50 protein-coding genes (1 of these 50 only partly in view) are annotated in these 56,121 nt (G+C 73.8%); 19 read left to right on the forward strand and 31 right to left on the reverse strand.

What is annotated here, in order from left to right:
- Positions 1-68: 68 nt before the first annotated feature.
- Positions 69-809: an ABC transporter permease gene (locus EDJALFJO_RS22995; RefSeq protein ID WP_088288656.1), complete on the reverse strand. Its 741-nt coding sequence runs from the start codon at positions 807-809 to the stop codon at positions 69-71.
- Positions 810-915: 106 nt separating this feature from the next.
- Here EDJALFJO_RS22995 and EDJALFJO_RS23000 point away from each other — a divergent pair, with 106 nt between their 5' ends.
- Genes EDJALFJO_RS23000 through EDJALFJO_RS23015 form a run of 4 tightly spaced genes read left to right on the forward strand, consistent with a single transcriptional unit; the run spans position 916 to position 5,378 of the window.
- The gene (locus EDJALFJO_RS23000) at positions 916-2,430 is read left to right on the forward strand and encodes an FAD-binding oxidoreductase (RefSeq protein WP_088288657.1); all 1,515 of its coding nucleotides are present in this window, start codon (positions 916-918) and stop codon (positions 2,428-2,430) included.
- Positions 2,427-3,194: an SDR family NAD(P)-dependent oxidoreductase gene (locus tag EDJALFJO_RS23005; RefSeq protein ID WP_158220537.1), complete on the forward strand. Its 768-nt coding sequence runs from the start codon at positions 2,427-2,429 to the stop codon at positions 3,192-3,194. The genes EDJALFJO_RS23000 and EDJALFJO_RS23005 overlap by 4 nt, the downstream gene beginning before the upstream one ends.
- Positions 3,191-4,405 carry a phosphodiester glycosidase family protein gene (locus EDJALFJO_RS23010; protein ID WP_088288658.1) on the forward strand — a complete coding sequence of 405 codons (1,215 nt, stop codon included), beginning with the start codon at positions 3,191-3,193 and terminating at the stop codon, positions 4,403-4,405. Before EDJALFJO_RS23005 ends, EDJALFJO_RS23010 begins: the two co-directional genes overlap by 4 nt.
- Positions 4,406-4,409: 4 nt before the next feature.
- Positions 4,410-5,378 carry a decaprenyl-phosphate phosphoribosyltransferase gene (locus EDJALFJO_RS23015; protein ID WP_088288659.1) on the forward strand — a complete coding sequence of 323 codons (969 nt, stop codon included), beginning with the start codon at positions 4,410-4,412 and terminating at the stop codon, positions 5,376-5,378.
- Positions 5,379-5,534: 156 nt separating this feature from the next.
- Here the strand turns inward: EDJALFJO_RS23015 and EDJALFJO_RS23020 are convergent, their stop codons facing one another.
- The gene (locus EDJALFJO_RS23020) at positions 5,535-5,837 is read right to left on the reverse strand and encodes a hypothetical protein (protein WP_143448717.1); all 303 of its coding nucleotides are present in this window, start codon (positions 5,835-5,837) and stop codon (positions 5,535-5,537) included.
- A gap of 229 nt (positions 5,838-6,066) precedes the next feature.
- Between EDJALFJO_RS23020 and EDJALFJO_RS36015 the strand changes: the two genes are divergently transcribed.
- Entirely contained in the window at positions 6,067-6,198 is a 132-nt protein-coding gene (locus tag EDJALFJO_RS36015) for a hypothetical protein (RefSeq protein ID WP_255392583.1), read from the forward strand.
- A gap of 21 nt (positions 6,199-6,219) precedes the next feature.
- On the opposite strand, the gene EDJALFJO_RS23025 is transcribed toward EDJALFJO_RS36015, so the two are convergent.
- From EDJALFJO_RS23025 to EDJALFJO_RS23045, 5 genes are all read right to left on the reverse strand, one after another.
- On the reverse strand, positions 6,220-6,654 hold the full coding sequence (locus tag EDJALFJO_RS23025) for a DUF3592 domain-containing protein (RefSeq protein WP_088288661.1): 435 nt from the start codon (positions 6,652-6,654) through the stop codon (positions 6,220-6,222).
- 100 nt (positions 6,655-6,754) lie between these two features.
- A complete protein-coding gene (locus tag EDJALFJO_RS23030) occupies positions 6,755-7,327 on the reverse strand; it encodes a hypothetical protein (protein WP_088288662.1) in 573 nt (190 codons plus the stop codon).
- Positions 7,328-7,421: 94 nt separating this feature from the next.
- On the reverse strand, positions 7,422-9,044 hold the full coding sequence (locus EDJALFJO_RS23035; protein ID WP_198950568.1) for an alkaline phosphatase: 1,623 nt from the start codon (positions 9,042-9,044) through the stop codon (positions 7,422-7,424).
- A gap of 90 nt (positions 9,045-9,134) precedes the next feature.
- Positions 9,135-10,199, reverse strand: a complete 1,065-nt coding sequence (locus tag EDJALFJO_RS23040) for a magnesium and cobalt transport protein CorA (RefSeq protein ID WP_088288663.1) — start codon at positions 10,197-10,199, stop codon at positions 9,135-9,137.
- 124 nt (positions 10,200-10,323) lie between these two features.
- Positions 10,324-11,712 (reverse strand): calcium-binding protein, encoded by a 1,389-nt coding sequence (locus EDJALFJO_RS23045; protein WP_088288664.1) that lies wholly within the window; start codon positions 11,710-11,712, stop codon positions 10,324-10,326.
- Between the two features lie 412 nt (positions 11,713-12,124).
- Between EDJALFJO_RS23045 and EDJALFJO_RS23050 the strand changes: the two genes are divergently transcribed.
- The 7 genes from EDJALFJO_RS23050 (at position 12,125) to EDJALFJO_RS23080 (ending at position 21,686) form a co-directional block, all read left to right on the forward strand.
- Positions 12,125-13,939, forward strand: a complete 1,815-nt coding sequence (locus tag EDJALFJO_RS23050; RefSeq protein WP_198950569.1) for a GspE/PulE family protein — start codon at positions 12,125-12,127, stop codon at positions 13,937-13,939.
- 190 nt (positions 13,940-14,129) lie between these two features.
- On the forward strand, positions 14,130-15,338 hold the full coding sequence (locus EDJALFJO_RS23055) for a type II secretion system F family protein (RefSeq protein ID WP_088288823.1): 1,209 nt from the start codon (positions 14,130-14,132) through the stop codon (positions 15,336-15,338).
- A gap of 8 nt (positions 15,339-15,346) precedes the next feature.
- Positions 15,347-15,814, forward strand: coding sequence for a type II secretion system protein (locus EDJALFJO_RS23060; protein ID WP_088288665.1), 468 nt, complete (start codon positions 15,347-15,349; stop codon positions 15,812-15,814).
- Positions 15,808-16,380 carry a prepilin-type N-terminal cleavage/methylation domain-containing protein gene (locus EDJALFJO_RS23065; RefSeq protein ID WP_233150001.1) on the forward strand — a complete coding sequence of 191 codons (573 nt, stop codon included), beginning with the start codon at positions 15,808-15,810 and terminating at the stop codon, positions 16,378-16,380. The genes EDJALFJO_RS23060 and EDJALFJO_RS23065 overlap by 7 nt, the downstream gene beginning before the upstream one ends.
- Positions 16,381-16,385: 5 nt before the next feature.
- The gene (locus EDJALFJO_RS23070; protein ID WP_233149992.1) at positions 16,386-17,951 is read left to right on the forward strand and encodes a hypothetical protein; all 1,566 of its coding nucleotides are present in this window, start codon (positions 16,386-16,388) and stop codon (positions 17,949-17,951) included.
- Positions 17,952-18,081: 130 nt separating this feature from the next.
- Entirely contained in the window at positions 18,082-18,438 is a 357-nt protein-coding gene (locus tag EDJALFJO_RS23075; RefSeq protein WP_088288668.1) for a competence type IV pilus major pilin ComGC, read from the forward strand.
- 329 nt (positions 18,439-18,767) lie between these two features.
- Complete coding sequence (locus EDJALFJO_RS23080) at positions 18,768-21,686, forward strand: hypothetical protein (RefSeq protein ID WP_143448721.1); 2,919 nt, start codon at positions 18,768-18,770, stop codon at positions 21,684-21,686.
- Positions 21,687-21,716: 30 nt separating this feature from the next.
- Here the strand turns inward: EDJALFJO_RS23080 and EDJALFJO_RS23085 are convergent, their stop codons facing one another.
- The gene (locus tag EDJALFJO_RS23085) at positions 21,717-22,853 is read right to left on the reverse strand and encodes a type IV pilus twitching motility protein PilT (protein WP_198950570.1); all 1,137 of its coding nucleotides are present in this window, start codon (positions 22,851-22,853) and stop codon (positions 21,717-21,719) included.
- A gap of 147 nt (positions 22,854-23,000) precedes the next feature.
- On the opposite strand from EDJALFJO_RS23085, the gene EDJALFJO_RS23090 reads away from it, so the two are divergent.
- A complete protein-coding gene (locus EDJALFJO_RS23090) occupies positions 23,001-24,791 on the forward strand; it encodes a diguanylate cyclase (RefSeq protein ID WP_143448723.1) in 1,791 nt (596 codons plus the stop codon).
- A gap of 13 nt (positions 24,792-24,804) precedes the next feature.
- On the opposite strand, the gene arsM is transcribed toward EDJALFJO_RS23090, so the two are convergent.
- A complete protein-coding gene (gene arsM / locus EDJALFJO_RS23095) occupies positions 24,805-25,698 on the reverse strand; it encodes an arsenite methyltransferase (protein ID WP_088288671.1) in 894 nt (297 codons plus the stop codon).
- Positions 25,699-25,812: 114 nt separating this feature from the next.
- Between arsM and EDJALFJO_RS23100 the strand changes: the two genes are divergently transcribed.
- Positions 25,813-26,166, forward strand: coding sequence for a metalloregulator ArsR/SmtB family transcription factor (locus EDJALFJO_RS23100; RefSeq protein WP_088288672.1), 354 nt, complete (start codon positions 25,813-25,815; stop codon positions 26,164-26,166).
- 52 nt (positions 26,167-26,218) lie between these two features.
- Positions 26,219-26,563 (forward strand): iron chaperone, encoded by a 345-nt coding sequence (locus tag EDJALFJO_RS23105; protein WP_088288673.1) that lies wholly within the window; start codon positions 26,219-26,221, stop codon positions 26,561-26,563.
- A gap of 10 nt (positions 26,564-26,573) precedes the next feature.
- On the opposite strand, the gene EDJALFJO_RS35155 is transcribed toward EDJALFJO_RS23105, so the two are convergent.
- Entirely contained in the window at positions 26,574-27,377 is an 804-nt protein-coding gene (locus EDJALFJO_RS35155; protein WP_088288674.1) for a DUF2510 domain-containing protein, read from the reverse strand.
- A gap of 171 nt (positions 27,378-27,548) precedes the next feature.
- On the opposite strand from EDJALFJO_RS35155, the gene EDJALFJO_RS23115 reads away from it, so the two are divergent.
- Positions 27,549-29,204: an FAD-binding dehydrogenase gene (locus EDJALFJO_RS23115; protein ID WP_088288675.1), complete on the forward strand. Its 1,656-nt coding sequence runs from the start codon at positions 27,549-27,551 to the stop codon at positions 29,202-29,204.
- A gap of 12 nt (positions 29,205-29,216) precedes the next feature.
- On the opposite strand, the gene EDJALFJO_RS23120 is transcribed toward EDJALFJO_RS23115, so the two are convergent.
- The 12 genes from EDJALFJO_RS23120 to EDJALFJO_RS23175 all read right to left on the reverse strand — a co-directional run bounded on the left by EDJALFJO_RS23120 (position 29,217) and on the right by EDJALFJO_RS23175 (position 42,075).
- A complete protein-coding gene (locus EDJALFJO_RS23120) occupies positions 29,217-30,389 on the reverse strand; it encodes an acyltransferase (RefSeq protein WP_088288676.1) in 1,173 nt (390 codons plus the stop codon).
- A gap of 159 nt (positions 30,390-30,548) precedes the next feature.
- Complete coding sequence (locus tag EDJALFJO_RS23125) at positions 30,549-31,742, reverse strand: EAL domain-containing protein (protein ID WP_088288677.1); 1,194 nt, start codon at positions 31,740-31,742, stop codon at positions 30,549-30,551.
- A 154-nt stretch (positions 31,743-31,896) separates the two neighbouring features.
- Positions 31,897-32,193, reverse strand: coding sequence for a hypothetical protein (locus EDJALFJO_RS23130; RefSeq protein ID WP_088288678.1), 297 nt, complete (start codon positions 32,191-32,193; stop codon positions 31,897-31,899).
- Between the two features lie 49 nt (positions 32,194-32,242).
- Positions 32,243-33,085, reverse strand: a complete 843-nt coding sequence (locus EDJALFJO_RS23135; protein ID WP_088288679.1) for a class I SAM-dependent methyltransferase — start codon at positions 33,083-33,085, stop codon at positions 32,243-32,245.
- Positions 33,086-33,285: 200 nt separating this feature from the next.
- Positions 33,286-34,758, reverse strand: coding sequence for a cytosine permease (locus EDJALFJO_RS23140; protein ID WP_088288680.1), 1,473 nt, complete (start codon positions 34,756-34,758; stop codon positions 33,286-33,288).
- Positions 34,755-35,627 carry a purine-nucleoside phosphorylase gene (locus tag EDJALFJO_RS23145; protein WP_088288681.1) on the reverse strand — a complete coding sequence of 291 codons (873 nt, stop codon included), beginning with the start codon at positions 35,625-35,627 and terminating at the stop codon, positions 34,755-34,757. Before EDJALFJO_RS23145 ends, EDJALFJO_RS23140 begins: the two co-directional genes overlap by 4 nt.
- A gap of 105 nt (positions 35,628-35,732) precedes the next feature.
- Positions 35,733-36,722: a PfkB family carbohydrate kinase gene (locus EDJALFJO_RS23150; RefSeq protein ID WP_088288682.1), complete on the reverse strand. Its 990-nt coding sequence runs from the start codon at positions 36,720-36,722 to the stop codon at positions 35,733-35,735.
- Positions 36,719-37,753, reverse strand: a complete 1,035-nt coding sequence (locus EDJALFJO_RS23155; protein ID WP_088288683.1) for an ADP-ribosylglycohydrolase family protein — start codon at positions 37,751-37,753, stop codon at positions 36,719-36,721. The genes EDJALFJO_RS23150 and EDJALFJO_RS23155 overlap by 4 nt, the downstream gene beginning before the upstream one ends.
- A gap of 97 nt (positions 37,754-37,850) precedes the next feature.
- The gene (locus EDJALFJO_RS23160) at positions 37,851-39,518 is read right to left on the reverse strand and encodes a sialidase family protein (protein ID WP_088288684.1); all 1,668 of its coding nucleotides are present in this window, start codon (positions 39,516-39,518) and stop codon (positions 37,851-37,853) included.
- A 271-nt stretch (positions 39,519-39,789) separates the two neighbouring features.
- Positions 39,790-40,422 (reverse strand): MBL fold metallo-hydrolase, encoded by a 633-nt coding sequence (locus EDJALFJO_RS23165; protein ID WP_198950571.1) that lies wholly within the window; start codon positions 40,420-40,422, stop codon positions 39,790-39,792.
- On the reverse strand, positions 40,419-41,504 hold the full coding sequence (locus EDJALFJO_RS23170; RefSeq protein WP_088288685.1) for an S-(hydroxymethyl)mycothiol dehydrogenase: 1,086 nt from the start codon (positions 41,502-41,504) through the stop codon (positions 40,419-40,421). The genes EDJALFJO_RS23165 and EDJALFJO_RS23170 overlap by 4 nt, the downstream gene beginning before the upstream one ends.
- Before the next feature lie 145 nt (positions 41,505-41,649).
- The gene (locus EDJALFJO_RS23175) at positions 41,650-42,075 is read right to left on the reverse strand and encodes a hypothetical protein (protein ID WP_088288686.1); all 426 of its coding nucleotides are present in this window, start codon (positions 42,073-42,075) and stop codon (positions 41,650-41,652) included.
- 247 nt (positions 42,076-42,322) lie between these two features.
- Here EDJALFJO_RS23175 and EDJALFJO_RS23180 point away from each other — a divergent pair, with 247 nt between their 5' ends.
- Positions 42,323-42,826 (forward strand): DUF3145 domain-containing protein, encoded by a 504-nt coding sequence (locus tag EDJALFJO_RS23180; RefSeq protein ID WP_088288687.1) that lies wholly within the window; start codon positions 42,323-42,325, stop codon positions 42,824-42,826.
- Between the two features lie 71 nt (positions 42,827-42,897).
- Here EDJALFJO_RS23180 and EDJALFJO_RS23185 read toward each other — a convergent pair whose 3' ends face one another.
- From EDJALFJO_RS23185 to ppk2, 8 genes are all read right to left on the reverse strand, one after another.
- Positions 42,898-44,526 (reverse strand): MFS transporter, encoded by a 1,629-nt coding sequence (locus EDJALFJO_RS23185; protein WP_088288688.1) that lies wholly within the window; start codon positions 44,524-44,526, stop codon positions 42,898-42,900.
- A gap of 74 nt (positions 44,527-44,600) precedes the next feature.
- Entirely contained in the window at positions 44,601-45,239 is a 639-nt protein-coding gene (locus EDJALFJO_RS23190; RefSeq protein WP_198950572.1) for a TetR/AcrR family transcriptional regulator, read from the reverse strand.
- 117 nt (positions 45,240-45,356) lie between these two features.
- On the reverse strand, positions 45,357-46,607 hold the full coding sequence (fabF, locus tag EDJALFJO_RS23195) for a beta-ketoacyl-ACP synthase II (RefSeq protein WP_088288689.1): 1,251 nt from the start codon (positions 46,605-46,607) through the stop codon (positions 45,357-45,359).
- 95 nt (positions 46,608-46,702) lie between these two features.
- Positions 46,703-46,951, reverse strand: a complete 249-nt coding sequence (locus EDJALFJO_RS23200; protein ID WP_088288690.1) for an acyl carrier protein — start codon at positions 46,949-46,951, stop codon at positions 46,703-46,705.
- A gap of 125 nt (positions 46,952-47,076) precedes the next feature.
- Positions 47,077-48,105, reverse strand: a complete 1,029-nt coding sequence (locus EDJALFJO_RS23205) for a beta-ketoacyl-ACP synthase III (RefSeq protein WP_088288691.1) — start codon at positions 48,103-48,105, stop codon at positions 47,077-47,079.
- A complete protein-coding gene (locus tag EDJALFJO_RS23210; RefSeq protein ID WP_088288692.1) occupies positions 48,102-49,061 on the reverse strand; it encodes an ACP S-malonyltransferase in 960 nt (319 codons plus the stop codon). The genes EDJALFJO_RS23205 and EDJALFJO_RS23210 overlap by 4 nt, the downstream gene beginning before the upstream one ends.
- Before the next feature lie 101 nt (positions 49,062-49,162).
- A complete protein-coding gene (locus EDJALFJO_RS36135; RefSeq protein WP_198950573.1) occupies positions 49,163-50,344 on the reverse strand; it encodes a CdaR family transcriptional regulator in 1,182 nt (393 codons plus the stop codon).
- A gap of 118 nt (positions 50,345-50,462) precedes the next feature.
- Positions 50,463-51,317 carry a polyphosphate kinase 2 gene (gene ppk2, locus EDJALFJO_RS23220; protein WP_233149993.1) on the reverse strand — a complete coding sequence of 285 codons (855 nt, stop codon included), beginning with the start codon at positions 51,315-51,317 and terminating at the stop codon, positions 50,463-50,465.
- A gap of 297 nt (positions 51,318-51,614) precedes the next feature.
- On the opposite strand from ppk2, the gene EDJALFJO_RS35160 reads away from it, so the two are divergent.
- Positions 51,615-52,490: a hypothetical protein gene (locus tag EDJALFJO_RS35160; protein WP_198950574.1), complete on the forward strand. Its 876-nt coding sequence runs from the start codon at positions 51,615-51,617 to the stop codon at positions 52,488-52,490.
- Between the two features lie 81 nt (positions 52,491-52,571).
- On the opposite strand, the gene aceE is transcribed toward EDJALFJO_RS35160, so the two are convergent.
- On the reverse strand, positions 52,572-55,319 hold the full coding sequence (gene aceE / locus EDJALFJO_RS23230; protein WP_088288694.1) for a pyruvate dehydrogenase (acetyl-transferring), homodimeric type: 2,748 nt from the start codon (positions 55,317-55,319) through the stop codon (positions 52,572-52,574).
- Positions 55,320-55,675: 356 nt separating this feature from the next.
- On the opposite strand from aceE, the gene EDJALFJO_RS23235 reads away from it, so the two are divergent.
- Positions 55,676-56,121, forward strand: partial view of a DUF3052 domain-containing protein gene (locus EDJALFJO_RS23235; protein WP_088288695.1) — the 5' portion only. The gene runs 22 nt beyond the window's last position; 446 of the gene's 468 nt are visible here — the first part of the coding sequence; the start codon lies at positions 55,676-55,678; its stop codon lies off the right edge, out of view.

Below are 56,121 nucleotides of genomic sequence, written 5' to 3' on the forward strand. Positions count from 1 at the left end.
ACCCGCCCCACAGCCCACTCCAGCCCGCTCACGTCCGGGTTCGCCACCCGGTGACATCGGATCGTCGGTCAGGTGCGCAGGTCTGCCGGGCGACGCAGCCCGAGACGCAGGGCGAGCAGTTGGGTGGCGACGACCACGGCGACGGTCTCGGCGGCGAGCAGCCCGACGAGGACCAGCAGCTGGACCTTGCCCGCCTCGAGCGGGGTCGCGCCGCCCAGCAGCAGCCCGACGTAGGCGCCCGGCAGGGTGACCAGCCCGACGGTGCGGGTCTGGTCGAGAGCGGGTGCCAGCGCGCGGGCCGCGGCCCGGGTCCCCATCGACCGGACGGCGCGCGCCGGACGGGCTCCGAGCGCGAGCCAGCCCTCGACCTCGTCCCAGCCGGCAGCCACGTCGTCCCGGAACCGTTGCCCCGACAAGGTCGTCGCGGTCATCGACCCGCCGACGAGCTGCGCGACGAACGGGACCCCGGTGGCGGCCCGCCAGGGCAGGGCACCTGTCGTGAACACGACCAGCGCCGCGACGCCGGCGCCCGCCGCGATCGAGGCACCGGCGACGAGCACGTCCCGGCGCGTGCCGCCGATCCGCCGCCCGGACGTCCAGGACGCCGCACCCAGCACGACCGTGAGGTACAGCGGCGCCAGGGTCGGCGTCCGGAACACGGCCGCGATGACGACCCCGACGACGGCGAGCTGGACCGCGGCGCGGACGACCGCGACGAGCAGTGCACGCACCTGACCCAGCCCGGCCGCGGCGGACACCGCCACCGCGGCCCCGGTGAGCGCGGTGACGGCGATCGCGAGGGTGAGCACGGCCCCTGCTTACACCTCGGCCGACGCGTGCGGGGCACTGGTCCGGATGACCGGACGCTGACCGATCTCCCAGCGCACTCCCAGGACTGAGGCGCCTCGTGGACCCATGACGACCCAGCTTCCGGCCCGGGCGGCCGCCGCCCAGGTACGGCCGCCGGCGACAGCGACCGCGGCCGCCACCCCTTCACGGCCCGCACCCAGCGCCGCGCGGCTCTCGTCCGGTCCGTTGCTGACCGGCTGGGGACGCTCCACGAGCTCGCGTGCCGCCGCCGTGGTGGTTCCTCGGACGGTGTCCGAGCTTGCCGATGCGTTGCGATCGGCCGACGGCCGGGCCGTCCTGGCGCGCGGCGCGGGCCGTAGCTACGGCGACGCGGCCCTGTGCGCGGACGGCCTGGTGGTCGACATGACGTCCCTCGAGCCGCAGGTGTCCCTGGACAGCCGCAGCGGGCTGCTGGTCGCTGCGGCCGGGACGACGTTCGGCGACGTCCTGCGGGTCAGCCTCCCGCAGGGCTGGGTGCCCCCGGTGATCCCGGGCACGTCCGCTGTCACGCTGGGCGGAGCGGTCGCTGCCGACGTCCACGGCAAGAACCACCCGACGGCCGGCTCGTTCGGCCACCACGTCAGGTGGCTGGTGCTCCTGGACGCCGCCGGCACCAGGAGCGTGCTGACGCCCGACGGGACGCCGGAACGGTTCTGGGCGACGACGGGTGGCCTGGGTCTGACCGGCATCGTCGTCACCGTGGCCCTCCAGCTCCGGCCGATCACGTCGGCCGGTGCGCTGACGCGGCAGACCAGCGGGCGCGACCTGGGGCACGTCCTCGGTCTGCTCGACGACGCGTTCGCCGACAGCGCTGCCGCTGACGCACCCGACCCCGGTGACGCAGGTGCGGCCCGTGACGCCGGTGTGCACGCCGTCGCGTGGCTGGACGGCCGCGCCCGGGGACGCGGGATCGGACGCGGCATCGTCCAGGTCACCCGACCGGGCGGGGGACCGACCGGCCTGCGAGCCGCTCGCGCGCAGCGAGCGCGCAGGAACTGCAGGAGCCTGCCCGGGCCGGGCGTGGTCAACCGCGCGAGCATCGAGGCCGCGAACCTCGGCCGGTGGCTGTCCCGCCGGGACGGGCGGGAACGCTGGACCGACCTCAGGACGGCGCTGCTGCCCCTGGACCGGGGCGACGCGTGGCCGGCGGCCTTCGGGCGCGCAGGGCTGCTGCAGTACCAGTTCGCCGTCCCGCACCAGCGCACGGACGTGCTGCGCAGCGCGCTGCTCGTGCTGCAGGACGCCGGCGCCCCGCCCGCGCTGGCCGTCCTGAAGAAGCTGGGGCCCGGGAACGCCGCGCCGTTGTCGTTCCCCGGCCCGGGCTGGACCCTTGCCCTGGACCTGCCTGCACGGTGGCGGCACCTGGGTCCCCTGCTCGAGCGCCTCGACGGGATCGTGGCCGGCGCGGGCGGACGGGTCTACCTGGTCAAGGACTCACGCCTGAGGCCGCACACCGTCGCGGCCATGTACCCGGAGCTGCCCGCGTGGGCCGCCACCCGCGAGCTCATGGACCCCGGCCGGGTGTTCGCCTCCGACCTGGGCCGTCGGCTCGGCCTCGTCCCGCCGGTGGGGTCACGGTGAGCGCCGCGCCGGGCCGGGCCATCGGCGTGGACCAGGACGTGCCGGGGATCCTCCTCGTCGGTGGCGCCTCCGAGATCGGCCTCGCGATCGTGCGGAACCTGCTCGGCGACGGCACCGGGCGGGTCGTCCTCGCCGGCCGGCCGTCGCACCGCCTCGACGTGGCGCGCGACGGGCTCGCCCTCCTCGGCCACGACGTGACCTGCCTGCCGTACACCGTCGGGGAGCCCACCGGTCAGGTGCAGCGGCTGCTGCGGGACACGGCCCGGCACTGCGGCGTGGTGGACGTCGTCGTCATCGCCGTGGGCACCCTCGACGCAGGCGAGCACGCCGGTGTCGAGGCGCTGCTGGAGACCAACGTCGTCGGCCCGGCGACCGTGGCCGAGGCCGCCGTCGAGGCCTTGTGCGCCCAGGGGCACGGACGGCTCGTCGTCCTCACCTCGGTGGCGGCTGCGCTGCCCCGCGACGAGATCCTCGCCTACTCCGCCGCCAAGCAGGCGCTCGACACCTACGTCCGCGGTCTCGACCGGGCCGCCCGCTCCAGGGGTGTGCGCTGCATGGTGGTCCGCCCGGGGCGCGTCCGGACCCGCATGATCGACGGGCTGCCGCCGGCGCCGCTGACCCGCGACCCCGACGACGTCGCCCGCAGCGTCCGGCGGGCCCTGCGCACGGGCCGTCGCGTCGTCTGGGTCCCCGCCGTCCTCGGGCCGGTCGCGGCAGTGCTGCGGCTGGTCCCGACGTCCCTGCGCCCGAGGAGACTGCGATGACTCAGCTGGGTCAGCAGCGGCCGCCCTTCACCGTCCCGCGGCCGGCTCCGCGCCGTCCGGGTCGGCCGCGCCGTCCGCGCCGCCGTCGACTGCGCCTGGCCGCGATCGTCGCGCTGCTGCTCCTCACCGTCCCGGCGGTCTCCCTGACCCGCGCGCTCACCTACCCGGGCAGCGCACCGGCGTCCGTCCGCGTCGTGGAATGGGTCCGCGACAACGGCGGCGCCGGGACCGTCGACGCCCTGGAGAACTGGTGGTACACAAGGCATCCGCCACCCGCCACCGGTACCGCCACCGACCCGCTCGCACCCCAGGTGCACACAGCTGCACCTGCCGCACCCGCCGCGGCCGCCGCGCAGCTGCCGAGGGTGCGGCTGCTGCCCCTCACCCGCGCTCTCGCGGGTGAGGGGAGGTGGCGCGTCGCCGCCTCCGCCCCGGCCGGCAGCGCGCACCCCGGGCGACCGACCCTGTTCACCACGTGGTTCCGGCCCGACGCACGGCACGCCACGGTCGTCGTCGCCGGCGCCCTGCTGCCCCGCGGGGCCACCGCCCTCCACCTCGTCGCGGGCACTCGTGAACCGGTCCCCGGACTGCACTCGCCCGAGGGCTTCCGGGTGCCGACCGCGCAACGCGGCGCCCTCGTGGCCGTCTTCAACGCAGGCTTCAAGACCCAGGACTCCAGGGGCGGCTGGTACGCCCACGGACGCGCCGTCGTCCCGCTGGTCAAGGATGCGGCCTCGCTGGTCATCGCGGACGACGGGACCGCGACCGTCCGGGCGTGGACCGGAGCGTCCCGGTCGGTCCCTGCCGGGGTGAGCGCCGTCCGGCAGAACCTCGCGCTCGTCGTCGACCACGGCGCCGTGGTCCCCGGTCTGACCAGCAACACCGGCCAGCACTGGGGGAGCAGCCACAACCAGTTCCAGTACACCTGGCGCTCCGGTGTCGGCACCGACGCCGCGGGCAACCTGCTCTACGTCGCAGGCCGCGGGCTGACCCTCCCCACGTTGGCGGCAGCGCTCGTGGATGCCGGTGCGGTCACCGGGATGGAGCTCGACATCCACACCGGGATGGTCGCGTTCACCGCCTTCCCGCATGCGGCACCGACCGGCTCGAAGGGGTACACCACCATGAAGCTGCTCACCACGATGCCCCAGCCACGCGACCGCTACCTCGTCGCCGACCAGCGCGACTTCTTCTACGTGACGGCGCGGTAGAGCGATGACCGCCCCCACCGCACGCACTGCGGTCGCGGCCCCGCAGCCGTCGTCGCGCACGGCCGCAGGAGGTTCCCGTGATCGGTCCGTCGGACGCGCACTCCTGGACCTCGCCCGGCCGGGGCAATGGCACAAGAACGTGCTCGTGCTGGGAGCACCGGTCGCCGGCGGGCTGCTGCGGGACCCGGCCGCCATGGGCCGCGCCGCAGTGATGGTGGCCGCCTTCGTCGCCGCCTCCGTCGCCGTCTACGCCACCAACGACGTGCGGGACGCGGACCTCGACCGGCTGCACCCCAGGAAGCGGCACCGTCCGGTCGCGAGCGGACGCCTCCGGTCCCGCTGGGCGATCACCCTGTCGGTGACCGCGGCGGCGGTGGCGCTCGGCCTGTCCGGTCTGCTCGGCGCCCCGAGCGTGCTCGTGGTGGCCGCCTACCTCGCGTCGTCGCTGGCCTACGCGTTCTGGTTCAAGCACGTCGCCGTCCTCGACATCGTCCTGGTCGCCGGCGGGTTCGCCCTGCGAGCGCTGGGCGGCGCCGCCGCGACGCACCTGGCCGTCTCCAACTGGTTCCTGCTCGTCACGCTCTTCGGCTCCCTGTGCCTGGTCGCCGGCAAGCGCTCCGCAGAGGGCCGAGGAGCCGACGCCGCGCCGGGGCACCCGGCCGCGGCCGCGGTCACCCGCCCGGTCCTCGCCCAGTACCCCACCGCGTGGCTGCAGCAGGTCCTCACCCTCGCCCTGACGGGCTGCTTCGTCGCCTACGCCATGTGGGCCTTCCAGTACGTCGGGACCGACGTCTTCCATCCGTTGCTCGCCGCGTCCGTCGTGCCCTTCCTCATCGGCGTCCTGCGGTACGGGCTCCTCGTCAGCCAGGGGGACGGGGAGGAGCCCGAACGCGTGGTGCTGCGCGACCGAACCCTCCTGGCGGCCGGCGCGGTCTGGGCCGGCACCGTCGTCATCAGCCTCTACCTCACATGACGGACCGTCGTCCCAGCGAGCCGGCGGACGCCGTCCAGCCGCAGGGCCGCCCGTGAACGGACTCCTGGACCAGCTGCTCGACGCACCGACCTGGGTGGCCGACCGCGGATGCCCGGGCCGCCAGGACCTCGCGAGCACGCAGCGGCTGCGGCTCGTCTACTCCTGGTGCCGGACGGGTTGCCGCATCTCGGTCAGGGCCGTTCGCCGCGAGCGGTAGGTGGCCTCGTCGAGCTCACCGGTGGCGAACAGCCGGTCGAGCATCTCCTCCGGAGGCTCTGTCGCCTGCGCCGCGCGTCCGCGGCCCGTCGGGGCGACGGCCCCTCCGGTGCGCAGCAGCCGTCCGACGAGGAGTGCGGCGAGCACCAGGAGCAGGGTCGCCACGACGAAGAACGCGACCAGCCACGGCGACCAGGCGGAGCCGTTGTCGCCCATCATGTTGCCGTTCCAGCCGTTCCTCATGTGATCGCCGTCGCCGGGCATCGCACGTGCCTTCCCACCGGGGGCGTCCGCTTCCGGCCACCGCGATGACGGCCATGACGTGTCCGGCAGCTGATGGTAGGGACGATGCAGCCGTCCGGACGCTGGACCAACGTCCGGCGGACCGGCCGGGCTGGGCCGATCGGCTCATGTGCCGGGACCAGCGGGTCCGCTACCCACGACAGGTGACGCAGGCAGCACGGTGCCCGGTGTGCGGGGGCAGGTCCGGGACCTCGGGCTGCAGCAGGTCGGTGGGTACCGCGAGCCGTCGTTCGTCCGGCGCCGCGAGTGCGTGGACTGCGACTGGGTCAGCGTCGAGACCGTGCGGGGGCCGTCCGAGTAGCCGACGGGCGCGGGCCCGGACTCAGCGGGCGCCGCCCCAGACGAGGATCGCGAACTCGGCGGCCACACCCAGCGCGACCAGGACCGGGATGCCGGCGAGGTGGGTCAGGGCCAGCGGGATCCGGGACCTGTCCGCGTCGTGCGGGTCGTCGGGGTCGTAGTAGATGCGGATCTGCCGGCCGGGCTGCGGCGGGATCGTGCTCCAGGTGCGGAGCCGGACGTCCTCGAGCGTCGTGCCGTGCACGGTGGTGAACTGCACGACCGTCCAGTCGTGGACGGTGACGTCGCCGTCGACCTGCTCGGGGACGGTCCGCACGACGGTGGCGAGCGCCGTCCGGCCGCCCAGGCGCAGCCGAAGGTGCCTCGCGGCGCTCGTCGCCAGGGCGGCGCTGATCGCCACGACGAGCAGCCCGAGGCACACGGCGATCGTCAGTCGCACCAACGAGTCCCGGTCCACGAGTGAAGCGTCGTCCGGCCAGGCGACGGGACGGCGAACGCAGGGTGAAGAAGGACGCTGCTCGCACGGTTTCGTCCTGCGTCGGGACGACGACCGGGACCTAGGACTCAGGGCCGGTCTGGAGGCCGGCCAGCCGTTGCGCGACGACGTGGGCGATCGCGGGGTCGGAGAGGTCGCTGTCGGGGAGGGCGGCGGCCAGCAGGTAGACCTGCTCGTAGGCCAGGCGGGCTCCTGCCGTGTCCTGGACGTCCTCGAGGACCTGGGCGAGGTTCATCGTGGCGGCCAGGTTGACCCAGGCCGGGCCGCCCGCCGCGATCGCCTCACGGTAGGCGGCGGCGGCCCCGACCGGGTCGCGGTGGTGCCAGTGCAGCTGTGCACCGAGGTGCCACCAGCCCTGCGACCTGGTCTCCGGGTCGTCCGAGACGAGGTCTGCCGCCAGGCGCATCCGCAGGTTCGCCAGGTCAGCCTCCTGCAACGCCTGACGCGCGTCGTCGGGGCGGCCGCGGTCGTCGAGCAGGTCCGCGAGATCCGTTGCCGCGCAGAGGATGGCCTCGTGGTCCCCGCTGTCGCGTGCCTGCGTCAGGCGGCGCGTGGCGGCGTCGAGCGCCGCGTCGCCGACCTCGGCCGTGTCGTCGGGCCCAGGAGCGCTCGACGGGGACTGTGTCGGATCCACGCGCCGATCGTGTCGTCGCAGAGCGGCCGGACGACCACCACGACGTGAACGACGGGAGGCGTCGGCCGGAAGTTGCCCGGACGAGCCGCGCGGGTCAGGCCGGGACGATCCCCGGTGTCCCGGCGGCGACGGCGAAGGCCGCGGTGGTGGCCACGGTCGCCGTCCTCGCGGCGATGGTGTCGACGGTGCGGGCCTGCGCGAGCCAGCGTTCGCGGTCGACGTCCATGAGGAGGTAGCCGCGCTGCGAACCGTCGAAGTACCTGGTGCGCGGGTTGTCGCGGGGGAGCAGGGCCTTGATCGGGGCGTCGAACGCGGCGGGGAAGTCGCTGGAGATGCTCGTGGAGACGAACTCCGAGGCGACGACGGGGGCGTGCGGGTCGTCCGGGTCGACGACGAGGTCGTTGAACCAGGTCGAGTGGATGTCGCCGCCGAGCACGACGGGGTTCGCCACGCCGCGCGCGGCGATCGTCCCGAGCAGCCGCGCGCGCTGCGCGGCGTAGCCGTCCCACTGGTCGAGGTTGGTGAGGAACGGCAGCGGGAGAGTGGGGAAGAACGGGTTCGGGAAGCGGGTGCGGCCCATCATCACCTGCTGCGCCACGACGTTCCAGCGGGCGGACGTCGAGGTGAGCCGGTCGACGAGCCACGCCTCCTGCTCGGCACCGGTGAGCGAGCCGGCGACGTTCGCCAGGCCGGCGGCCTCGGGCCCGAAGTCGTTCGGGACGCCGCCGGGCTGGTCGGTGCGGTACTGCCGGGTGTCGAGCACGGAGAACCGCACCAGGTCGCCGTAGTCGAACCCCCGGTAGAGCTTCAGGTCCGGCGAGCCCGGGACGGCGCGCGGCCGGATCGGCAGGTGCTCCCAGTACGCCTGGTAGCCGGCGGCGCGCTGCGCGGCGAACGCGGCCGGGTCCTGCCGGGCGTCGCCGGTGTCGTCGATCTCGTCGACGAGGGTCGCGTAGTTGTTCTCGACCTCGTGGTCGTCCCACGTGACGACCCAGGGCGCTGCCGCGTGGGCGGCCTGCAGGGCCGGGTCGAGCTTGTACTGGGCGTGCCGGGCCCGGTAGTCGGCGAGCGTCCGGAGCTGGTCGAGGCCGGCGGTCTGCGGCGTGGTGTGCCGGCGGTCGGCGAACGCGCTCGAGGGGTCGTACTCGTAGATGTAGTCGCCCAGGTGCAGCACGAGGTCGATGTCCTCGTCGGCCATGGCGGTGTAGGCGGGCCAGTAGCCGTTCTGGAGGTCCTGGCAGTTGGCGATCGCGAACCGCACCCGCGCCGGGTGCGCGCCCGCTGCCGGCGCCGTCCTCGTCCGGGCGGACGGCGAGACGTACCCGCGGGTGCGGAACCGGTACCAGTACTCGGTGTCCGGGGCCAGGCCGCGCACGTCGACGTGCACCGAGTGCGCGAACCGGGCCCGCGCGAGCGCCTGGCCCCAGCGCACGACCCGCCGGAACCGGGGGTCGGCCGCGACCTCGTACTTCACCTCGACGTCCCGCCCGCCCATCGAGGTCGCGTCGAACGGGTCCTTGACGAGGCGGGTCCACAGGACCACCGCGGTCGGCAGCGGGTCGCCGGACGCGACGCCGAGCGCGAACGGGTCGGTGCGGACGGCGGCGGCGTGCGCCGGGTGCACGTCCCGCCCCGTGAGGACGGCGGCCCCGGACAGGGCTGCACCGGCGCCGAGAACGGTGCGACGGCTGGGGAGCGGCATGCGCGTGGCGGACATGGGCGCAGCGAACCACCGTGACGGTCCGCCGGATAAGGGGTGCGGGGTGAACGCCGGACGGCACGATGGTGCGGCGACGACGGCGCGGTCCTACAACCAGCCGTTGCGTCTGAACCCGCGGTACAGGCCGCCGCAGATCGCGGCCATCCCGGTGAGGACGGCGGGGTAGCCCCAGGTCTGGCCGAGCTCGGGCATGTGGGCGAAGTTCATCCCGTAGATCCCGGCGATCATCGTCGGGACGGCGGCGATCGCGACCCAGGCGGAGATCTTGCGCATGTCCTCGCTCTCCGAGACCGACAGCCGGGCGAGCCCGGCCTGCAGGATCGAGGACAGCAGCTCGTCGAAGGTCGCGACGTGCTCGCGGACCCGGTCGAGGTGGTCGGCGACGTCCCGGAAGTACTCCTGGATCTCCGGGTGCACCAGCCGGTTGGGGCGGGTCGCGAGCTCGCGGATCGGCCCCGACAGCGCGGTGACGGTGCGCTTCATCTCGATGACGTCGCGCTTGAGCTGGTAGATGCGTTCGATGTCGGACGGGGTGCGGCTGGCGAAGACGTTGTTCTCGATCTCCTCGATGTCCTCGTTGACCGCGTCGACGACGGCGAGGTAGTCGTCGACGATCTTGTCGGCGACGGCGTGGAGCACCGCGGACGGCCCGAGCGCGAGCTGTTCGGGGTCTGCCTCGAGCTGTCGGCGCAGGTCGCTCATCGAGGCGTGCCTGCCGTGCCGGACGGTCAGGGCGAAGTCCTCGCCGACGAAGATCATGACGGTGCCGGTCTCGACGACGTCGCCGCCGTCCTCGCGGGCATCGCGCTCGACGTAGGCCAGGGTCCGTAGCGACAGGGCGAGGATGCCGTCGTACCGTTCGAGCTTCGGGCGCTGCATGAGGTTCGCGGCGTCCTCGACGGCCAGGGCGTGCAGGTCGAAGATCTCCCCGAGCTGGGTCAGCTGCCGCATGTTCGGTGCCTGGGCGCCGAGCCAGAGGAACCCGTCGCCCGAGCGTGCGACGGCCAGGGCCTCGTCGAAGCGGGCATCGTCGCACCGCGTTCCGTCGATGTACCGTCCCCAGCCGACCACCGTGTCCAGCAGACCCGGGGCGAGGCCCTCGCGGGCGACCGGAAGCCGGCGCAACGCGAACCGGGGCAGCGGCCGCTCCATGGTCACCTCCTCCGGCGAGAGTAGCCCGCCGCCGACCGCCGCTCCGAGGAGCGACGGCCGGCAGCGAAGGCCGTCGCTCCTCGGACGTCCTGCAGAGTGAACGGTGGCAGCGGCCGCTTCCTTGTCAGTCGCCGCTGTCGCCGCCGTCCTCCGGGTCGTCGTCGGTGGACTCGTTGCGGGAGTCGCCCTCGTCCTCGTTCTCGACGCTGTCGTCGGCACCGACGTCGAGGTGGTCGTCGCCGCCCCCGCCGTCGTCGACGTCCGTGCCCCGGCCGCCGTCCAGCCAGTCGTCGCCGACGTCGCCGGAGAGGTGGTCGTCGCCGTCGTCGCCCTGCAGCGTGTCGTCACCCTCGCCGCCGTCGAGGCTGTCGTCGCCGTCGCCGCCGCCCACGGCGTCGTTGCCGCCGTCGCCGAAGAGGGCGTCCGCGCCGAGCCCACCGGTGAGGACGTCGTCCGCGTCGCCGCCGTGCTCGGTGTCGTCACCGGCCTCGCCGTCGATCGTGTCCGCGTCGGCGCCGCCGCTCAGGTCGTCGTCGCCCTCGCCGCCCGCGACGTCGTCCGCCCCGGCGCCGCCGTCGACGACGTCGTGGCCGGCGTCGCCCGTGATGGTGTCGAGCCCGTCGCCGCCGGTCAGGTCGTCGTTGCCGTCGCCGCCGGTGAGGGAGTCGTCGCCGAGACCGCCGTCCTCGGTGTCGGCGCCGGCACCGCCGTCGGCGACGTCGTTCCCGGCGCCCCCGGTCAGGGTGTCGAGGCCGGTGCCGCCGTCGAGGTCGTCGTCGCCGTCCTGGCCGTTCAGGTGGTCGTCGCCGTCGCCGCCGGACACGGCGTCCGCGCCGGCCCCGCCGGACTCCGTGTCGTTCCCGGCACCGCCGGAGAGCGCGTCGCTGCCGGCGCCCCCGGTCAACCGGTCGTCGCCCAGACCGCCGGAAACGGTGTCGTTGCCGGCTGCCCCGGACAGCGCGTCGTTCCCCGCGCCGCCGTTGACGTGGTCGTTGCCGTCGCCGCCGTCCTCGGTGTCCGCCCCGGCGTCGCCCCCGATGGTGTCGGCCCCGGCGTCGCCGTGGACGCTGTCGTTGCCGTCGCCTCCGGCCGCGGTGTCCGCGCCCGCGTCGCCGTGGAGGACGTCGGCCCCCGCACCACCGGTGAGGTGGTCGTTGCCCAGGCCGCCCGACACGTGGTCCCGGCCGAGGCCGCCGGACCCGGTGTCGTTGCCCGCCCCGGCGAGGATCGTGTCGTCCCCGGCGTCGCCGGTCACGGTGTCCGCACCGGCGGAGCCGCACACGAGGTCGTTGCCGCCACCGGCGTGCACGACGTGGCCGCCGGCCCGGATCACGATGACGTCGGCGCGAGCGGTCCCGTTGACGACGTGCGGGCTGCGTGCGGTGACGACCTTCGTCGCGGCCCGGCCGTTGCAGGTCGCGCCGGTGGCGGCGGACGCCGCGACCGGGTGAGCCGCGAACAAGGCGATCGGGGCGGCGCACGCCAGGCCCAGGTACCGGCGCGAAAGGCGCATGGAGATCCTCCGTCGAACACTGCAAGTGACGTCCTGTCGCAATCAGTATTCGAGGAGAGGCGGTCGAGGGATACGGCCGAAGGCTTCCACGGCCCGTGCGTCACCCGACCGGCACAGCCCGCCGCACCCGTTCGGCGGCGCCGGTCAGGTCCGTTCGGGGGGCCCGGCCGGCCGAGCGCGCGACGAGCCGCGCCGCGAACGGGACGGCGGTCACCGCCCGTCGGGGGATCGCGCAGAGTGCCCGGTCCGTGGCTGCCTGCTGACAACACGTGACCGCTGTGTCCGGAGAGTGAGCCTCCCCGGGGCGAACGGGGGATAACGCCGGATCCACGGTGATCCAGATGAACGGCGTGTGAAACTGGCGACGTCGTCTCGGGGGCACGGGGCGAGACGGGCGAGCTGGAGCTGGATCATGAGGTTCGGACGGTCCACCGCGGGCAGGGCCGCGGGCGACGGCCCCGGGCGGGTCGACGCGGTCCCGCCGCAGGGGCGTGGCGCGGAGGCGGCTCGGGGCACCCTCGTCGCCGAGGGGGCGCCGGTCGCCCAGTTCGGCATCCTGCTCGGCGAGCTGTTCGTCCGCAACGCTGTCATCAGCCCGGCGGTGCTCGACGACGCCCTCATGCGCCAGACCGGCTCCGGCCGGCGCATCGGCAGCATCCTCGTCGAGCTCGGCGTCATCGACGAGCGCGACCTCGCGCACGGTCTGGCCCAGCAGGTCGGTCTGCAGGCCGTCGACCTGAGCCGGACGACGCCCGACCCGGTCGCCGCCGAGATGCTCGGCGAGAGCAAGGCCCGGGGGCTGCAGGCCATCCCGATGGGGATCACCGAGGACGGCACGGTCCACGTCGCGCTCGCCGACCCGTCGCCGGACGTCGCCGAGGAGGTCCTGCGCTCCCTGGACCGGCCCGCCGCGCTCTACGTCGCGACGGAGAGCGAGGTCCGCCGGGCGATCGACTCGACGTTCAGGGCGCTCACCGGCGTCGAGGACCAGGTCGCGGCCTTCACGGCGACCACCGACGTCCGGACGACGGTCAACCGCAGCGACGTCGAGGACCAGGCGGACGACGCGCCCGTCGTCCGCGTCGTCAACCTCGTCATCACGCAGGCGTTGCGGGACAGGGCGTCCGACGTCCACATCGAGCCGCAGGACGGCCGCGTGCGGGTCCGGTACCGCATCGACGGCGCGCTCCACGACGTCCTCACGCTGCCGGCCGAGATGGGCCCGGCGGTCGCGAGCCGGCTCAAGATCATGGCCGGGATGAACATCGTCGAGCGGCGCCGTCCGCAGGACGGTCAGATCGCCACCTCGATCGAGGGCCGGGACATCGACATCCGGGTCGCCACGATGGGCAACGTGTGGGGCGAGAAGGTCGTGCTGCGGATCCTCGACAAGAGCCGCTCGCTCTTCCGGCTGCGGGACCTCGGCATGCCGCCGGTGACGCACGAGACGTTCGCGAAGATGATCCGCTCGCCGTACGGCATGGTCATCTGCGCCGGTCCCACCGGTTCGGGCAAGACGACGACGCTCTACGCGTCGCTCTCCGAGGTCAACACGGTCGACAAGAACATCACGACGATCGAGGACCCGGTCGAGTACGTCTTCCCGTCGATCAACCAGATCCAGATCAACGAGCAGGCCGGCGTCACGTTCGCCACGGGGCTGAAGTCGATCCTGCGGCAGGACCCGGACATGATCCTCGTCGGGGAGATGCGGGACGTCGAGACCGCGCGGATCGCCGTCCAGTCGGCGCTGACGGGGCACTTCGTGCTCTCGTCGCTGCACGCGACGGACGCGGTGTCGGCGCTCTACCGCTTCCTCGACATGGGGATCGAGTCGTTCCTCGTGGCGTCGTCCGTCATCGGCGTCGTCGGCCAGCGGCTCGTCCGCAAGATGTGCACCTACTGCCGCGTCCAGTACCAGCCGACACCCGAGGAGTACGCCTTCTACGTGGAGGCCGGCGGTGTCGAGAAGCACCGGTTCTACGTCGGCGAGGGCTGCAACTACTGCTCGAAGACCGGCTACTCGGACCGGGTCGGCGTCTACGAGCTGCTCAGCGTCACCGAGGAGATGCGCGAGATGATCGTGCACCCCAACCCCTCGCACGACGACATGCGCCGGCTCGCGGTCGCGCAGGGCCTCGTGCCGCTGCGCCACGGGGGCGTCCGGCTCGTCGAGCAGGACGTGACGACGATCAGCGAGATCGTCCGCTCCATCTACATGCTCTAGCGCCGGCAGGGTCGGTGGCCGCGAGGTCGCCGGTCCCGTCCGGCATGTATCGATCTGGCAACACACCGCAGTTGAGGCTTGACGTCCTGTGATCTTGGGCTCGCACGAACGGTTGATAAGCGCCGTGAGGCGTAACGCGCGATCCGGGCGGCCGATGTCCGTACGGGGCATGAGAGAGGACGGCAGGGGCATGCCGAAGTTCGCCTACGTGGCGCTCGCACCGAACGGGGTGCAGGCGACCGGGGTCCAGGACGCGCCGACGATCGCGGCCGCCCGGATGGCGCTCGTGCAGCAGAGCCTTCGGGTCCAGAAGATCGAGCCGAAGAAGTCCTGGACGCAGATCGAGCTGACGCCGAAGCGGATCAAACCGGCCGACCTCATGCACTTCAGCCGCCAGATGTCGGCCTTCCTGCGCGCAGGAATTCCCATCCTCGACGCGATCCAGGTCCTGGGCGAGGAGAACGACAAGCCAGCGGTCCGTCGTGTCCTCGCGGCGGTGTCCGAGGACCTTCGGTCCGGGCGCACCCTGTCGGAGGCGATCGACAGGCACCCGTCGGACTTCCCCGACTGGTACCGGGGGATCCTGCGTTCGGCTGAGCTCACGGGCAGGCTCGACGACGTGCTCGACCAGCTGTCGCAGTACATCGAGCGTGATGTCGAGGCGCGCCGCAAGATCAAGGCTGCCATGACGTACCCCGCCGTGGTCTTCGTCATGGCGATCGGGACGATCGTCATCCTCAGCGTGTTCGTCCTGCCGAAGTTCGAGGACTTCTTCTCCAGCCTGGACGCACAGCTTCCGGTCACGACCCGCATCCTGCTGGCGACGACGCGATTCCTCGGCGACTGGTGGTGGCTCGTCGTCGCGGTCCTCGGTGCCGTGGTCCTGGGCGGCTGGGCCGCGACGTTGACCAGGACGGGGAGATACACGTGGCATGCGTTCCTGCTGCGGATCCCGGTGGTCGGAGAAGCGATCCGCTACAGCAAGGTCGAGCGTTTCACCCGGATGCTCGCGTCGATGGTCTCTGCCGGCGTACCGCTGCCGCGTGCGCTCGAGGTCGCGACGAGCAGTCTGAACCACCTCGTCTTCGAGCGTGCGCTGAACGGCGTGCGCCACGCCATGCTGCGTGGCGGAGGGCTCGCCCAGCCCATCGCCGCGACCCGGCTCTTCCCCGGGGTAGCCGCCCAGATGATTCGGGTGGGGGAGGACACGGGCACCTTGGACAGCCAGCTCGAGGTGGCCGCAACCTTCTACGAGCGTGAGCTCGACTACAAGATCAAGAAGGTCACGACGATCATCGAACCCGTCGTCATCATCGTCATGGGCGGACTGGTGGGCTTCGTCGCCATCGCGCTCGTCTCGGCGATGTACGGGATCTTCCGCACGGCCAACCTCGGATGACGCCTCACATGCCGGCAGAGCACCGCCGCGAGGACAGGGGAGAGAGCCTGATCGAGCTGCTCGTGTCGGTGGCCATCCTGGGCATCACGGCCTCCTCCATCCTCGGCGCCGTCATGCTCGCGTCGTCCTCGTCCACGCTGGACAGGCGCGCGGTCCAGTCGCAGAGCCTGCTGAAGTCCTGGGGCGAGTACGTCGTCGACCAGGCGAGCGCCGCGTACACCGCCTGCATGGCTGCCTCGTCGTCGACCCTCTCGTACGCGGCGCCGCCGCTCCAGGCCCTGCCGACGGGCTTCACGCCGTCGGTCGTGTCGGTGGAGTACTGGAACGGCACGACCTTCGTCAGCGGGAGCTGCACGACCACGGACGACGCCGGGGCGCAGCGGGTCAGACTGCGGATGACGGTCGCGGCTGGCGCGTACCCCGGCGTCGTGAACGACTACTGGGTCACCGTGCGAAAGCCGTGCACGACATGTTGAGCCAGCAGCGGCGGCCGCTGGACGACGGGTTCACGCTCATCGAGCTGATCGTCGCCATCGCCATCCTCGGTGTGGTCGTCGTGTCGATCACGGGAGTCCTGTTCTCGGCGATCACGGCGAACAACTCGACCCGCGACAGGCTGGACTCCACCCGCAGCGAGCAGTTCACGGCGACGTACTTCGCGGACGACGTCCAGTCCGCCGACGCTTCAGGCGTCGTCACGAGCGGTGCCGCGCAGTGCGGGACCTCGCCGCTCTTCGTCGAGTTCCGCGGGTCCAGCTACGTGCCCTCGAGCCCGACCACGTCGCGGACCGTCGTGACCACCTACGTCCTCCGGTCGACGACGGTGAACGGCGTGGCGGCCAGGGAGCTCCACCGGCTCTCCTGCGAGGCGAACGCCGGAGCGCTCACTCCGCTCACCCCGGCCCGGGACGTGGTCGTCGCCCGAGCGCTCGCGGACAGCACCCCGGCCTCTCCGACCGTGTCGGGTTCGAGGGTCTCCGTGGCGCTGACCCGGCTCGACGGCAGCACCTTCACGTTGGTCGGAGAGAGGCGGACGACGTGACCGGGATGGCGCGCAGGCGGCGCCGGGACGACGACGGGGCCTCCCTGATCCTCGTCATGATGTTCGTCATCGGCGTGGGACTCGTCGTCGGATCCCTCCTCGCCTACACGAGCGTGGGGATCACGTCCGCGACCAAGACCCTGGCCGCCAACCAGAGCTCGGCAGACGTCGCAGGTGCACTCCAGCTCGCGGTGAACGACGTCCGGCAGAGCGGCTACTTCAACGACCCGACTTACAACGCCAAGTGCTTCGAGTCGGGAGCCCACGACGGCGCAGGGACGAGCAAGATGTACCCCGCGCCGTCCGGCGGCGTCGTCCAGGTGAAGTGCTCGCCGGACCCGGCCGGCGGCTCGAGCGGAAGCCTCGTGGAGTCCACGACCACGGTGCAGTCGCAGCAGGCCCTGCTGACCCTGGCCACCGCACAGACAGGCATCGTCGACAGCGGTAACAACCCGTTGCGCATCAACGGTTCTGTGTACTCCAACTCGGGGATCAGCGTGCCCACCGGGAGCAACTGCCCGGAGGCCTGGCCGCCGCCGTCCGCGACGACCAACTGCAACGGGTTCTACGTGGGTGGCGCCACCAGCACCATCACTGCTGAAGGCTCGTGCGCCGGCACGGTCTACCCGCAGGCGGGAGTGGCCGTCGCACGTTCGTGCAACGCGACATCGCAGACCGTCGGTACCGATCCCGGTCTCGTCCACCCGGCCGAGTTCCAGGCGCCGACCGCACCGACCGCCGCCCCCTCGCCCGCGGCGCCGACCAGCTGCAGCGGATCGGTGGTGCACTTCTACCCGGGGCTCTACACCTCCGCGACGGCGCTCAACAACATCACCGCGTCCAACAGCTGCAAGAACAAGGTGTTCTGGTTCCATCAGGGCGTCTACGCGTTCGACTTCCAGGACAGCCCGGCGTCCAAGCGTGTCTGGAAGCTCGCCGTCCCGAGCACGTTGGTGGCCGGAGCAGCGACGACCCCGTCGAGCGCTGTGCCCGGTCAGTGCGTGGCGCCGCAGACCGGTGGTTCGACCTCGGGCGCCCAGTTCATCTTCCAGGGGACCAGCCAGTTGGAGATCTCCGACGGCGGATTCGAGATCTGCGCGCCGTACTCCGCGTCGACGGTGCCACTCAAGGTGCCCATCGCGTTCTTCGGGGGCGGGGGTGCTCCCGGGCCGGTGGTGAGCGTGACGTCGACCGCCGCCGTGAACCCCACGGTCTTCGTCCAGGGGTGGACCTACATGCCGGCGGCCTCGGTGTCGGTCAACCTCAAGAAGGCCACCAACACGGTGTTCAAGTACCCGGTGGTCGTCAGCACGATCGACCTGAAGATCAGTCCCAACAGTGCGACGTCACTCCCGGTCATCGACCTCGGGACGCCGGCCACGCGTCTGGTGGTCGCACCGACGACGGTCTTCCTCACCGCCTGGTCCTGCGCCTCGCCCACCGACGCGCCGACGACGGCGACGTGCTCAGTCCTGGGGCGGGCCAAGGTCCGCTACACCGACAACTGCCTGACCCCGTGCCCGGCCGGGCAGCGCTCGGTCAGTGTCCTCGGTTGGAAGCTCGAGCGGTGACCGACACATAACGCTTCCCGTCCGCTCTCGGCCCCGGTCGAGCCGCGGACGGGGCAGGGACCTCGACGCCGTCGAGCCCGGATCCACCAACAGCACGTCCCGTACGAGTCAGAGAGAGCAGGAACCTTTCATGCTGCGTCACAAGATCCGCGAGGCCCGCCAGGAGGGGTTCACCCTCATCGAGCTCCTCATCGTCATCGTCGTGCTCGGCATCCTCGCGGGCATCGTCGTCTTCGGCGTGAGCACCTTCCGTGCGGACGCGCAGACGGCGGCCTGCAGCGCCGACCAGAAGACCGTCCAGGTCGCGTCCGACGCGTACAACGCTGCCAAGGGAGGGTTCGCGAGCGCGATCGGGACCGGCACGTACAACGGCACTCCCGCCGGCACGACGCTCGTCAGCCAGGGGTACCTCAAGGCCGCGCCCACGGGGACCACGCTCGGCTACGCAGCGGGGACCGGGGCGGTCACCATCACCTCGTGCCCGTGATCTGAGCCCGGTCGAAGGGTCCGGAGGGGCTGCGCCTCCTCCGGACCCTTCGACGTTCCACGGTCCAGAGTCGTTGTTCGGCAACGGGGCTCGGCGAGGTGCGATGGGCGCGTGCACCCGTCGGCGAAGGGCTGATCGTGCTGACACGCGCTTGCCACGTGGTGGACACGCCGTACCTGGGGTGACTTGCATCAGCGCACACGGCTAACATCGCCGCCCAGCCACGACCCGCGCGAGAGCCCGGTGACTGCCCGTTCCCAGTCCTCGGAGGGGCGTGGCCGACCGTGTCGGGCTCGGGGGAGCCCCGAGCCGACAGGGGAACCTCCAGCATGCTGCGTCGCGCCCTCACGAGGGTTACCGGTCCGGGCATCGCCGCGACAGTGCTCGCGGCGGCGGTCGTCCTGGCAGGTCCCGCCGGCGCAGGCAGGGCCGACGACGCTCCGCTCGTCGTGACGGTGCCGCGCCTGCCCGCGGGGGGCGTCGAGATCGACCTGGTCGCCGCCTCCGCGCAGATGGCAGTGCTGCGCCGGTGGGACGTCAGCCGCTGGGAGCTCGTGGGCGGTTCCGGTGGTCAGCTCGGCCCCGTGCTGCAGGGCGAGGCCGCCGACGTGTACCCGGCACCGACCATGGTCGGGACCCGTTTCCACCGCGTCGTCGGCGACGACCTCGTGGTGACCGACCTGGCAGGCGGGCAGACGGTCCGGCACCCGCTCGAGCAACGGCGCTTCCTCGGCGCGACCGAGGCCGGCTGGCTCACCTGGTCGCAGGACGACGGCGGAGTGCTGCTCCACGACGCGAGCGGTGGCACGCGCACGGTGCTCGCGGCGCCCGTCTTCGCGCCGGACGTCCATGTCGGCGGCCGGTGGCTGCTCGCGACGCGCGCCTCCGGCAGCGGCACCCCGTCCGATCCGCTCGTCGTCGACCTGCTGCTCGTCGACGTCGTCCGCGGCACCTCCGAGACGCTCGCCTCGGGCGACGACCTCGGGGCGGCGGCGGGGGTCTCCGCGGACGTCGTGACCTGGGTCAGCGGCTCGGTCGTCGACTGGTGGGGCAACCAGACCGGTACGCCCGTGGTGAACGTCAGGCGCACGGCCGGCGGCCCGGTCGAGACCTTCCCGATGCCGACGGCTCTGCGCGACCTCGTCGCCTTCGACGGCGGCGTCGCGTACGTCGTCGGCCCCGACCAGCGGCTCGTCGTCCGACCGTCGTCCGGCCGCCCCGTCGACACGGGCCTGTCCGGAGTGAGCGGGCTGACGGGTGCCGGGCCGGGGCTGCGGGCGGTCGTCTCCGGCGCCACCAGCAAGGCCGGTGTCTGGGCCGTCACCGCGACCGGCGGGGCCGCGCGGGTCGCCCGGGTCGCACCGACGACGAAAGGCTGGGGCGCGGTCGATCTCAACGCCGGGGACCTGTTCGCCGCGGCGGCGGACCCAGCGACAGGGACGCAGTCGTACCGGATGCACCTCGGCGGCACCCCTGGCGCGGTCGTCGTGGGGCGCGCGCAGCGGGTGCGCGCGGCGGCGGGCGTCGCCGGCAGGTCCGGCGGCCGCTCGCTCGTGGCCCGCCCGACCTCGTACTGGCGCAGCGGCTACTCGGTCTTCGCCGACCGGGGGCAGGCCGGGGACGTCGTCGCCGTCCCCGGTGACTACCCCGGGGCGTCGCTGTCGGGCCCGTACGCGTGGTCGGCCGCGGGTGTCACCCGGGCCGACGGCCAGCGGATCGGCGGCTCCCGGGCCTGGCCCGACGAGCAGGTCGGCCCACTCGTCGGCCACCTCGCCCTGAACTCCACGTGGCGGCAGCCCGGCGAGGTGCGCGTGCGGGACCTGCGCACCCCTGACGCGCCGCCGCAGCGGGTGTGGCTCGACTGCCCGGTGACGCACCCCTACTGCGCCACCGGCGTCGTCCTCACCGGGGACCACCTCGTGTGGGCCCGCGGCGACGACCTCGTCGTCCGGGACATGCGGACCCGGACCCGGCGGGTGCTCCCCGGGGTCAGGGCGTCCGGCCTGCTGGGCGACGCCGGCACCGTCGTCTGGACGCAGGACGGCGACGACCCGCAGAGCCTCACGTACTACGCCCTCGACCTCACCGACCCGGCAGCGGCACCGGTCAGGCTCGCGAGCACGCGTCGCTCGATCTTCGGGTCGTCCGCCGCTGCGCTGGAGGACGGCGTGCTGGCCTGGATCGACGGTGCAGGGGACCTGCGCGTGCTCAGGCTGCCGTTCACGCCCCGCGGGCCCCGGCTGCTCGGAGCGCTCGGCGACACGTTCTCGCCGGACGGGGACGGGCAGGACGACGCGTGGCGCCCCGAACTCGACCTCACCCGGCCCGTCGCTCGCGTGCGGGTCTCGGTGCGCCGCGGTCCCGATCTGGTGCGGGTGCTCGAGGGCACCGCCCCCGACGGCAGCGTCCGCGACGTCCGGTGGGACGGCCTCGACGCACGGGGCATGCCCGCCGCGGACGGCGAGTACACGTGGACGCTCGACGACCTCGGTGACGGCACCGGGGCTGCCCGCCCGGTGCCGGACGTCGACGGTGCCGGCCCGGCGGCCGGTACGGTGACCCTCGCGCGTTCGGTGCTGCCGACGACCGTCCGGGTGCCGGTGACCTCGGCCGCCGTGTCGACGTCCGCCGGCATCCCGGTGCGCTGGGGACCGGCGTCGCCCTCGGCGCAGGACGGGATCGTGCGGTACGACGTCCGGGCGCGGACGGTCCGGGGGCTCGGCACCCCGCCGGCGGAGTTCGGCCCACCGACGGTCTGGCTCAGCGGGACGACGGACCGCTCCGCCGTGTACGGCGCCGCCCCCGGTGACGTCGTCCAGTTCTCCGCCCGTGGCATCGGCGCGGACGGCGTCGCCGGGACCTGGTCGCCGTGGACCGGCTCCGGGGCCTCGCTCGACGACCGCGCGCTGTCCGGTGCGTACGACGCCTGGACCCGGGTCGCGTCCGACGACGCCTACCTCGGCACGCTCACCGTCACACGGAAGGCCGGGGCGACGCTGACGACGCAGGCGACGACGTCCCGGGTCACGGTCGTCGGCGAGCGCTGCCCCGCGTGCGGGCGGCTGACGGTGCAGGTCGACGGCGTGACGGTCGCGACCGTGGACACGTACGCGCCGAAGGTCGTGCCGCGGGCCATGCTGCTCGACCGTCGGGTCGCGAACTGGCCGCACACCGTGAGCCTCGTGGCCGCGCCGGCTGCGGGTCGCCCGGAGGTGCGGGTGGACGCGGTCGGGTTCGTGACCCGGTAGGCACAGCAGAGGGCACAGCCCGTTCGGCCGTCAGTACGTGCGCACCTGCTGCGGAGCCTGGGCGCCCGGCGCCATGCCTTGGGCACCGACTGATGCGACCATCGGTCGCTCGATCTCGGCCGGGAACGACGACCTCGCGACCGCCTCCTCGTAGGCCACGAGACCCGTGCGCACGAGCTCGTCGAGCGACTGCTCGAGCGTCTGCATGCCGACGTTCATCCCCGTGACGAGCTGGTTGCGCAGCTGGTTCGTCTTGCCCTCCTTGACGAGGTTGCGCACCGGGCCGTTCGCGACGAGCACCTCATGGGCGGCGACCATCCCGCCGCCGAGGCGGGGGACGAGCCGCTGGTAGACGACGCCGGTCAGCGTGCTCGCGAGCTGCACGCGGATCTGCGGCTGCTGGTCGGCGGGGAAGACGTCGACGAGGCGGTCGACGGCCTGCGCGGTGTCGTTCGTGTGCAGGGTCGCGAAGACGAGGTGACCGGTCTCGGCGAGGGTCAGGGCGAAGCGGATGGACTCGAGGTCGCGCATCTCGCCGACGAGGATGACGTCGGGGTCCTCGCGGAGCGCGCTGCGCAGCGCGTGGGCGAAGGACTCGGTGTCCTCGCCGACCTCGCGCTGGCTCACCGCGGCCCGCTTGTGCTCGTGGACGTATTCGATGGGGTCCTCGATCGTGAGGATGTGGACCGCGCGGTTCTCGTTGACGACGTTGATGATCGAGGCGAGCGTCGTCGACTTGCCGGAGCCCGTCGGGCCGGTGACGAAGACGAGCCCCTGCTTCAACGCGGCGAACCGGCGGACGGCGGCCGGGACCCGGATGTCGTCGAAGCCGGGGATCTGCCGGGGGATGATCCGCAGGGCGATGGCGACGTCGCCGCGCTGCCGGTACGCGTTGCCGCGGATCCGCGCGGTGCCGCGCCACGAGAACGAGAAGTCCACCTCGGAGCCGGCCGCGAACTGGTCACGCTGCTTCTCGCCGAGCAGGAGGTCCACCGCCTGGGCGGTGTCGAGGCCGGTGAGCACCGCGGTCTCGCGCACCGGGTGCAGGTCGCCGTCCACCCGGATCAGCGGCGGCGCCCCGGCGGTGAGCAGCAGGTCGGTGCCCCGGGCCTGCCAGAGGGTGGCGATGAGGCTGTCGATGCCTGGGGGGAGGGTCGCGTCGGCCACCTCCCGAGACTAGCCAGGCGGCCCGCGGGAGGGGCCCGAACGCCTCCCGCCCGCCCGAACGGCCCACCCGGGAGGCGCCCTGCGCCGTCCGGGTGAAGCGTCGGCACCGGGCTCCTCGCCGGGACGGCAGCGGCCGACGGGTCGTCCGTGCGAGCCCGCCGTAACCTCACTGCTGCTGTCGCGGCCGCCGTCGTCGCGGGCGTGGCGCTGCTCCCGACGGCCGGTCCGGCTGCGGCGCACCAGGTCTCGCGGGCCTCGGTGGAGTCCGACGCGGGGGACGGCATCGTCGCGCTGCAGAGCGAGGTGCTCGCGCTCGTCGCCCTCGGCGTGTGGCCGGACCCCGTGCCGCAACGGCTCCAGGACGTCCACGACGAGTACGCGTCCTACGTCGACGGTCTCGACCGGCGGGCGCTCGTCGCCTGGGTGCTGTCGGCGGACGCCGACGGCGCACGGGTCCTCGAGCGGCTCCGGGCCGGCGGCGGGCGGACGAGCCCGGCGGAGGTGGCCGCGCTCGGGCCGCTGCGGGCGCAGGACCGGACGGCGCTGCGCGAGGGCCGCCCGCCGGCGCTGCTCCCCGAGGACTACGTGCGCGCGCTGGACGAGCTCGAGGACGCCGCGTCCGGCGTGGAGCCGGCGCCGGCCGGGACGCAGGAGCCCGGAACGCCCGGGCCCGCCGGGCTCGCGGTGACGGCCTCGACGTCCGCACCGGCCACCACACCGGCCACCACACCGGCGAGTGCACCGGCGAGCTCACCGACAGCGGCACCGGCCACGCCCGCGGGCACCGAGCGGCCCGGCACCGGTCTGCCGGTCGCGGCCCTCGGGCCGGCCGCAGCCCTCGCCCTCGTGGCGGCGTCCGCCGTGGCCCTGCGCCGACGTCGCCGCCCGGCCGGCACCGTGCTCTCCGCCCGCCACGTCGTCGGCCTGCTCGACGCCGGTCGCCTCCTCGGTGACGCCCGGGACGTCGCCGGGGTGGCGCAGGTCGCGGTCGCCGAGCTCGCGAAGCTGCTGCGCGTCGAGGCCGCCGTGCTGCTGGCCGCGGACGGCCGCGGCGGTGGCCGCCGGCAGGTGCTGGCCGATCCCCGGGGGTGCCTCGACGGGGTGCCGGAGCCGGTGACCGGGTTGCTCGCCCGGGTCGCTGCCACCGGGCAGGCGAGCCTGGAGGTGCTCGACGACGACCCGTGCCTCGGGGACCGCGCCGTCCTCGCGGTGCCGGTGCTCGCCGGCGGCGAGGTCGTCGCCGTGCTCGCCGCCGTCCGCCCGGCCGGGCAGCCGTTCGGCGTCCACGAGCTCCGGGTGGCGACCGAGCTCGCACCGCTCGTCGCGTCCGCGCTGCACGGCGCCGCCGCCCTGGAGACCGTGCGCACGCAGGCGACCCGCGACGCGCTGACCGGGCTGCCGAACCGGCGCAGTCTCGACCTCGACCTGCGCGCCGAGGTGGAGCTGCACGCGGGGCGCACCACGGCCGTCGTCATGGTGGACGTCGACCACTTCAAGAAGTTCAACGACCGCGAGGGGCACGCCGCCGGTGACGCGGCCCTGCAGGCGGTCGCCCGGGTGCTGGCGGCCGCCGTCCGCGACCAGGACGGTGCGTACCGGTACGGCGGGGAGGAGTTCTGCCTGCTCGTCCGGCAGGTCACCGAGGCCGAGGTACGGGCCCTGCTCGACCGGGTGCTCGACGCCGTCCGCGCCGTGGACGTCCCGGGGGCGGCCGCCCAGCCTGCCGGCCACCTGTCGGTGTCGGCGGGGGTCGCCCTCGTCGAGACCGAGGACGCCGCCGTCGCCGTCCTGCGGGCCGACGAGGCGCTGTACCGGGCCAAGGAGCTGGGTCGGGACCGCTACGCGGTCGCCCCGCCGCTCGCCGGGCCGGCCGGCGCCCGGCCGCCCGCCGCGGACCCGGCCGAGCCCGACCCGTCGGACCGGCACGACCGGGTCTGAGCCCGGTGCACGGTCAGGGCCGGGTGGCCCGGACGAAGGCGCTCGCGACCGCGCCGTCGAGCGCGTCGAGGAGCTGCTTCGCCTCGGCGCCGGCGGGCAGCAGGTCGGCGGGCAGCGTCGCGGCGAGGTCGAGGACGTCCTGCCGGGAGTACGTCCGGGTCACCTCGACGCTCGCGCCGACGAAGCCGGCGGCGGTGAGCCGCGCGACGTAGTCGGTGTCGCGCAGGGCGCCGGCGATGCAGCCGGTCCAGAGCTGCATCAGGTGCTTCGCGGCGTCCGGGAGGGGCTTGAGCAGGACGACGTCGGAGACGGCGAACCGGCCGCCGGGGCGCAGCAGCCGGGCCGCCTCGACGAGGACGGCGTCCTTGTCGGCGGCGAGGTTGATGACGCAGTTGGAGATGACGACGTCCACGGACGCATCGGGCAGCGGTACGGCCTCGATCGTCCCGAGCAGGAAGCGCGCGTTCTCGACACCGGCCTCGGCCTGGTTGCGCCGCGCGAGGTCGAGCATCTCCGGGGTCATGTCCACGCCGTAGGCCGTCCCGCCGGGGGAGACCCGCCGCGCGGAGAGCAGGACGTCGAGCCCGCCGCCGGAGCCGAGGTCGAGGACGTCCTCGCCGGGGCGCAGGTCGGCGAGGGCCGTCGGGTTGCCGCAGCCCAGGGACGCCGCGAGCGCGGCCCCGGAGGTCTGCGCCGCTTCGTCGTCGTACAGGTCGCGCGTGATCGCGTCCTTGCCGCCGCCGACCGCGCCGCCGACCGTGCCGTCGGCGTCGCCGCAGCAGGACGGCGCGCAGCAACCCGTACCGTCGCCGTCCTGACCGGACGCCGCACGGGCCGCCGCGGCGTAGCGCTCACGGACGGCGGCGCGCAGCTCGTCGGCGTCCTGCGGGACCTGGGTGGCGCTCATGACGTCTCCTGACGACGGAGTTCAATATCGACGAACGTCGATATCTCCATCCTCGTCCGCGCGGCGCCCCTGGTCAACCATCGACAATCGTCGATGTCGTGCGACGATGGCCGCATGGCCAAGCCGCTGCCCGTCCTCGAGCCACCGGCGGTCGACTGCTGCGCCCCGCTCACCGAGGCGCCGCTGACCCCCGAGCAGGCCGACGTCCTCGCCCGCCGGCTCAAGGCCCTCGCCGACCCGGTGCGGCTGCGGCTCGTCTCGATCCTGCTCGCGAGCCCCGGGCAGGAGGCCTGTACGTGCGACCTCGTCGGCCCGCTCGGCCTGGCCCAGCCGACGGTCTCGCATCATCTGAAGAAGCTCGCCGAGGCCGGCATCGTCACCGGCGACCGGCGCGGCGTCTGGACGCACTACCGGGTCTCCACCGAGGCGATCACGGCCCTGCTCGCGATGCTCAGCCCGCTGAGGTAGGCGCACGGCGGGACACCGACCAGGGCGGCGCGCGGCTGGCTACCCTCCTCGCATGGCCGACGTCGAGGACTACCTCGCCACCCTGGGCGCGGACGACCGGGCGGCCTTCGCGCGCGTCGTCGCCGTCGCGCGCGAGCTCGCACCGGACGCCGAGGAGGGCACGAGCTACGGCATGGCGGCGCTGCGCTGGAACGGCAAGCCCTTGCTCGGGCTGCGCGCCGCGGCCAAGCACCTCAGCGTCTTCCCGTTCAGCCCGCAGGCCGTCGAGGCGGCGAGCGACCTGCTCGACGGCTGCGCGCTCTCGAAGGGCACCGTGCGGTTCACGGCCGCGAAACCGTTGTCGGACGAGGCGGTCCGGGCGCTCGTGCGGTTCCGGATGCGCGAGATCGTCGGCTGACCCTTGCCGGTCAGCGCTTCTCGCAGGCGATCCCGTCGTCGTCCCCATCGCGTGCGACGTTCGCGTTGTAGAGACCGGCGTTCACGACGAACGTCGTGACCGGCTTGCCGGACGTGCTGTCCTTGGCGCCTGGACGGCCGACTCCGTGGGCGTAGTCGACATTCATCGCGTCACAGTTCGGGTACCGCCTGTACGCCGTCGTCGACGACGTGGCCTTCGGTCTGGTCGATGTGCTCGTCCTGGGCTTCGTCGTCGATGCCTTCGGCTTCGTGCTCGTCTTCGGCCTGGCGCTCGCCGTCGTCGCCTTCGTGCTGGTCGTGGTCTTAGAGGTCCTCTTCGCCGCAGCTTTGGTCGTCGTCTGCGACGTCGCCGTCGCGGCCGGCGTCGCGGCCTTCGCCTTCGTCGTCTGCGTCGGGACGGCGGCCAGCGGCTGGATGCTGTCGGTCGTCCCGGAGGCGGTCGGGGTCGACGGCCCGCCGCCGAGCGAGGCGGCCAGTGCGACGACGACCGCGACCGCGCCGGCGGCGAGCAGTGCCGGGAGCGCCTTGCTGCGTGGGGCCTTCTGCCCGGCGCCGCCGGACCGGGTGTGGCCCGGGACGCCGGCTGCGCGTCCCGGCGAGCGGGGCAGCAGGTCGGCGAACGGCTCCTGCCCGAACGTCTGCTCCGGGACGACGGGCGCCACCGGCGCGAGCGGGTCGCGGGCCTGGACCCCGTGCCGGCTCACGTGCTCGGTCCACGCCGTCCCGTCCCAGAACCTCAGCTCGTAGCGCCCGTACGGGTCCGCCGCCCACTGCGGACCGGAGACCTGTGTCATGCCTGCCTCGCCTCGTCATCCCTCGTGCCGGCGGACCTCGTCGTCCGACCGTGACGACGCTGCCACGCGCGGTGAGGCCCCGGGGGCGGGCCCGGAAAGGATGTCCGAATGGGGGAGACTCTCCGCCGAGGGCACGCCGGGCCCCCGGCAGCAGCGACCGACAGGAGAGACATGGACGCCGACGCCGTCGTCGTGGGAGCCGGGCTCGCCGGGCTCGTCGCGGCCGCCGAGCTGGCCGACGCCGGCCGGCGGGTGCTGCTGCTCGACCAGGAGCCGGAGCAGAACCTCGGCGGGCAGGCGTTCTGGTCGCTCGGCGGGCTCTTCCTCGTGGACTCCCCGGAGCAGCGCCGGATGGGCGTCAAGGACTCGGTCGAGCTGGCCCTGCAGGACTGGGCGGGCTCCGCGCAGTTCGACCGCCCCGAGGACCACTGGCCACGGCAGTGGGCGACCGCCTACGTGCACTTCGCCGCCGGTGAGAAGCGGGCCTGGCTCCGGCAGATGGGCCACCGGATCTTCCCCGTCGTCGGCTGGGCCGAGCGCGGCGACGGCCGCGCGGACGGGCACGGCAACTCGGTGCCCCGCTTCCACATCACGTGGGGGACCGGCCCCGGGGTCGTCGCACCGTTCGAGCGGCGGGTCCGCGAGCACGCGGCGACCGGGCGGATCCGCTTCTGCTTCCGGCACCGGGTCGACGGGCTCGTCACGTCCGGCGGTGCCGTGACCGGCGTCCGGGGTGCGCTCCTCGAGCCGTCGGACGCCGCCCGCGGCACGGCGTCGTCCCGCACCGAGGTCGGCACGTTCGAGCACTCGGCGCAGGCCGTCCTCGTGACGTCCGGCGGGATCGGCGGCAACCACGACCTCGTCCGCGCGGCCTGGCCGGAGCGCCTCGGGACGCCCCCGCGCCGGATGGTCGCCGGCGTCCCCGCGCACGTCGACGGCCGGATGATCGCCATCAGCACCGCGGCCGGCGGCACGGTCGTCAACCCGGACCGGATGTGGCACTACGTCGAGGGTCTGCGGAACTGGGACCCGATCTGGGACAACCACGGGATCCGGATCCTGCCCGGCCCGTCGTCGCTGTGGCTCGACGCCGCGGGCCACCGCCTGCCCGCGCCGTTCTTCCCGGGGTTCGACACCCTCGGCACGCTGAGGCACCTGCGCTCCACGGGCTACGACTACTCGTGGTTCGTCCTCACGCAGAAGATCATCGAGAAGGAGTTCGCACTCTCCGGCTCCGAGCAGAACCCCGACCTCACCGGCAAGGACGTCCGGCTGCTGCTCTCCCGGGTGCGCCCCGGTGCGCCGGGCCCCGTCGAGGCGTTCAAGCAGCACGGCGAGGACTTCGTCGTCGCAGGTTCGTTCGCCGACCTCGTCCGGGGGATGAACGCGATCGCCGATCCCGACGTGCCCGCGATCGACGAGGCCGCCCTCCGCGCGCTCGTGGAGGGCCGCGACCGCGAGATCGCGAACGCCTTCAGCAAGGACGCGCAGGTGACGGCCATCCGCGGGGCGCGCGCCTACCGCGGGGACCGGCTCGTCCGGGTCGCGACACCGCACCGGCTGCTCGACCCGAAGGCCGGCCCGCTCATCGCCGTCCGGCTCAACGTGCTGACCCGCAAGACGCTGGGCGGTCTGCACACCGACCTCGACGGTCGCGTGCTCGGGGCGGACGGAATCCCGGTGCCCGGGCTCTACGCCGCGGGCGAGGTCAGCGGGTTCGGCGGGGGCGGGATGCACGGCTACAACGCGCTCGAAGGCACGTTCCTCGGCGGGTGCCTGTTCTCCGGCCGGACGGCGGGCCGCGCCGCGGCGGCGCAGGTCGGCTGACCGGCCGGTCGGCTACCGGAGCGAGCCGGCGTCGACCTCGACCTTGGCCGCGGCGGTGTCGTGCGACTGCTGCGGAAGCGGTGCGTGCGGCGCGGAGGTGGTGAGCCGTCGACGGGCCCAGTCCCGCACGGGCGCCTCGAGGTAGCGGTTCGAGAGGGCGGCCGCGCCGACGGTCAGCGGCAGCCAGACGACCAGCTGGGAGAGCGTCCCGGCGTCGAGGTAGTGGTCGGCCAGCTTGAGGATCGGCGACTGGAAGAGGTAGATGCCGTAGGAGACCGTGCCCAACCAGGCGAGCGGCGCCCACTCCAGCGCACGGACCAGCGCGGACCCCTGGGCGAGGTAGACACCGAGCACGAGCAGGCACGACGTCAGTCCCGCGGCCAGGAGCTGGAGCGTGAAGCCCTCGCTGCGGGGGACCGCACCGGCGTAGACCATGACCGCGCCGAGCCCGAGCAGGCCGAGCGGGGCGAGTGCCGGTGCCACCGGGCGGAGGACGCCGCCGACGCGACCACCGACGAGCCGGTCGAGCTGACGCCCGGGACCGTGGCCCGCGCGGGAGAACACGAGGGCGGCGGCGGCCGCCCCGAGGAGGAGCTCGAACATCCGGGTGTGCGGCGCGAAGTACGCGACCGGTGTGCCCTTGTCGAAGACGGTGCGCCCGGAGCCGAACGCGGTCGCGAGGAAGGACAGGGTCGCTCCGCCGAGCGCGGCCGCGAGCACGAACCGTCGCCGGCCACGGAGGAGGACGACGACGATCGGCCACAGCAGGTAGAAGTGCTCCTCGACGGCGAGGCTCCACGTGTGGGTGAAGCGGCCGTACGCGTGCCCCGACAGGTAGATCGCGATGTCCGAGAGGTAGGTCAGGGTGACCGCCGCGGTGACGACGTACCCCTCCGCCTGGCTCTTGTAGCCGAGGTACGCGGCGAACGGGAGGCAGGCGACGACCATGACGAGCAGCGCCGGGTAGAGGCGCGCGAACCGCCGGACGTAGAAGTCGGCGAGGGCGATGCGGCGGTTTCGGGCGTGCTCGCGCAGGAGCAGCGTCGTGATGAGGAACCCCGACAGCACGAAGAACAGGTCGACGCCGATCCAGCCGCCGCCGGCGATGCCACGGTCGACGTGGAAGAGCATGACGGCCAGGACGGCGATGGCGCGGAGACCGTCGAAACCCTTGACGCGTGCCACGCAGCTCCCTCGTCCGTCGCGGCCTGCGACGGCCGACCCTGCGAATCGTCTGGAAGGTTACTGAAGGTGGGCCGTCGGCCTCGCCCGATCGGGCGTAAAGGCACCTCCGATGTGACCTGTCCAACACGGACCGCGACAGAGCGGGCGCGGCGCGCGGCGTCAGTGCCAGGTGGAGGCCGGCGCCGGCCGGCCGAGCAGCCAGCCCTGGCCCCACCGGACGCCGAGGCCCGCGAGCGCCTCGGCCTGCGCCGGCGTCTCGACGCCCTCGGCGACGACCTGGGCGCCGATGTCGTCGGCGAACGCGACCAGCGCCGCGGCGAGCGCCCGGCGGGCCGGGTCGGCGTCGATCCCGGCCACGAGGGAGATGTCGAGCTTGATGATGTCCGGGTGCAGGTGGAGCAGGTGCCGCAGCCCGGCGAACCCGGCGCCCGTGTCGTCGAGCGCGAGCAGCGCGCCCACCTCGCGCAGCGGCGCGAAGGCGGCGGCGAGCGCGTCGTAGTCCGACACGGGCACGTGCTCGGTGAGCTCCACGACGACCGGCGCACCGCGCAGCGTGCCGGGATCGAGGGCGACCTCGCGGAGCCGGCCGCCGACGAGGGTCGCGGGGGAGACGTTGAGCGCGACGAACCCCCGCTGCGGCAGGTGCGGTGTCTGCGAGACGGCGTGGTGCGCGGCGACGAGCTCGAGGTCGGTGGCGAGCCCGACGCCCTCGGCCTGCGAGAACCACGTCGCGGTGTCGGGTGTGCCGGGGGCGAAGCGGGACAGTGCCTCGTAGCCGACAACAGTGCTGTCGGCGAGGCCGACGACCGGCTGGAAGACCGTGCTCAGGTCGCCGCCCGACAGCACGGCACCGATCCGCTCCCGGGTGTCGACGTCGCTGCCCGGGCCGCCCCCGCGCCCGCCGACCTCGCGCTCGAGGTCGGCGTCGGCGTCGGCGAGGTGCCGGTGCAGCGTGCGGTGCAGCTCCCCGGTCTCGAGCAGGTTGCGGACCCGCAGCGTGATCTCGGTGCCGTTGAGCGGCTTCGTGACGAAGTCCGTCGCGCCCCGGGCCAGGGCGGCGCCCAGGGCGGGCGCCGTCAGGTCCGACGTGAGGACGACGACGGGCAGGTAGGTGCCGCCCGCCCACCGGCGCAGCGCGTCGAGGACGGCGAGGCTGTCGACGCAGGGCATCTCGAGGTCGAGGAGCACGAGGTCCGGTGCGAGGGCGTCGAGCCGGCACAGCGCCCGGCGGGCGTCCTGCTCGAGGTGGAGGTTGTGCAGCCCGTCCCCGGCGAGGAGCCGTCCGAGCCGTGCGAGGTCGGCCGGCTCGTCGTCGACGACGAGCACGGACGCGGCCGCGAAGTCCTGCAGCATGGCGGCGCTCCTGACCGGGGCCGGGGCGCCTGCGGTGACCGACGGCTGCTCGACGGTTCTTCGACGACCCTGCCCGATGAGTTCGGTAGGCACTTTTCAGCATGGTCGAAGAACGGGTCCGGCGCCAGGATTGCGTGGGTTTGTTGCGGAGTTCTCACACTGCGGGCGGGGTGCCGTCCCCGGAGCCGGAGGCCCGACCCGGGCCGGTCGCCCCCGGTCGCCCCGGCAGGCTGCCCCAGTAGGCGAGGAGCGGGCCGCCGATGCACAGCCAGGTGAGCAGCGTCCAGTCCTCGCCGAGGAGGCGACCGAGCGCGTAGCCGCCGACCCCGAGCCCGAACAGCGCGTACCCGCCGCCGCTCGCCCGCTCGGCGGGCCCGCGCAGCGCGACGCGCACGCCGTACCCGACGACCGCGAGCCCGGCGACGACGAGGACCACCCAGAGCACCGTCACGACCCACCTCCGCCGGCGAGCCTAACGACCGGACGGCGCGGTCGGCGCGTCAGGCCGCGGGAGAGCGGGCCCCGGCCACGAGCAGGTGGAACGGCACGGACCGGCCGGCCGCGCCGCCGAGGGCGTCGACGACCTGCTCGACGACGTCGTGGACGGCCTCGTCGCCTGCACCGCGGAAGGCCGCGGCCATCGGGGTCGAGGCGAGGTGCCGGGGCACGAACGTCGTGAGCTCGCCGAGGGTCACGTCGAGGGTGACGTTCTCCACCGCGATGTCCTCGAAGCCGCCGGCGCGCAGGGCGCCCCACAGCTCCGGGGCGGTGCCGAGCGTGCAGGCCGACGTGAGGTGGGTCGCGACCTGCGGACCCATCGTGCGGTCGATCGCGTGCGCGAGGGCGTCGAAGTACGGGTTCTCCTCGATCGAGGCCCACGTCCCGACGGCGGCCCGGCCGCCGGGGACGAGCACCCGGACCATCTGCGCGCAGGCACGGGCCCGCTCCGGCACGAACTGCAGCGTGTTCGCGCACACGACGACGTCGACGCCGTGGTCGCGCAGCGGCAGCTGGCGGGCGTCCCCCTCGCGCAGGTCCACCGGCGCCGCGCCCTCGTGCGGACCGAGCACCTCGCGGGCGACGTCGAGCATGTACCGGTTGACGTCGACCGCGACGACCCGGCCGCCGGGGCCGAGCCGCTCGCGGGCGGCCGCCGCCGCCGCGCCCGTGCCGCAGCCGACGTCGAGCACCGTCTCCGAGCCGCTCGGGGCGGCCCGCTCGACGACGGCCTGGGCGGCCGGTCCGAGGTAGGCCGGGACGAGCACCTGCGCGTAGTGCCGCGCGGCGTCCCGGGCGAGCTGCCACTGGAGTGCGGTCATGGCGCTCTTCGACGACGTCGTCACGAGGCCACCCCCTTCGTGCGGGTCCGGTGCCGCGACGCTACCGCCGCCGGCGACCCGCGCGAGAGGACCCTTCGTACCTCGTTCGTCACACCTCGACACGAGTTACTAGCGCGTATGACCCACCTACGGGGTCATACGCGCTAGTAACTCCAGCGGGCGGGGGTGTGGGGGAAAGAGAAGGAGAAGGAGAAGGAGAGGCGTCAGGCGGTCTGCTCCTGGCGGCGGACGGCGGCGGACGACAGCGCGGCGTACCCGGCCGCGCCGAGGACGATCGCGACGAGGACGCCGACGTTCGCGAACGCCCAGGCGCCGTCGGCCTTCGAGCCGAGCCCGAGCGGCTCGAGCAGGTAGCCCTGCCAGCCGAGCCAGCCGGCGTACGTGTTCGTCACGAGGCCCCAGCCGACGACCGTCGCCACGACCATGGTCGCCACGGCCGGCGCGTTCACCGCGCCGTAGCGGCCCCGCGGCTCGAACAGCTCGGCCTCCGCGTAGTCCCGGCGGCGCAGGAAGAGGTCGGCGAGGAAGATCCCGCACCAGGCGGCGATCGGCACCCCGAGCGTGATGAGGAAGCCCTGGAACGGGAAGAAGAAGCTGTCGGCGACCCAGACGAAGTAGACGGTCCCGAGGACCATGATCACACCGTCGATGCCGGCGGCCGTCCAGCGCGGGACCTTGAGCCCCAGCGTGAGCAGGGCGAGGCCCGAGGAGTAGATGTCGAGGACGGCGCCGCCGATGAGGCCGCCGATGGCGACGAGGGCGAACGGCACGAGGTACCAGGTCGGCAGGATCGTCGTGAGGCCGCCGACCGGGTCGCTGCCGATGGCCTTCGCCAGCTCCGGGTCGCTGCCCGCGAGGAGCAGCCCGTAGAGGACGAGGACGAGCGGGGCGATGCTCGCACCGACCGTCGTCCACGCGACGACGCCGCGGCTCGACGCCTCGCGCGGCAGGTAGCGCGAGTAGTCGCCGCCGGAGTTCACCCAGCCGAGCCCGAACCCGGTCATGACGAAGACGAGGGCGCCGACGAACGTCTGCGTCGAGCCGTTCGGGATGGCGCTCACCGTGGACCACTCGACGTGGTCGAGGGTGAGGACGACGTACCCGACGGTGAGGACGGCGAGCGCGACGGTGAGGATCGTCTGCAGCCGCATGATGACGTCGAAGCCGAAGACGCCGGCGAACACGATGACCGCCGCGACGACGAGGAAGGCGAGCACCTTCGTCAGGTTGCCGTCGCCCCAGCCGAGCCGGCCGAAGACCGTGGCGGTCGCGAGCGTCGCGAGCGCGCAGAGCACGGTCTCCCAGCCGACGAGGAGCAGGTAGGAGACGGCTGCGGGCAGCGAGTTGCCGCGGACCCCGAAGGCCGCACGCGAGGTGATCATCGTCGGGGCGGAGCCGCGCTTGCCGGACAGGGAGACGAGCCCGACGAGCAGGAACGACACGACGATCCCGACGAGCCCGGCGACGAGGGCCTGCGCGAACGAGACGCCGAAGCCGAGGATGTACGTGCCGTAGCCGATGCCGAGCACCGAGATGTTCGCGGCGCACCACGGCCAGAAGAGGTCGCGCGGTGCGCCCTTGCGCTCGGACTCCGCGATGACGTTGATGCCGTTCTGCTCGACGCCGCCCGCCGCGGTCACGGTCGGGCCGGCGGCGACGCTGCCGGGTTCGGTCATGGCGTGCTCTCCCTCCCGGCCGTGCTGCCGGCCGGCGTCAGGTCGGTCGCCCCGGTGAGCACCGTGGCGATGACACCCCCCATCCGGGTGGCGGCGGCTGCCGCGACCCGGACGACCTCCTCGCCGTCGATGACCTCACCGGTCGCCTCGACGGTCGTCACGACGGACAGCCCGAGCAGCTCCATGCCGGCCTCCCGGGCGGCGATCGCCTCGGGCACCGTCGACATGCCGACGACGTCCGCCCCGAGCGTGCGGAGCATGAGCGCCTCGGCGACGGTCTCGTAGTGCGGGCCGCGGAGCATCGCGTACACGCCCTCGACGAGGTCGGGGCCCGCCGCGAGCGCCCGCCGGCGCCAGTGCGGGGACCACGCGTCGGTGAGGTCGACGAAGCGCGGCCCGACGAGCGGCGTCGCGTCGGCGAGGTTCAGGTGGTCGCGCAGGACGACGCCGGTGCCGGTGCCCCACTCCGGGCGCAACGAGCCGTTCGCGTTCGTCAGGACGGCGAGCCGGCAGCCCGCGGCCGCCGCGGTGCGGACGGCGTGCACGACCTGCGCGGCACCCCGCCCCTCGTAGAGGTGGGTGCGGCCGAGGAACGTCAGCACCCGCAGGCCGCCGAGCGCGGTCGACCGGACCCGCCCGACGTGGCCCTCGGCGACGACCGGCACGAAGCCCGGCAGGTCGGTGACGTCGACCTCGACGGGCGTGCTGCCCGGGTCGGCGAGGGCGTCGGCCGCGCCGGCCCAGCCGGAGCCGAGGACGACGACGACGTCGTGCCGTTCGACCCCGGTCGCGGCGGCGAGGGCGCGCGCGGCGTCGTGCGCGGCGCCGTAGGGGTCGGCGGCCACGGCGGGGGACGGACCGGCGGGCACGGCGTGAACGTAGCAGCGCGCACCGACGAGGACGAGACCTGCCGATGGCCGGCCGACGAGCCTGCCGACGAGCGGGCCGACGAGCGGGCCGACGAGCGGGTTCGGTCAGGCGCCTGCGTGCGGGGCCGGCCGGACGGTCAGGTCGGCGTCGGTCGGGCCGCTGTTCGCCCCCGGCCGCGTGATGCTGACCGCCGCGGCGGCGTTGGCGAGCGCCGCCGCGGCCGGCAGCGCGAGCCCTCGGGACAGCCCGGCGAGCAGGGCGCCGGTGTGGACGTCCCCCGCGCCGTTCGTGTCGACGACCGGCCCGGGGGCCGGGACGCCGGGCACCGTGACGACGGGCCCGCCCGGGAGCCGGACCCGGGCGCCCTGCGCCCCGGCCCGGAGCACGACGGCCGCCCCGGCGGGCAGCCAGGGCGCGTGCAGGTCGTCGTCCAGGCCGAGCACCTCGGCCTCGGCGCGGGAGAGCGTGACGAGGTCGGTCCGGGCGAGGACCGCGGCCAGCAGGGCGGCCGGCACGTCGGCGACGAGCGGACCGGGGTCGAGGACGACGAGCGGCCCGCCCGCGGGGCCGGCGGGCGGCAGCCCGGCGACGAACGCCGCGACCGCCGGGCCGGCCTGCGGGTAGGCGAGGTCGTACCCGGAGACGTAGAGCGCGTCCCGGTCACCCGGCCGCAGCGCCGCGAGCCGGTCGCCGCGCTGCCGGGCCTCCGCACCGGGCACGGTGACGAACGTGCGCTCGCCGTCCGGCTCGACCATCGCGAGGCACCAGCCGGTGTCCGCCACGGGCTCCGGCGCCAGGAGCGGCTCCACGCGGTCCGCGGCGAGGGCTGCCCGCACGGTGTCGCCGTTCGGGCCGGTGCCGTGCGGCCCCGCGTACGCGGCGGGCAGCCGCAGCCGGGCCGCGGCGGCGAGGGCGTTGAGACCGCCGCCCGCAGCCCGGCCCGCGTCGTCCGCGACGACGTCGCCGCCGCGCGCGGGCAGCGCGGGGAGCCGGACCGCGACGTCCACGAGGATGCTCGCGAGGCCGACGAGGCGGGCCGGGGGCAGCAGCGGGGTGCCGGCCGCGGTCCACGCCACCGGTGCACCGCCGCTCATCGCGCCGCCCGCAGGGCGAGCAGCCCCTCGACGAGCGGGGCGAGGTCGAGCGTGTTGACCGCGACGACCTGCGCGACGACGTCGGGCGGCAGGGCCGCCGTCCCGGTGCAGGCCGCGACGCACGCCCCGGCCATCGCGGCGACCGTGTCGGCGTCACCGCCGAGCCGGGCCCCGAACCAGGCGGCCCGCCACGGGTCGCCGTCCGCGAGCGCCGCGACGGCGAACGCGGCGGGCACCGACTCGTGGGTGGCGAGCGTCGTCCCGACCCGGGTCGCGACGGCGTCGAGGAGCGCGCTCCCGCCGTCCGCCGCCGACCGGCCGCTGCCCCGGGCGCCGGACCGGACCAGGGCGAGCGCGGCCTCGATCCGCCCGGCCACGTCCTGGTCGTCCGGCCGCGCGCCGCGCCGGCCGGCCTCGCGGGCCGCCCGGACGGCGAGCGGCAGCGCCGCGTCGAACGCGGCGCCGTCCACCCCGGCCGCCACGACGGCGGCGACCGCGGCCGCGCCGGCGTGCGCCGTCCCGGTGTCGTGCGTGACCTGCCCGGCCGCGACGACGGCGTCGACGAGCCCGGCGAGCGGCTCCGGCGGGGTCGCGACCCCGACCGGCGCGACCCGCATCGCCGCGCCGTTGGTCGTCCCGCCGCGCCCCGTCGTCGCCGGGTCGGCGCCGCCGCGGACGGCGAGCAGCGCGGCCTTCGTCGAGGGGCCGAGCAGGTCGAGCGAGCCGCGGGCGGCCATCGCGTCCTCCCAGCCGAGGAGCCGGTCGGCGAGGTCGTGGGGGTCGATCCGGCCGTGGCCGTCGACGAGGAGCCGGCCGAGCAGGAGCGCCTGCGCGGTGTCGTCGGTGACGGACCCCGCGGCCAGGCCCGGGCAGACCGGGTTGTCGGGCGGGCCGTCCAGCAGGACCGGGCCCGCACCGAGCAGCTGCTCGGCACGGGCCCGGGACAGCTCCTGCGTCGGCATCCCGAGGGCGTCACCGACCGCGAGGCCGAGGAGCGCGGCGAGGCTGCGGTCGTGCCGGGAGGCGTCCACGGGCGGCAGTGTGGCAGGCCGTGCGCGGACGGGCCGCCGCACCCCGGGGGTGCGGCGGCCCGTCGTCACCGGACGCGGCAGCAGGTGCCGCGCCGCCTCAGCGCTTCGCGAAGAAGACGTCCGGGTCGTGGCGCCCGGCCGGCCACAGCGAGTTCTTCACGATGTCGCGGTTGTCACCCCAGGCGAGGTACAGGCCGCCGTCGGTCGCGACGTTCGCGATGTAGTCACCCATGTACCCCGTCGCGATGACCGGGTCGAACTGCGGGTTGTTGAAGACCCCGGGGAACGCCTTCGTCGTGACGCGCTTCGTCGTCCACGCCGTGCCGTTCTTCGAGTCGGACAGGAGCACGTCGACCGTCAGGTCCGGGTTCTTGTGGTACGCGGCCAGGTGCAGGCCGGCGGCGTCCGCCGAGAGCGCCGGCTGGAAGTCCTCGCCGGCGGGCGAGGGCACCGGCACCGTGGCGCTCCAGGTCGCCCCGCCGTCCTTCGACGCCGACCACAGCGTGTGCATCGCGCCCTGGGGACCCTCGTTCCACGCCGTGACGAGCGTGCTGCCGAGGCGGGTCACGGTCGGCAGCGGCAGGTTGCGCGCCACCTGGCCGGGGCCGAGGTCGATGGAGGCGAAGTCGCCCACGGTGGCGACGACGACGGGCTTGGTGAAGGTCACGCCGCCGTCCTTCGAGGTGACCGAGACGATGTCGAAGGCCTCGGTGCCGCCCTCGCACGTGGGGTCGTCCACGGCGATGCGGACCGAGACGACCGTGAGGTCGCCGGTGGCCGGGTCGACGCTCGGCTGCGAGCCGATGTACTGGCCGAAGCTGCAGCTCGACGGGTCGCTCGTGATCTTGTCCGCGTACGCCAGCTGGAACGTCCGGCCGCCGTCCTGCGACCGGGCGACGGGCAGGCCCGCGAAGAAACCGCCCTGGCCGTCGTCGACGAAGTCGTCCCACGCGACGTACACGGTGTCCTTGGCCGCGGAGGCCTTGGACCGGCCGACCGTGAGCGCCTCCTTGTCACCGGAGTAGAAGAGCGCCGGGTCGTTCGGCGAGGCGTACGTCGGCACCGTCCACCGGGCGCCGTCCTTCGACGTCGAGACGCCGATCTCGAGGCCGCCCGACTCGCCGCTGATGACGAGCTCGGAGTAGTAGAAGACGCCCTTGCGGTCGACGCCGAGCCACGGGTCGCCGAGGTTGATCTGACCGGGGCCCTGGGGCAGGGTGCCGGCGTCGGTGAAGGTCTTGCCGCCGTCGGCGGAGTACGCGACGCCGGTGAGGTTCGCCGCCGCCGTGAGGAAGCCGCCGGGGTAGACCTGCTGGGAGTCGTTGAACCCGACGACGACCCGCTTGCCCTTCACGGCGATCGCCGTCTCGCTCTGGGTCGTCTGCTCCAGCGTCCGGTCGGCCCGCGGGTCGTTGACGCGGACGTTCTTCAGGCCCGCCGACGCGACGGCGGCCCCGGCGGCCCGGTTGGTCGCCGCGCCGGCCCGGCCGGCCGCGGGCTCGTCGCCCTCGCCGACGAGGCCGCCGGGGCGGTTCTTCCCGGCGAGGAAGCGGAGCCCGGCGAGCGCGCCGGGGGAGAGGTACTCGCCGCGGCGCGCGAGCAGCGTCTCGGCGACCTGCTCCCGGGTCAGCTTCGGCGTCCCCGTCGCGGCGGTCGTCGGTGAGAGCTGCGTCGCGAGCACGCCGCCCGCGACGAGGACCGACGCCGTCGCCGCGGCGCCGACGCGGACCGACCTACGGGCATGGAAAGGTGCACGTCCGGACATGTGGTTCCCCCAAGCCGCCCGGGCCCCCCGGGCGTCGACGGCGCCCGGTTCCCGACCGGACGTCCGTGGACGAACACGGTGGCCCGCGCGATCTTGTTCCGCAAGGAACGTCACGGACAGTTCTCGTGTGATCGTTACCGGATCGCCGGGCGGGCAAGGATGCGGGCGGTGCGTTCCGGGACCCTCGTCCCGGGGCGGACGACGGACGCCGCCGGTCGCTGTGCGCGACCGGCGGCGTCCTCAGGGGTTCGTGCGGGACTCCCCGCGAGGGTCAGTGCCCGCGGGCCACCCACGCGTCGTAGTCGCCGGCCTCGGCGCCGATCGTCGTCGAGTCGCCGTGCCCGGTGAGCACGGTGGTCGTCGGTGCGAGCGTGAGGAGCCGGGTCCGGATCGACTCCAGGATCGTCGGGAAGCTCGAGAAGGACCGGCCCGTCGCGCCCGGACCGCCCTTGAACAGGGTGTCGCCGGAGAAGAGGACCTCGAGGTCCGGGACGTGCAGGCACACCGCGCCGGGGGAGTGCCCCGGGGTGTGGAGCACCCGCAGCGTCGTCCCGCCGACCTCGACCACGTCTCCGTCGGCGAGGTACCCGGGCTCGCGGTCGGGGTGGACGACGTCCCAGAGCATCCGGTCCTCGGGGTGCAGGAGGATCGGGGCACCCGTGGCGTCGGCGACCTCGCCCGCGGCGTTCACGTGGTCGTTGTGGCCGTGGGTCGACACGATCGCGACGACCTTGCGGCCGCCGACCGCGTCGAGGATCTTGGCCGCCTCGTGCGAGGCGTCGACGACGACGACCTCGTCGGCGTCCCCGATGAGCCACACGTTGTTGTCGACGTCGAAGTCCTGCCCGTCGAGGCTGAAGACCCCGCTCGTGACGACGTTCTCGATGCGTGCCCGGCTGCTCAAAGGACCACCACCGACCGGAGGACCTCGCCGTGGTGCATCTTCGCGAACGCCGCTTCGACGTCCCCGAGGCCCACGGTCTCGCTGACGAACTTGTCGAGCGGGAGCCGGCCCTGCAGGTACAGCTCGATGAGCGTCGGGAAGTCGCGCGAGGGCAGGCAGTCGCCGTACCAGGACGACTTCAGCGAGCCGCCCCGGCCGAAGACGTCGATGAGCGGCAGCTCGAGCGTCATCGTCGGGTTCGGCACGCCGACGAGGACGACGGTGCCGGCGAGGTCGCGGCCGTAGAAGGCCTGCTTCCACGTCTCGGGGCGGCCGACGGCGTCGATGACGACGTCCGCGCCGAAGCCGTCCGTCGCGGCCTGGATCGCCTCGACGGCGTCCTGCGACGAGGAGTTCACCGTGTGGGTGGCGCCGAAGTCCTTGGCCCACTCGAGCTTCTTGTCGTCGATGTCGACGGCGATGATCCGGCGGGCGCCGACGAGCCTGGCACCGGCGATCGCCGCGTTGCCGACGCCGCCGCAGCCGATGACGGCCACGGTGTCGTCGCGCTGCACGTTGCCGGTGTTGATCGCCGCGCCGAGGCCGGCCATGACGCCGCAGCCGAGCAGGCCGGCGACGGCCGGGGCGGCGGCCGGGTCGACCTTCGTGCACTGGCCGGCGGCGACGAGGGTCTTCTCGACGAAGGCGCCGATGCCGAGCGCGGGGGACAGCACGGTGCCGTCCTCGAGGGTCATCTTCTGCGTGGCGTTGTGGGTGGCGAAGCAGTACTGCGGGCGGCCGCGCCGGCACGAGCGGCACTGGCCGCACACCGCACGCCAGTTGAGGACGACGTAGTCACCGGGCGCGACGTCCGTGACGCCGGCGCCGACCGCCTCGACGACGCCCGCCGCCTCGTGGCCGAGGAGGAACGGGAAGTCGTCGTTGATGCCGCCCTCGCGGTAGTGCAGGTCGGTGTGGCAGACGCCGCAGGCCTGCACCTTCACGACCGCCTCGCCGGGACCGGGGTCCGGGACGACGACCGTCTCGACCGTGACGGGGGCACCCTTGCCCCGCGCGACGACGCCCTGCACCTTCTGCGACATGTCTCGCCAGCCCTTTCCGACCGGGAAGTCGGGTCAGCCTCTGACCCGGCCACCCGGCAGGTGCCGGTGGCGCTCCGACCCTACTGGCGCGACCTGGGACGCGCGTGGCCGACCGGTGATCGCCGTCGCCGCGGTGGTCGCGCGGTCAGAACCGGAACGGCCGCGGCGGTGCCGCCAGGGCGGCCCGCGGGCAGTCGGCGAGGGTGAGGTCCCCGAAGCCCAGTGCCTCGTCGCACAGCGTCTCCACGGTGAAGCCGAGGGCGGAGCCGAGCCTGGAGATCATGACGCGGTAGATGGTGATCTCGTACTTCGTCGGGGTGCCGTAGGCGATCTGCAGGCTGCCGACGAGACCGGTGGCGTCCTCGGGGCGCTCCCCGGGCCAGGGCTGCTCGTACCGGGTCCAGCGGCTCGGCTCGGCGAGCCAGAGCCCGTCGGCGTGCACCGAGTTCAGCGAGAGCTCGACGAGGATCGCCCGGGCGGCCTCCTCCGGGACGATCGCGGCAGGACGGATCACCTCGGTGACGACACCTTCGTCGTACGCCTCGTCCAGGCCGATCGGCTCCTGGTTCACGCCACCTCCCAGTCGTGCCTCCTGGTACGTCTCGGCGTGTCGCGGTCGGATCTTCACTCCGTGGTCGATGGAATACGGAACGTAGTTGTCGTTCTACCCAGAGTTTCGATGAGAAAGGTGGTGCGGGTGTGATCCGTGGTGCAGAATGGCCGGGGACAGGCGCCAGCATCACGCCCCTGCCAGCAAGGCTGCTCATCGGACGAGGTCGTTGGGGAAGACGCACCTCAACCCGGTGAAGGAGGCCCCCATGGCCGGTGCGACGACGCGAGGCGTCCTGTTCGTGCACTCCGCGCCGCGTGCGCTGTGCCCACACGTCGAGTGGGCCGCCGGCGGCGTCCTCGACGTGCGCCTGTCGCTGGACTGGATCCCGCAGCCGGCGGCGGCGGGGCTCTACCGCACCGAGCTCTCCTGGCAGGCCGAGCAGGGGACCGGGGCGCTGCTGGCGTCCGCCCTGCGGGGCTGGGCGCACCTGCGGTACGAGGTGACCGAGGAGCCGAGCCCCGGTGTCGACGGCGGGCGGTGGATGCACAGCCCCGAGCTGGGCATCTTCCACGCCGTGACCGACGTGCACGGCAACATCCTCGTCCCCGAGGACCGGGTGCGGCACGCCCTCGAGAGCGGGCACGGCGACCCGGCGACGATCGTCGCGCAGCTCGACCTCGCCCTCGGCAGCGCGTGGGACGACGAGCTCGAGCCGTTCCGGCACGCCGGGGACGGCGCCCCGGTGCGCTGGCTCCACCGGGTCGGCTGACCCGGGCCGCACCGCCCGCAGCACGCGCGAAGGGCCCCGACCGGACGGTCGGGGCCCTTCGACGTCCGGGCTCAGTGCATCGTCACCTGGACCTGGTCGCTCGCCAGGTCCTCGTGCCGGACCCGGAGGAACGCCACGACGAGCAGCCCCGCGCCGAGGATCATCCCGGCGGCGACGACGAAGGCCGCCGTCGCGCCGGAGGTGAACGCCTCGACCTGGACGAGCGCCTTGAGCTGCGCCAGCTGGTCGGCCGGCAGGCCCGCGGCCGCCTTGGCCTGGAGGTCGGCCGCGAGCTCCGCCGCCTTGTCCGCGGACGACCGGGACGCCACGGTGCTCAGGGTCGCCAGGCCGATCGCGCCACCGATCTGCTGCATCGTGTTGAGGACGGCGGAGGCGACCCCGGAGTCCCGCTTCTCGACGCCGGCGACGGCGGTGAGCGTCAGCGGCACGAAGATCAGGCCGAGGCCGAACGCCATCGTCACCATCGGGCCGAGCAGCCCCGTGAGGTACTCCGTCTGCGGGGTGATCTGGGCCATCCACAGCATGCCCGCCGCCGCGATGAGCGCACCGGGGCCGGAGATCCACCGGGCGTCGACGCGGCTCACGAGGAACGAGCCGAGCTGGGCCGCGGCGATGATGCCCGCGCTGAACGGCAGGAACGAGACACCCGCGCGGACCGGCGAGTACCCGAGCACCGTCTGGATGTAGATGCCGAGGAAGTAGAAGAGGGCGAACATCCCGGCGCCGACCACGAGCATCGCGAGGTAGGACGCCGCCCGGTCCCGCTGGGCCAGCACCCGGAACGGCATGAGGGCGTGCGCCGAGCGCGACTCGATGAGGAGGAACGCGACGATGAGCGCCACCCCGACGGACAGGTACACGAGCGTGGCGGTCGTGCCCCAGCCCTTCTCGGCGGCCTGGGTGAGGCCGTAGACGAGGCTGACGAGACCGGCCGTCGCGGTGACCGCGCCCGGCAGGTCGAACCGGCCGCGCTGGCGGGCCGACTCCGGCAGCACCATGGGCGCCAGGATGATGACGGCGATGCCGATCGGCACGTTGACGAAGAACGTCCAGCGCCAGTCGATCTCGGTGAGCAGCCCGCCGAGGATGAGCCCGATGGCCGCGCCCGCGCCGGACATCGCGGCGTAGATCGCGAACGCCCGGTTTCGGGCGGGGCCGGCCGGGAAGGTCGTCGTCACGAGGGAGAGCGCCGTCGGGGACGCGATGGCGGCGCCGAGGCCCTGGAGGATGCGCGCGCCGATGAGCTGGCCCTCGGACTGCGCGACCCCGCCGAGGAACGACGCGAGCGCGAAGACGCCGACGCCGACCATGAACGTCTTGCGGCGCCCGAGCAGGTCGCCCGCCCGGCCGCCGAGCAGGAGCAGGCCGCCGAAGGCGAGCGTGTACGCGTTGACGACCCACGACAGGTTCGCCTGCGAGAAGCCGAGGTCCGTGCCGAGCGTCGGGAGTGCGATGTTCACGATCGTCGCGTCGAGGACGACCATGAGCTGCGCCGTGCTGATGACGGCGAGCGCGAGGCCGAGGGCCCGGCGGCGGGCGGGCGCGATCCCGGCCGTGCCGTCGGTGGCGGCGTCGAGCTCGGCGTCGAGCTCCGGGTCGAGGGCCGGGTCGAGCAGCGGGTCGTCGGCGCGGGCGGGACCGTCGCCGTCGTGCCCGCCGGTGGTGGCGGAGGTGGACATGGTGCTCCTCGGTCGGTGCGGGCGTGCGGGAGGGACGTCCGGACCTCGATGTCCGGACGCGGGTGGACGGTGACTCAGCCGCGGGCCCCCCGGACCGCGGGCAGGACGACCTGGTCGACGATGCGCTCGACGAGGGCCGCGAAGGGCTCGTCGGGGGCGCCGAAGGACAGGCGGAACATGACGACGGCCGGGACGAGCTGGCCGATGAGCTCGAGGTCGACGTCCGCGGCGATCTCGCCCCGGTCGCGGGCCCGTTCGAGCATGGTCAGCACGGTTTGCCGGCGCGGCTCGAGGAACCTGTCCCGCAGGGCGGCGCCGAGCGCCTGGTCGCGGTACATCGCCGTCGACAGACCGCACACGAGGTCCATCTGGCCGGCGTCGAGGATGCCGCACTTGTCGTCGGTCAGCGCGAGCAGGTCCCCCCGGAGGGTGCCGGTGTCCGGCACGGCCGGTGCACCGCCGTCGAGGTGGCTCATCGCGTCGGCGACGAGCTCGGCCTTCGTGGTCCAGCGGCGGTAGAGCGTCGCCTTGCTCGCCCGGGCCCGGGCGGCGACGGTGTCGATGGTCAGCTTGTCGTAGCCGACCTCGCGGAGGACCTCGACGGCGGCGTCGAGGATCTCCTGCTCGCGGTCCCCGCTGACCCGGGGGCGCGGTCGCGTCGCGGCGGGCTGCACGGCGGTGGGCTGCACGGCGGCGTCGTCCGTCGTCGTCACGAGCCCTCCCTCCGCAGTCCGGTCGGACGAAACGAAACCGTTCCGTACCGTCGAGAGGACAGTACGGAACGGTTTCGTTTCATGCAACCCGAACCGCTCGGACAGGCGAGCGACCGGTCAGACGCTGCGGAACGCCACTGCCACGTTGTGGCCGCCGAAGCCGAACGAGTTGTTCAGCGCGACGATGTCGCCGGCGGGCAGCGGCCGCGGGTCCTTGCGGACGACGTCGAGGTCGACCGCCGGGTCCGGGTCGTCGAGGTTGATCGTCGGCGGGGCGAGCCGGTGGTGCAGCGCGAGGACGCAGAAGATGCCCTCGAGGGCACCGGCGGCGCCGAGCAGGTGCCCGGTCATCGACTTCGTCGCGGAGATCGCCACGTGGTCGGCGTCCTTGCCCAGGGCGCCGCGGATCGCGTTGAGCTCCGCGAGGTCGCCGACCGGGGTCGACGTCGCGTGCGCGTTGAGGTGCACGACGTCCGCCGGCGACAGCCCGCCGGACTCCAGCGCGAAGAGCATCGCGCGCGAGGCGCCCGAGCCCTCCGGGTCCGGGGCGGCGATGTGGTGGGCGTCGGACGTCAGCCCGGCCGACACGAGCTCGGCGTAGATCCGCGCGCCGCGGGCCTTCGCGTGCTCCTCGGACTCGATGACGACGATGCCCGCGCCCTCGCCGAGGACGAAGCCGTCGCGGCCGGCGTCGTACGGCCGCGAGGCCGCTGCCGGGTCGTCGTTGCGCGTCGAGAGCGCCTGCATCGCCGCGAAGCCGGCGATCGGCAGCGGGTGGATCGCCGCCTCGGTGCCGCCGCACACGACGATGTCGGCCCGGCCGTTGCGGATCATGTCCATGCCGTACGCCATCGCCTCGGCGCCGGACGCGCACGCCGACACCGGGGTGTGGGTGCCGGCCCGGGCGCCGAGCTCGAGGCTGATCGCCGCGGCCGGGCCGTTCGGCATGAGCATGGGGACGGTCAGCGGGAAGACCCGGCGCGGGCCCTTCTCCTTGAGCACGTCGTAGGAGTTGAGGAGGGTCCAGACCCCGCCGATGCCGGACGCGACGACCGCGCCGAGGCGCAGCGGGTCCACCTCGGGGGAGCCGGCGTCCTTCCAGGCCTCACGCGCGGCGGCGAGGGCGTACTGGCCGGACGGGTCGAGGCGGCGGGTCTCCACCTTGGCGAGCTGGTCCTCGGGCCGGACGGCGACCTCGGCGGCGAACGTCACGGGGATCTCGTAGCGCGCGACCCACTCGTGCTCGAGCGTGCGCGCGCCCGACCGGCCCTCGAGGGCCGCCTGCCAGGTGGTGGGCACGTCCCCGCCGAGGGGCGTGGTCGCGCCGAGACCGGTCACGACGACCTTGGTCCGATTCTCGGTGGCCATGTGGAGTCCTTCGCTGCTGTTCGGGCCGGATGGGGTCGGCGGCTCAGGGGGTGGCCGCGCGCCCGCCGGACGTCACCGGCGGGCGCGCGGGCCGGTCAGCCCTGGGCGGACTGGATGTAGGAGACGGCGTCGCCCACGGTCTGCAGGTTCTTGACGTCCTCGTCGGGGATCCGGACGCCGAACTTCTCCTCCGCGTTGACGACGATCGTCATCATCGACAGCGAGTCGATGTCGAGGTCGTCCGTGAAGTTCTTGTCGGGCTGGACGGCGTCCGCCGCGAGACCGGTCTCCTCGTTCACGATCTCGGCGAGACCCGCGAGGATCTCCTGCTCGCTCAGTGCCATGGGATGTTGCTCCTTCGTCGACGTCCCGCCGCGGGTGCGGCGGGTGGTGGCGGTTCGTATCGTGCCGGTCCGTGGTGCGGTCCGCCGCGCAACGCGGCGGGGTTCTGTGGGGGATCCTGCCGTGCTCAGGGCAGCTCGACGACCTGCGCCGCGTAGGCCAGGCCGGCGCCGAAGCCGATGAGGAGCGCCAGGTCGCCGCTCTTCGCCTCGCCCTCGGCGAGCATCCGGTCCATCGCCAGCGGGACGGAGGCGGCCGAGGTGTTGCCGCTGGTGGCGATGTCGCGGGAGACCGGGACGTGCTCGGGCAGGCCCATCTGCTTGACCATCGCGTCGATGATCCGGACGTTCGCCTGGTGCGGGATGAACGCGCCGAGGTCGCCGATCGCGACCCCCGCGGCGTCGAGCGCCTTCTGCGCGACCGGTGACATCTGCCACACGGCCCAGCGGAAGACGGTCTGGCCGGCCATCTTCAGCGCGGGCCACTCCTCGTGGCCGCTGTCGCGGTACTCGACCCAGGACTGCTTGTTGACGATGGCGTCCCACTGCGCGCCGTCCGAGCCCCAGACCGTCGGGCCGATGCCCGGGGTGTCGCTCGGGCCGACGACGACCGCGCCCGCGCCGTCGCCGAAGATGAACGCCGAGCCGCGGTCGTCGAGGTCGAGGAAGTCCGTGAGCTTCTCGACGCCGACGAGCAGGACGTGCCGGGCGGTGCCCGCGCGGATCATGTCGTTCGCCAGCGCCACGCCGTAGCAGAAGCCGGCGCAGGCGGCGGAGATGTCGAAGGCGGCGGCCGGGGTGGCGCCGAGCTTGTGCGCGAGCAGTGTCGCCGCCGAGGGCGTCTGGTACGGGTGGGTCACCGTCGCCACGAGGACGACGTCGATGTCGGCACCGGTCAGACCGGCCCGCTCCAGGGCGACCCGGGAGGCCGCCTCCGCCATGTCGACGACGGACTCGTCGGGGCGGGCGAAGCGGCGGCTCTCGATGCCGGAGCGCTCGCGGATCCACTGGTCGGAGGAGTCGATCCGGTCGACGATCTCCGAGTTCGGGACGACCCGCTCGGGGCGGTAGCTGCCGGTCGACAGGAAGCGGGCGTAGCCGGTCACGGGCGGGGCCGTGAGGCGGTGCCCGGCCGCCGGGACGGTGGTGTCGCTCATGCGGTGCCTCCGTGGTTCGCGACGAGGGTGCGGGCGGCGTCGAGGTCGTCCGGCGTCTTCAGCGCGACGATCTCGATGCCCTTGAGCGCGCGCTTCGCCAGCCCGGCGAGGGTGCCGGCCGGCGGCAGCTCGAGCAGCGCGGTGACGCCGAGGCCGGCGAGGGTGGCCGTGCACAGGTCCCATCGGACCGGGTTGCTCACCTGCGCGACGAGCCGGGCGAGGGCCTGCGCACCGTCGGCGACGGCCGCGCCGTCCGCGTTGGAGAGCAGTGTCACGGACGGCGCCCCCGGGGTGATCCCGGCCGCGAGCGCGGCGAGGGTGTCGACGGCCGGTGCCATGTGGTGGGTGTGGAACGCCCCGGCGACCTGCAGCGGGACGACCCGGGCCCGGGCGGGCGGCTCGGCGCCGAACGCCGCGAGCTGCTCGAGCGTGCCGGCGGCGACGACCTGGCCGCCGCCGTTGTTGTTCGCCGGAGTGAGGCCGTGCTTGTCGAGCGCGGCCGCGACCTCGTCCGGGTCGCCGCCGAGGACGGCGCTCATGCCGGTCGGGGTGACGGCGCTCGCCGCGGCCATCGCCCGGCCGCGCTCACGGACGAAGGTCAGCGCCTGCGCCTGGGTGAGGACGCCGGCCGCGGCGGCCGCGGTGATCTCGCCGACGGAGTGCCCGGCGACGACGCCGGTGCCGGCGGGAAGGCCGGTCGCGGTGCCGGGGGCGGTCGCACCGGCCGGGTCGGCGAGCGCGGCGAGCCCGAGCAGGCCGGCGGCGACGATGAGGGGCTGGGCGACCGCCGTGTCCCGGATCGTCTCCGCGTCGGACGTCGTGCCGTGCGCCACGAGGTCGAGCCCGGTCACCTCCGAGCAGACGGCGAGCCGGTCGGCGAGGCCAGGGACCTCGAGCCACGGGGCGAGGAAGCCGGGGGTCTGGGAGCCCTGTCCCGGGCAGACGATGGCGAGCACGTCTCAAGAGTTGCCGCTGGAGGCCTTGATCAGGCGCTCCGGCGGCGACGAACCTCCGGCAGCCGGTTTGGAGGTTTCCTACAAGCCAGGGGTGGACGGCGTCAGCGCGGCGGACCGTCGGCCAGCCGACCTGCGGCGATGGCGACCTGGAGCACGAAACCCTCTCTCGGGTCGGCCGGGTCCCAGCCGGTGATCTCGCACACACGGCGCAGGCGGTACCGCACGGTGTTCGGGTGGACGAACAGGGCGCGGGCGGCGCCCTCGATCGACCGGCCGAGGTCGAGGTAGGCGGCGACGGTGTCGAGCAGGGGGGAGTCCTCGTCGTCCGTGAGGCGCCTGTAGGCGCGGTCGACGAGGGCGCGGCGGGCGGTGACGTCCCCGGACAGGACGCGCTCGGGGAGCAGCTCGTCGGCGGCGACCGGCCGCGGGGCACCGGGCCAGGCACGGGCCGCGACGAGCCCGGCGAGCGCCGCTCGCGCCGACCGGCTCGCCTCGGCGAGCGTGGCCATCACGGGGCCGGTGACGACCGGGCCGGGGCCGAACCGCTCGGCGAGCGCGCCGGCCGCGGCGAGCGGGTCGTCGGCCCGGCCGAGGACGACGACGACCCGGTCGCCCTGGACGCCGACGAGGGCGTCCGCGCCGAGGTGCCGGGCCGCCCGGCGCAGGTCGTCGACGACGTTCTCGACGCGGCCCTGCGGCGTGGAGCCCACGACCACGGCGACCTTCTCGGTCTCGTTCCAGCCCAGTGCCGCCGCCCGGGAGCGCAGCCCGTCGTCCGCCTCGCCGCGCACGAGCGCGTCGACGACGAGGGCCTCGAGGCGGGCGTCCCAGGCGCCGCGGGCCTCGGCGGCCCGGGCGTAGATCTCGGCCGCCGCGAAGGCGACCTCGCGGGAGTAGCGCAGGACCGACTCGCGCATCCGCTGCTGCGGCGCACCCGGGGCCTCGAGCGCGACGCCCTGGTCCTCGACGACGTCGACGACGACGCGCATGAGCTCGAGGGTCTGCTGGAGCGAGATGGACCGGGTGAGCTCGCGCGGTGCGGTGCCGAAGACGTCCGCGGTGATCTCGAGCTCGCGACCGGGGTTGCCGTACCAGGTGACGAACGCGCCGATGCCGGCCTGGGCGACGAGCCCGACCCAGGACCGCTCCTCGGCGGGCATCGCGCTGTACCAGGGCAGGCGCTCGTCCATCCGCTGCAGCGCGGCCGTCGCGAGGGTCCCCGCGGCCCGGCGCAGCCGCGTCAGGGACGGGTCGGACGCACTGACGGACACGTCGCTGCTCACGGGTGGACTGTAGCCGCGCGCGGGCCCGCGCCGTCAGCGCGTCTTTGTGCCGATGTGACAACGGGCACACCCGAGAGGTCGGCCGGCGGATCCCTCGGCGGGGCGGTCGGGCGGCCCGTCAGCCCTGCTTGGCGATGAGTGAGGCGGCGTGGTCGGGGACGCTGCGGAACAGCTCCCGCGGCGGCCGCTCGTAGTCCTTGGCCGGCGGGCGCGGCGGGAGCTTGACGACCGGGACCTCGACCTTCTGCCAGGGCAGGATGCCGAGGAAGTGCTTGATCATGTTCAGCCGGGCGTGCCGCTTGATCTCGGCCTCGACGACGTACCAGGGGGCCTCGGGCAGGTCGGTGTGGACGAACATCTCGTCCTTGGCCCGGGAGAACTCGACCCACTTGTCGCGGGTCAGCAGGTCGTTGGGGGAGAACTTCCACTGCCGCAGCGGGTCCTCCAGGCGGGAGCGGAAGCGGCGCTCCTGCTCCTCGTCGCTCACCGAGAACCAGTACTTCACGAGGTGGATGCCGTCCTCGACGAGCATCCGCTCGAACGTCGGGCACTGGTGGAGGAAGCGGCGGTACTCCTCGACCGTGCAGTAGCCCATGACGCGCTCGACCCCGGCGCGGTTGTACCAGGAGCGGTCGAACAGGACGATCTCACCGGCCGCGGGCAGGTGCGGGATGTAGCGCTGGAAGTACCACTGGCTCTTCTCGCGCTCGGTCGGCGTCGGGAGCGCGACGATCCGGGCGACGCGGGGGTTGAGGTACTCGGTGACGCGCTTGATCGTGCTGCCCTTGCCGGCGGCGTCCCGGCCCTCGAAGACGACGACGACCCGCTGGCCCGTCGTCTTGACCCACTCCTGGAGCGCGACGAGGTCGGCCTGGAGCGTGATGAGCTCGGCCTCGTACGCGTCCTTGGAGAGCTTCGCGACGCCCTTCAGCCGTCGTCCGTCGTCCTCGCGGTCGCCCTTGGTCTTCGCCACGCCTGCCCCTCCCGTGCCGTCGGCCGCACGGTGCGCGCGCGGTCCCTCGTCGAACCTCATCGTGCAGGCCTGCCGGGCGCAAGGCCCGGACGTCGGTCCCGGGCGCGCCGGGCCCGCCCGGCCCCTTCGGTGCGCCGGACGGGGCAACGTCGGCGGTCCGGCGCGCGTCACCCGATCGGGCGACGTCGTTCGCTCCTGTCGGGACCCGGGACTAGGGTCGGGAAAAGGACGGAACCGGACGAGTCGCTCGAACAGCGGGGCGACGGCCTCGGGGGGCCGCTTCTTGGAAGGAACGACATGAAGGCTTTCGACCGTTTGAGAACGCTCTTCGCAGGGCGCACGACAGACCCGGCCGAGGTCCCCGCGGCGGCGGCGACGACCCCGTTCGCGGAGCCGCTGCCCGTCGACGCGGCCGAGGAGAACCGGCTCTGGGCCGTCCTGCGGGAGGACCCGAACGACGTCGTCGCGTTCGCGCAGCTCGCCGAGGTGGTCCGGCAGAACGCCGCCGAGGGGCACCCGGTCAACGAGCGCGTCCGGTCGGCGGACGACGCCGTCTGGTCGCTCGCGGAGGAGCTCGCCCACTCGCCGCGGGCCTGGTTCCCGCTCGTCGAGCTCGCCCGGCTCTCGATCCACGACGACCGCGAGCAGGCGCTGCGCCGGCTCGCCACGGCCGCCGAGCGCGACCCCTCGGGCGACGCCCTCGCGACCGGGCTGCTCATGCTCCGGGACGCCGGCCTGCCCGGTGACGCGCTGAACCTCGGCGTCGGCCACTGGCGCCCCCGCGAGCACGACCTCGAGGCCGGCCGCCAGCTCGTCGAGGCCGCCGTCGAGGCGGGCCGGGTCGGCGAGGCCCGCCGCCACCTCCAGGCGCTCGGCCAGCACCCGGACGCGCACGGTGCCGCCGTCCTGCGCAGCGAGCTCGAGCGGCTCATCGCGACCCGCTCCGGCGATCCCGAGCCGCCGGCCGCGGCACCGGCGACGCCGCCGCCCACGGACCTCTCCCTCCAGGACACCCCCGGGCCCGGCTACGGCAGCGGCCCGGCGACCGGCCCGATCCGGCTCGGCCCGGCCGAGGGGGCGCTGGACGTCCGCGAGCAGGTCGAGGAGGTCGTCGACCTCACGATGACCGACACGCAGTCCACCGAGCAGCGCCGGTTCTTCCGCCGGACCTGACCGGTCTCTCAGCATGGCCACACAGACCCGCCCCCGCCCCGGAAGGGGACGAGGGCGGGCCTGCGTGCGTGGTCGCTCCGGTCAGGCGTCGCCGCCCGAGGAGCCGGTGGTCCCGGCGGTGACGTCGAGCAGCCGGTAGCGCTCGATCGCCTGACCCGGCAGCGAGGGGTCGACCTCGCCGCGGGCGGCGAGCTGCTGGAGCACCTTGGTGACGATCGACGGGCCGTCGACGAGGAAGAACCGGCGCGCCGCCGGGCGGGTGTCGGAGAAGCCGAACCCGTCCGTGCCCAGCGAGCTGAAGTCCTGTGGCACCCACTGCCGGATCGCGTCGGGCACCTGGCGCATGTAGTCGCTCACCGCGACGACCGGGCCGGGTGCGCCGGCCAGCCGCTGGGTCACGAACGGCATCGGCGCCTGCTCGCCGGGGCGGGTGAACGCCTGCTCGTCGCAGCGCATCCCGTCCCGGCGCAGCTCGGTCCAGCTCGTGACGCTCCAGACGTCGGCCGCGACGCCCCAGTCGTCGAGGAGCAGCTGCTGCGCCTCGAGCGCCCACGGCACCGCCACGCCGCTCGCGAGCACCTGTGCCCGGGGACGCTGCTCGCCCTCGGGGACGTCTGCGGCCCGCAGCCGGTAGATGCCCCTGAGCACGCCCTCGACGTCGAGGTCCGCCGGCTCGGCGGGCTGGACGAGCGGCTCGTTGTAGACGGTGAGGTAGTAGTAGATGTCCTCCGGCGACTCGCCGTACATCCGGCGCAGGCCGTCGCGCATGATGTGGCCGATCTCGTACCCGTACGCGGGGTCGTAGGAGACGACCGCGGGGTTCGTCGCGGCGAGGACCGGCGAGTGCCCGTCGGCGTGCTGCAGGCCCTCGCCGGTGAGCGTCGTCCGGCCCGCCGTGGCGCCGATGACGAAACCCCGGCACATCTGGTCGGCGGACGCCCACAGCGCGTCCGCCGTCCGCTGGAAGCCGAACATCGAGTAGAAGATGTAGATCGGCACCATCGGCTCGCCGTGCGTCGCGTAGGACGAGCCGACCGCGGTGAACGCCGCCGCCGAGCCGGCCTCGTTGATCCCCAGGTGCAGGATCTGGCCGGACTCCGACTCCTTGTAGGCGAGCATGAGGTCGCGGTCGACCGAGATGTAGCGCTGGCCGTGCGGGTTGTAGATCTTCGCCGTCGGGAAGAACGAGTCCATCCCGAACGTGCGGGCCTCGTCGGGGATGATCGGGACGACCCGCGGGCCGAACTCCTTGTCCCGCATGAGGTCCTTGAGGATCCGGACGAACGCCATCGTCGTGGCGATCTGCTGCTTGCCCGAGCCTCGGCGGGCGCCCTCGTAGGCGGAGTCGTCCGGGAGCTTGAGCGTCGAGCCGGTGACCCGGCGCTGCGGCAGCGCGCCGCCGAGCCGCGTCCGCACCTCGCGCAGGTGCTGGATGACCGGGTCGGAGTCACCCGGGTTGTAGTACGGCGGCAGGTACGGGTCGGCCTCGAGCTGCTCGTCGGTGAACGGGATCCGCAGCCGGTCGCGCAGGAGCTTGAGGTCGTCGAGGCTGAACTTCTTCATCTGGTGCGTCGCGTTGCGCCCCGCGAAGTGCGGGCCGAGCGTCCAGCCCTTGATGGTCTTGGCGAGGATGACGGTCGGCTGGCCCCGGTGCTCGCTCGCGAGCTTGTACGCCGCGAAGACCTTGCGGTAGTCGTGACCGCCACGGCGCAGCGACCAGATCTGGTCGTCCGTCATGCCCTCGACGAGCCGGCGGGTCCGCGGGTCGCGCCCGAAGAAGTTCTCCCGGATGAAGCCGCCGTCCTCGGTCCGGAACGTCTGGTAGTCGCCGTCCGGGGTGGCGTTCATGAGGTTGACCAGGGCGTGGTCGCGGTCGCCGGCGAGCAGCGGGTCCCACTCGCGGCCCCACACCACCTTGACGACGTTCCAGCCGGCGCCCCGGAAGTACGACTCCAGCTCCTGGATGATCTTGCCGTTGCCGCGGACCGGCCCGTCGAGCCGCTGCAGGTTGCAGTTGACGACGAACGTGAGGTTGTCGAGCTCCTCGTACGCCGCGATCTGCAGCGCGCCGCGGCTCTCGACCTCGTCCATCTCGCCGTCGCCGAGGAACGCCCACACGTGCTGCTGGCTGGTGTCCTTGACGCCGCGGGCCTGCAGGTACTTGTTGAACTGGGCCTGGTAGATCGCGTTGATCGGGCCGAGGCCCATCGACACGGTGGGGAACTCCCAGAAGTCCGGCATGAGCCGCGGGTGCGGGTAGGACGGCAGCCCGCCGGTCGGGTGCGACTTCTCCTGCCGGAAGCCGTCGAGCTGCTGCTCGCTGAGCCGGCCCTCGAGGAAGGCCCGGGCGTAGACGCCGGGGGAGGCGTGGCCCTGGATGAAGACCTGGTCGCCGCCGCCGGGGTGGTCCTTGCCGCGGAAGAAGTGGTTGAAGCCGACCTCGTAGAGGGTCGCGGACGACGCGTACGTCGAGATGTGGCCGCCGACGCCGATGTTCGCGCGCTGGGCGCGGTGCACCATGACCGCGGCGTTCCAGCGGATCCAGCGGCGGTAGGCGCGCTCGGCGTCCTCGTCACCGGGGAACCAGGGCTCGTGCTCCGGCGGGATCGTGTTGATGTAGTCGGTCGAGGCCAGGCTCGGCACCCCGACGCCCTGCTCCCGGGCGCGCTGGAGCAGCGCGAGCATGAGGTAGCGGGCCCGGTCCCGGCCGCGCTCGTCCACCGCGCCGTCGAGCGAGGCGAGCCACTCGGCCGTCTCCTCCGGGTCGATGTCCGGGAGCTGGCTCGGGAGCCCGTTGAGGATCGGTCCGGCGTCCTCGCGTGCAGCCACGTCTTCTCCTTGTCAGAGGTCCTCGTCGGGTGGGGCCGGGCCTCGTGAGCAGCACCTCACCTCAGGGTCTTGCACCCCATCCTCGTCCCCTGCCCGTCGATCGTCACATCTACCCCCCGGTAGCCCGATGGGTGGGACGCCGTCCCGCACCGTGACGTACCCGTGACGCACCTTCCCCGTGCTCGGCGGGAACCCCGGGCGGGGTCGTGATCGATAACGATCCGGGCCGTCCGACCCGGTCAATACCCGCGAATCGGCGTCAAACACTGCGGTCGGAGCCGCGACGCGCCGATGATCGCCCTGCGGGCGGTTGCGCTCGGCAGGGGGAGTGCAGTGCACTAGCGTGACGAATCGACATGGTGTTCGACCGGTCGAAGGAGGAGGAGGTCATCGAGGTGGGCACGACCGCGGAGTCCGCGGCGGATCAGTCCATGGCAGGTCGCCTGGGCTTCCGCCCTGGACAGGTGGTCCAGGAGTTCGGCTACGACGACGACGTGGACGACGAGCTCCGGCTCGCCGTCGAGGACCTGACCGGCAACGAGATGGTCGACGAGGAGAACCAGGAGGTCGTGGACGCCGCCGTCTACTGGTGGCGCGACGGCGACGGGGATCTCGTCGACTCCCTCATGGACGCTCTGACGAACCTCGCCGAGGGCGGGGTCGTCTGGCTGCTCACTCCCAAGTCCGGGCGGCCCGGGCACGTCGAGCCCGCGGAGATCGAGGACGCCGCCCCGACCGCAGGGCTGCACGCGACGAGCACGATCAGCGCCTGCAGCGACTGGACGGGCACCCGCCTGGCCAG

Origin of the sequence: Kineosporia sp. A_224 (assembly GCF_002198655.1) — a bacterium.
Lineage (GTDB): Bacteria > Actinomycetota > Actinomycetes > Actinomycetales > Kineosporiaceae > R-H-3.

What these genes read in the sequence shown, in the direction of transcription:
- EDJALFJO_RS23075 (WP_088288668.1), top strand. Translation starts at nt 18,082, where the DNA reads ATGCTGCGTCACAAGATCCGCGAGGCCCGCCAGGAGGGGTTCACCCTC.
- EDJALFJO_RS23200 (WP_088288690.1), bottom strand. Translation starts at nt 46,951, where the DNA reads ATGGCACTGAGCGAGCAGGAGATCCTCGCGGGTCTCGCCGAGATCGTG.
- EDJALFJO_RS23115 (WP_088288675.1), top strand. Translation starts at nt 27,549, where the DNA reads ATGGACGCCGACGCCGTCGTCGTGGGAGCCGGGCTCGCCGGGCTCGTC.
- arsM (WP_088288671.1), bottom strand. Translation starts at nt 25,698, where the DNA reads ATGAGCGCCACCCAGGTCCCGCAGGACGCCGACGAGCTGCGCGCCGCC.
- EDJALFJO_RS23205 (WP_088288691.1), bottom strand. Translation starts at nt 48,105, where the DNA reads ATGAGCGACACCACCGTCCCGGCGGCCGGGCACCGCCTCACGGCCCCG.
- EDJALFJO_RS35155 (WP_088288674.1), bottom strand. Translation starts at nt 27,377, where the DNA reads ATGACACAGGTCTCCGGTCCGCAGTGGGCGGCGGACCCGTACGGGCGC.
- EDJALFJO_RS23060 (WP_088288665.1), top strand. Translation starts at nt 15,347, where the DNA reads ATGCCGGCAGAGCACCGCCGCGAGGACAGGGGAGAGAGCCTGATCGAG.
- EDJALFJO_RS23185 (WP_088288688.1), bottom strand. Translation starts at nt 44,526, where the DNA reads ATGTCCACCTCCGCCACCACCGGCGGGCACGACGGCGACGGTCCCGCC.
- EDJALFJO_RS23020 (WP_143448717.1), bottom strand. Translation starts at nt 5,837, where the DNA reads ATGAGGAACGGCTGGAACGGCAACATGATGGGCGACAACGGCTCCGCC.
- EDJALFJO_RS23055 (WP_088288823.1), top strand. Translation starts at nt 14,130, where the DNA reads ATGCCGAAGTTCGCCTACGTGGCGCTCGCACCGAACGGGGTGCAGGCG.
- EDJALFJO_RS23140 (WP_088288680.1), bottom strand. Translation starts at nt 34,758, where the DNA reads ATGACCGAACCCGGCAGCGTCGCCGCCGGCCCGACCGTGACCGCGGCG.
- EDJALFJO_RS23150 (WP_088288682.1), bottom strand. Translation starts at nt 36,722, where the DNA reads ATGAGCGGCGGTGCACCGGTGGCGTGGACCGCGGCCGGCACCCCGCTG.
- EDJALFJO_RS23010 (WP_088288658.1), top strand. Translation starts at nt 3,191, where the DNA reads ATGACTCAGCTGGGTCAGCAGCGGCCGCCCTTCACCGTCCCGCGGCCG.
- EDJALFJO_RS23040 (WP_088288663.1), bottom strand. Translation starts at nt 10,199, where the DNA reads ATGGAGCGGCCGCTGCCCCGGTTCGCGTTGCGCCGGCTTCCGGTCGCC.
- EDJALFJO_RS23015 (WP_088288659.1), top strand. Translation starts at nt 4,410, where the DNA reads ATGACCGCCCCCACCGCACGCACTGCGGTCGCGGCCCCGCAGCCGTCG.
- EDJALFJO_RS23180 (WP_088288687.1), top strand. Translation starts at nt 42,323, where the DNA reads ATGGCCGGTGCGACGACGCGAGGCGTCCTGTTCGTGCACTCCGCGCCG.
- EDJALFJO_RS23160 (WP_088288684.1), bottom strand. Translation starts at nt 39,518, where the DNA reads ATGTCCGGACGTGCACCTTTCCATGCCCGTAGGTCGGTCCGCGTCGGC.
- EDJALFJO_RS35160 (WP_198950574.1), top strand. Translation starts at nt 51,615, where the DNA reads ATGAAGGCTTTCGACCGTTTGAGAACGCTCTTCGCAGGGCGCACGACA.
- EDJALFJO_RS23105 (WP_088288673.1), top strand. Translation starts at nt 26,219, where the DNA reads ATGGCCGACGTCGAGGACTACCTCGCCACCCTGGGCGCGGACGACCGG.
- EDJALFJO_RS23100 (WP_088288672.1), top strand. Translation starts at nt 25,813, where the DNA reads ATGGCCAAGCCGCTGCCCGTCCTCGAGCCACCGGCGGTCGACTGCTGC.
- fabF (WP_088288689.1), bottom strand. Translation starts at nt 46,607, where the DNA reads ATGGCCACCGAGAATCGGACCAAGGTCGTCGTGACCGGTCTCGGCGCG.
- EDJALFJO_RS23125 (WP_088288677.1), bottom strand. Translation starts at nt 31,742, where the DNA reads ATGCTGCAGGACTTCGCGGCCGCGTCCGTGCTCGTCGTCGACGACGAG.
- EDJALFJO_RS23050 (WP_198950569.1), top strand. Translation starts at nt 12,125, where the DNA reads ATGAGGTTCGGACGGTCCACCGCGGGCAGGGCCGCGGGCGACGGCCCC.
- EDJALFJO_RS23035 (WP_198950568.1), bottom strand. Translation starts at nt 9,044, where the DNA reads ATGTCCGCCACGCGCATGCCGCTCCCCAGCCGTCGCACCGTTCTCGGC.
- EDJALFJO_RS23170 (WP_088288685.1), bottom strand. Translation starts at nt 41,504, where the DNA reads ATGTCGCAGAAGGTGCAGGGCGTCGTCGCGCGGGGCAAGGGTGCCCCC.
- EDJALFJO_RS23065 (WP_233150001.1), top strand. Translation starts at nt 15,808, where the DNA reads ATGTTGAGCCAGCAGCGGCGGCCGCTGGACGACGGGTTCACGCTCATC.
- EDJALFJO_RS23000 (WP_088288657.1), top strand. Translation starts at nt 916, where the DNA reads ATGACGACCCAGCTTCCGGCCCGGGCGGCCGCCGCCCAGGTACGGCCG.
- EDJALFJO_RS23045 (WP_088288664.1), bottom strand. Translation starts at nt 11,712, where the DNA reads ATGCGCCTTTCGCGCCGGTACCTGGGCCTGGCGTGCGCCGCCCCGATC.
- EDJALFJO_RS23070 (WP_233149992.1), top strand. Translation starts at nt 16,386, where the DNA reads ATGGCGCGCAGGCGGCGCCGGGACGACGACGGGGCCTCCCTGATCCTC.
- EDJALFJO_RS23080 (WP_143448721.1), top strand. Translation starts at nt 18,768, where the DNA reads ATGCTGCGTCGCGCCCTCACGAGGGTTACCGGTCCGGGCATCGCCGCG.